The organism is Candidatus Marivariicella sp., from assembly GCF_983056325.1.
On sequence record NZ_CEZOWA010000005.1, the window covers coordinates 1,556 to 59,226 of the forward strand.

The 57,671-nt window shown below is 32.9% G+C and carries 52 protein-coding genes (1 of these 52 cut by a window edge); 25 read left to right on the top strand and 27 right to left on the bottom strand.

Features of this window, described 5'->3' with window-relative positions; genetic code table 11:
- From AC3ATN_RS02255 to AC3ATN_RS02265, 3 genes are all read right to left on the bottom strand, one after another.
- The coding region (locus AC3ATN_RS02255; RefSeq protein ID WP_487531602.1) for a 1-acyl-sn-glycerol-3-phosphate acyltransferase at nucleotides 1-957 on the bottom strand (957 nt) is incomplete at its 3' end.
- Nucleotides 958-969: 12 nt separating this feature from the next.
- Nucleotides 970-2,151 (bottom strand): acetyl-CoA C-acyltransferase, encoded by a 1,182-nt coding sequence (locus AC3ATN_RS02260; protein WP_487531603.1) that lies wholly within the window; start codon nucleotides 2,149-2,151, stop codon nucleotides 970-972.
- Nucleotides 2,152-2,155: 4 nt separating this feature from the next.
- Nucleotides 2,156-2,794 (bottom strand): TetR/AcrR family transcriptional regulator, encoded by a 639-nt coding sequence (locus AC3ATN_RS02265; RefSeq protein WP_487531604.1) that lies wholly within the window; start codon nucleotides 2,792-2,794, stop codon nucleotides 2,156-2,158.
- Between the two features lie 410 nt (nucleotides 2,795-3,204).
- Between AC3ATN_RS02265 and AC3ATN_RS02270 the strand changes: the two genes are divergently transcribed.
- The 11 genes from AC3ATN_RS02270 to AC3ATN_RS02320 all read left to right on the top strand — a co-directional run bounded on the left by AC3ATN_RS02270 (nucleotide 3,205) and on the right by AC3ATN_RS02320 (nucleotide 16,304).
- Nucleotides 3,205-6,318 (top strand): TonB-dependent receptor, encoded by a 3,114-nt coding sequence (locus tag AC3ATN_RS02270; protein WP_487531605.1) that lies wholly within the window; start codon nucleotides 3,205-3,207, stop codon nucleotides 6,316-6,318.
- Between the two features lie 571 nt (nucleotides 6,319-6,889).
- Nucleotides 6,890-7,723 carry a 3-oxoacyl-ACP reductase FabG gene (gene fabG, locus AC3ATN_RS02275; protein ID WP_487531606.1) on the top strand — a complete coding sequence of 278 codons (834 nt, stop codon included), beginning with the start codon at nucleotides 6,890-6,892 and terminating at the stop codon, nucleotides 7,721-7,723.
- 12 nt (nucleotides 7,724-7,735) lie between these two features.
- Nucleotides 7,736-8,506: an SDR family NAD(P)-dependent oxidoreductase gene (locus AC3ATN_RS02280; protein WP_487531607.1), complete on the top strand. Its 771-nt coding sequence runs from the start codon at nucleotides 7,736-7,738 to the stop codon at nucleotides 8,504-8,506.
- Nucleotides 8,507-8,516: 10 nt separating this feature from the next.
- Nucleotides 8,517-9,002, top strand: a complete 486-nt coding sequence (locus tag AC3ATN_RS02285; RefSeq protein WP_487531608.1) for a MaoC family dehydratase — start codon at nucleotides 8,517-8,519, stop codon at nucleotides 9,000-9,002.
- A gap of 3 nt (nucleotides 9,003-9,005) precedes the next feature.
- Nucleotides 9,006-9,788, top strand: a complete 783-nt coding sequence (locus AC3ATN_RS02290) for an enoyl-CoA hydratase/isomerase family protein (protein WP_487531609.1) — start codon at nucleotides 9,006-9,008, stop codon at nucleotides 9,786-9,788.
- Between the two features lie 9 nt (nucleotides 9,789-9,797).
- The gene (locus AC3ATN_RS02295; RefSeq protein WP_487531610.1) at nucleotides 9,798-10,979 is read left to right on the top strand and encodes an acyl-CoA dehydrogenase family protein; all 1,182 of its coding nucleotides are present in this window, start codon (nucleotides 9,798-9,800) and stop codon (nucleotides 10,977-10,979) included.
- A gap of 14 nt (nucleotides 10,980-10,993) precedes the next feature.
- A complete protein-coding gene (locus AC3ATN_RS02300; protein ID WP_487531611.1) occupies nucleotides 10,994-12,067 on the top strand; it encodes a phosphotransferase family protein in 1,074 nt (357 codons plus the stop codon).
- A gap of 5 nt (nucleotides 12,068-12,072) precedes the next feature.
- Nucleotides 12,073-13,266 (top strand): acyl-CoA dehydrogenase family protein, encoded by a 1,194-nt coding sequence (locus AC3ATN_RS02305; protein ID WP_487531612.1) that lies wholly within the window; start codon nucleotides 12,073-12,075, stop codon nucleotides 13,264-13,266.
- Nucleotides 13,267-13,276: 10 nt separating this feature from the next.
- Nucleotides 13,277-14,395: an acyl-CoA dehydrogenase family protein gene (locus AC3ATN_RS02310; RefSeq protein ID WP_487531613.1), complete on the top strand. Its 1,119-nt coding sequence runs from the start codon at nucleotides 13,277-13,279 to the stop codon at nucleotides 14,393-14,395.
- 122 nt (nucleotides 14,396-14,517) lie between these two features.
- A complete protein-coding gene (gene atpD, locus AC3ATN_RS02315; RefSeq protein WP_487531614.1) occupies nucleotides 14,518-16,029 on the top strand; it encodes a F0F1 ATP synthase subunit beta in 1,512 nt (503 codons plus the stop codon).
- The gene (locus AC3ATN_RS02320; protein ID WP_487531615.1) at nucleotides 16,029-16,304 is read left to right on the top strand and encodes a FoF1 ATP synthase subunit delta/epsilon; all 276 of its coding nucleotides are present in this window, start codon (nucleotides 16,029-16,031) and stop codon (nucleotides 16,302-16,304) included. Before atpD ends, AC3ATN_RS02320 begins: the two co-directional genes overlap by 1 nt.
- Before the next feature lie 11 nt (nucleotides 16,305-16,315).
- Here AC3ATN_RS02320 and AC3ATN_RS02325 read toward each other — a convergent pair whose 3' ends face one another.
- The 3 genes from AC3ATN_RS02325 to AC3ATN_RS02335 form a co-directional block, all read right to left on the bottom strand.
- Nucleotides 16,316-16,792, bottom strand: a complete 477-nt coding sequence (locus tag AC3ATN_RS02325) for a regulatory protein RecX (protein ID WP_487531616.1) — start codon at nucleotides 16,790-16,792, stop codon at nucleotides 16,316-16,318.
- A gap of 59 nt (nucleotides 16,793-16,851) precedes the next feature.
- A complete protein-coding gene (locus AC3ATN_RS02330) occupies nucleotides 16,852-18,405 on the bottom strand; it encodes an Rne/Rng family ribonuclease (RefSeq protein WP_487531617.1) in 1,554 nt (517 codons plus the stop codon).
- Between the two features lie 264 nt (nucleotides 18,406-18,669).
- Nucleotides 18,670-18,960, bottom strand: a complete 291-nt coding sequence (locus tag AC3ATN_RS02335) for an HU family DNA-binding protein (RefSeq protein ID WP_487531618.1) — start codon at nucleotides 18,958-18,960, stop codon at nucleotides 18,670-18,672.
- A gap of 131 nt (nucleotides 18,961-19,091) precedes the next feature.
- Between AC3ATN_RS02335 and AC3ATN_RS02340 the strand changes: the two genes are divergently transcribed.
- The 9 genes from AC3ATN_RS02340 to AC3ATN_RS02380 all read left to right on the top strand — a co-directional run bounded on the left by AC3ATN_RS02340 (nucleotide 19,092) and on the right by AC3ATN_RS02380 (nucleotide 26,491).
- Complete coding sequence (locus AC3ATN_RS02340; RefSeq protein ID WP_487531619.1) at nucleotides 19,092-20,120, top strand: A/G-specific adenine glycosylase; 1,029 nt, start codon at nucleotides 19,092-19,094, stop codon at nucleotides 20,118-20,120.
- Nucleotides 20,121-20,162: 42 nt separating this feature from the next.
- Nucleotides 20,163-20,585: a single-stranded DNA-binding protein gene (locus AC3ATN_RS02345; RefSeq protein WP_487531620.1), complete on the top strand. Its 423-nt coding sequence runs from the start codon at nucleotides 20,163-20,165 to the stop codon at nucleotides 20,583-20,585.
- 24 nt (nucleotides 20,586-20,609) lie between these two features.
- Nucleotides 20,610-21,878 carry a gliding motility-associated protein GldE gene (gldE, locus tag AC3ATN_RS02350; RefSeq protein WP_487531621.1) on the top strand — a complete coding sequence of 423 codons (1,269 nt, stop codon included), beginning with the start codon at nucleotides 20,610-20,612 and terminating at the stop codon, nucleotides 21,876-21,878.
- Entirely contained in the window at nucleotides 21,879-22,439 is a 561-nt protein-coding gene (gldD, locus tag AC3ATN_RS02355; protein ID WP_487531622.1) for a gliding motility lipoprotein GldD, read from the top strand.
- A gap of 38 nt (nucleotides 22,440-22,477) precedes the next feature.
- A complete protein-coding gene (locus tag AC3ATN_RS02360) occupies nucleotides 22,478-23,902 on the top strand; it encodes an amidohydrolase (RefSeq protein ID WP_487531623.1) in 1,425 nt (474 codons plus the stop codon).
- Nucleotides 23,902-24,564, top strand: coding sequence for a hypothetical protein (locus AC3ATN_RS02365; RefSeq protein WP_487531624.1), 663 nt, complete (start codon nucleotides 23,902-23,904; stop codon nucleotides 24,562-24,564). The genes AC3ATN_RS02360 and AC3ATN_RS02365 overlap by 1 nt, the downstream gene beginning before the upstream one ends.
- Before the next feature lie 35 nt (nucleotides 24,565-24,599).
- Nucleotides 24,600-25,424 carry an acyl-CoA thioesterase gene (locus AC3ATN_RS02370; RefSeq protein ID WP_487531625.1) on the top strand — a complete coding sequence of 275 codons (825 nt, stop codon included), beginning with the start codon at nucleotides 24,600-24,602 and terminating at the stop codon, nucleotides 25,422-25,424.
- A 53-nt stretch (nucleotides 25,425-25,477) separates the two neighbouring features.
- Nucleotides 25,478-25,843 (top strand): SET domain-containing protein, encoded by a 366-nt coding sequence (locus AC3ATN_RS02375; RefSeq protein WP_487531626.1) that lies wholly within the window; start codon nucleotides 25,478-25,480, stop codon nucleotides 25,841-25,843.
- 144 nt (nucleotides 25,844-25,987) lie between these two features.
- Entirely contained in the window at nucleotides 25,988-26,491 is a 504-nt protein-coding gene (locus tag AC3ATN_RS02380) for a hypothetical protein (RefSeq protein WP_487531627.1), read from the top strand.
- Nucleotides 26,492-26,502: 11 nt separating this feature from the next.
- On the opposite strand, the gene AC3ATN_RS02385 is transcribed toward AC3ATN_RS02380, so the two are convergent.
- Genes AC3ATN_RS02385 through AC3ATN_RS02395 form a run of 3 tightly spaced genes read right to left on the bottom strand, consistent with a single transcriptional unit; the run spans nucleotide 26,503 to nucleotide 28,483 of the window.
- Nucleotides 26,503-27,156, bottom strand: a complete 654-nt coding sequence (locus AC3ATN_RS02385; protein ID WP_487531628.1) for an SCO family protein — start codon at nucleotides 27,154-27,156, stop codon at nucleotides 26,503-26,505.
- 4 nt (nucleotides 27,157-27,160) lie between these two features.
- On the bottom strand, nucleotides 27,161-27,718 hold the full coding sequence (locus tag AC3ATN_RS02390; RefSeq protein ID WP_487531629.1) for a toxin-antitoxin system YwqK family antitoxin: 558 nt from the start codon (nucleotides 27,716-27,718) through the stop codon (nucleotides 27,161-27,163).
- Complete coding sequence (locus AC3ATN_RS02395) at nucleotides 27,719-28,483, bottom strand: YHYH protein (protein ID WP_487531630.1); 765 nt, start codon at nucleotides 28,481-28,483, stop codon at nucleotides 27,719-27,721. It lies immediately after the preceding gene.
- 118 nt (nucleotides 28,484-28,601) lie between these two features.
- Between AC3ATN_RS02395 and AC3ATN_RS02400 the strand changes: the two genes are divergently transcribed.
- Nucleotides 28,602-30,080 (top strand): CoA-acylating methylmalonate-semialdehyde dehydrogenase, encoded by a 1,479-nt coding sequence (locus tag AC3ATN_RS02400; protein ID WP_487531631.1) that lies wholly within the window; start codon nucleotides 28,602-28,604, stop codon nucleotides 30,078-30,080.
- Between the two features lie 34 nt (nucleotides 30,081-30,114).
- Here AC3ATN_RS02400 and AC3ATN_RS02405 read toward each other — a convergent pair whose 3' ends face one another.
- The 5 genes from AC3ATN_RS02405 to AC3ATN_RS02425 form a co-directional block, all read right to left on the bottom strand.
- Nucleotides 30,115-31,326, bottom strand: a complete 1,212-nt coding sequence (locus tag AC3ATN_RS02405; RefSeq protein ID WP_487531632.1) for an MFS transporter — start codon at nucleotides 31,324-31,326, stop codon at nucleotides 30,115-30,117.
- A gap of 40 nt (nucleotides 31,327-31,366) precedes the next feature.
- Nucleotides 31,367-31,822 carry a DUF6174 domain-containing protein gene (locus tag AC3ATN_RS02410; RefSeq protein WP_487531633.1) on the bottom strand — a complete coding sequence of 152 codons (456 nt, stop codon included), beginning with the start codon at nucleotides 31,820-31,822 and terminating at the stop codon, nucleotides 31,367-31,369.
- A 450-nt stretch (nucleotides 31,823-32,272) separates the two neighbouring features.
- Complete coding sequence (locus tag AC3ATN_RS02415) at nucleotides 32,273-32,668, bottom strand: hypothetical protein (protein ID WP_487531634.1); 396 nt, start codon at nucleotides 32,666-32,668, stop codon at nucleotides 32,273-32,275.
- Nucleotides 32,669-32,732: 64 nt separating this feature from the next.
- Entirely contained in the window at nucleotides 32,733-33,233 is a 501-nt protein-coding gene (locus AC3ATN_RS02420; protein WP_487531635.1) for a DUF2179 domain-containing protein, read from the bottom strand.
- 6 nt (nucleotides 33,234-33,239) lie between these two features.
- Nucleotides 33,240-36,368, bottom strand: coding sequence for a WD40/YVTN/BNR-like repeat-containing protein (locus tag AC3ATN_RS02425; RefSeq protein ID WP_487531636.1), 3,129 nt, complete (start codon nucleotides 36,366-36,368; stop codon nucleotides 33,240-33,242).
- Between the two features lie 110 nt (nucleotides 36,369-36,478).
- Here AC3ATN_RS02425 and AC3ATN_RS02430 point away from each other — a divergent pair, with 110 nt between their 5' ends.
- On the top strand, nucleotides 36,479-37,114 hold the full coding sequence (locus AC3ATN_RS02430) for a hypothetical protein (RefSeq protein ID WP_487531637.1): 636 nt from the start codon (nucleotides 36,479-36,481) through the stop codon (nucleotides 37,112-37,114).
- Between the two features lie 494 nt (nucleotides 37,115-37,608).
- Here the strand turns inward: AC3ATN_RS02430 and AC3ATN_RS02435 are convergent, their stop codons facing one another.
- Nucleotides 37,609-38,544: a pyridoxal-phosphate dependent enzyme gene (locus AC3ATN_RS02435; RefSeq protein ID WP_487531638.1), complete on the bottom strand. Its 936-nt coding sequence runs from the start codon at nucleotides 38,542-38,544 to the stop codon at nucleotides 37,609-37,611.
- A 17-nt stretch (nucleotides 38,545-38,561) separates the two neighbouring features.
- Nucleotides 38,562-40,976 carry a glycoside hydrolase family 3 N-terminal domain-containing protein gene (locus AC3ATN_RS02440; protein ID WP_487531639.1) on the bottom strand — a complete coding sequence of 805 codons (2,415 nt, stop codon included), beginning with the start codon at nucleotides 40,974-40,976 and terminating at the stop codon, nucleotides 38,562-38,564.
- A 209-nt stretch (nucleotides 40,977-41,185) separates the two neighbouring features.
- On the opposite strand from AC3ATN_RS02440, the gene AC3ATN_RS02445 reads away from it, so the two are divergent.
- Nucleotides 41,186-41,923, top strand: a complete 738-nt coding sequence (locus tag AC3ATN_RS02445; RefSeq protein ID WP_487531640.1) for a hypothetical protein — start codon at nucleotides 41,186-41,188, stop codon at nucleotides 41,921-41,923.
- Between the two features lie 36 nt (nucleotides 41,924-41,959).
- Here AC3ATN_RS02445 and AC3ATN_RS02450 read toward each other — a convergent pair whose 3' ends face one another.
- On the bottom strand, nucleotides 41,960-42,739 hold the full coding sequence (locus AC3ATN_RS02450) for a YdhR family protein (protein ID WP_487531641.1): 780 nt from the start codon (nucleotides 42,737-42,739) through the stop codon (nucleotides 41,960-41,962).
- A 43-nt stretch (nucleotides 42,740-42,782) separates the two neighbouring features.
- Entirely contained in the window at nucleotides 42,783-43,289 is a 507-nt protein-coding gene (locus AC3ATN_RS02455; protein WP_487531642.1) for a GNAT family N-acetyltransferase, read from the bottom strand.
- A gap of 30 nt (nucleotides 43,290-43,319) precedes the next feature.
- Here AC3ATN_RS02455 and AC3ATN_RS02460 point away from each other — a divergent pair, with 30 nt between their 5' ends.
- Both AC3ATN_RS02460 and AC3ATN_RS02465 read left to right on the top strand, forming a co-directional pair.
- The gene (locus AC3ATN_RS02460; RefSeq protein WP_487531643.1) at nucleotides 43,320-43,745 is read left to right on the top strand and encodes a hypothetical protein; all 426 of its coding nucleotides are present in this window, start codon (nucleotides 43,320-43,322) and stop codon (nucleotides 43,743-43,745) included.
- Nucleotides 43,746-43,776: 31 nt separating this feature from the next.
- Nucleotides 43,777-44,574: an SDR family NAD(P)-dependent oxidoreductase gene (locus AC3ATN_RS02465; protein ID WP_487531644.1), complete on the top strand. Its 798-nt coding sequence runs from the start codon at nucleotides 43,777-43,779 to the stop codon at nucleotides 44,572-44,574.
- A gap of 7 nt (nucleotides 44,575-44,581) precedes the next feature.
- On the opposite strand, the gene AC3ATN_RS02470 is transcribed toward AC3ATN_RS02465, so the two are convergent.
- The 9 genes from AC3ATN_RS02470 to AC3ATN_RS02510 all read right to left on the bottom strand — a co-directional run.
- Nucleotides 44,582-45,172, bottom strand: a complete 591-nt coding sequence (locus tag AC3ATN_RS02470; RefSeq protein ID WP_487531645.1) for a hypothetical protein — start codon at nucleotides 45,170-45,172, stop codon at nucleotides 44,582-44,584.
- Between the two features lie 13 nt (nucleotides 45,173-45,185).
- Nucleotides 45,186-45,908, bottom strand: a complete 723-nt coding sequence (locus AC3ATN_RS02475; RefSeq protein WP_487531646.1) for a hypothetical protein — start codon at nucleotides 45,906-45,908, stop codon at nucleotides 45,186-45,188.
- A 21-nt stretch (nucleotides 45,909-45,929) separates the two neighbouring features.
- Nucleotides 45,930-46,877 carry a PorP/SprF family type IX secretion system membrane protein gene (locus AC3ATN_RS02480; RefSeq protein WP_487531707.1) on the bottom strand — a complete coding sequence of 316 codons (948 nt, stop codon included), beginning with the start codon at nucleotides 46,875-46,877 and terminating at the stop codon, nucleotides 45,930-45,932.
- Nucleotides 46,873-51,720 (bottom strand): BspA family leucine-rich repeat surface protein, encoded by a 4,848-nt coding sequence (locus AC3ATN_RS02485; RefSeq protein WP_487531647.1) that lies wholly within the window; start codon nucleotides 51,718-51,720, stop codon nucleotides 46,873-46,875. Before AC3ATN_RS02485 ends, AC3ATN_RS02480 begins: the two co-directional genes overlap by 5 nt.
- A gap of 120 nt (nucleotides 51,721-51,840) precedes the next feature.
- The gene (locus tag AC3ATN_RS02490; protein WP_487531649.1) at nucleotides 51,841-53,025 is read right to left on the bottom strand and encodes an acetyl-CoA C-acyltransferase; all 1,185 of its coding nucleotides are present in this window, start codon (nucleotides 53,023-53,025) and stop codon (nucleotides 51,841-51,843) included.
- 216 nt (nucleotides 53,026-53,241) lie between these two features.
- On the bottom strand, nucleotides 53,242-54,507 hold the full coding sequence (locus tag AC3ATN_RS02495) for an MFS transporter (protein WP_487531651.1): 1,266 nt from the start codon (nucleotides 54,505-54,507) through the stop codon (nucleotides 53,242-53,244).
- 149 nt (nucleotides 54,508-54,656) lie between these two features.
- Nucleotides 54,657-56,090: a M20 family peptidase gene (locus tag AC3ATN_RS02500; protein WP_487531653.1), complete on the bottom strand. Its 1,434-nt coding sequence runs from the start codon at nucleotides 56,088-56,090 to the stop codon at nucleotides 54,657-54,659.
- 69 nt (nucleotides 56,091-56,159) lie between these two features.
- Complete coding sequence (locus AC3ATN_RS02505; RefSeq protein ID WP_487531655.1) at nucleotides 56,160-57,488, bottom strand: alpha-amylase C-terminal beta-sheet domain-containing protein; 1,329 nt, start codon at nucleotides 57,486-57,488, stop codon at nucleotides 56,160-56,162.
- A 93-nt stretch (nucleotides 57,489-57,581) separates the two neighbouring features.
- Nucleotides 57,582-57,671, bottom strand: partial view of a hypothetical protein gene (locus tag AC3ATN_RS02510; protein ID WP_487531656.1) — the 3' end only. Its footprint extends 603 nt past the window's final position; 90 of the gene's 693 nt are visible here — the last part of the coding sequence; its start codon lies beyond the right edge, outside the window; its stop codon occupies nucleotides 57,582-57,584.

Below are 57,671 nucleotides of genomic sequence, written 5' to 3' on the forward strand. Positions count from 1 at the left end.
CCATTGTAATATCCACCAAATAGGGAGAAAAAACAAGGCGCAATAAAATTTCGCAGTGCTGTAGTAAACTACATCATCAATTTTTGATAAGACAAGTTTTGTTAAATATAGAATTGGCCAATTTAAAACTAAACCTATGCCGCCAACTAATTTATTCAAGAGATATTCTTTATGTTTTGATTTTGACCAGAATTCATTTTTTATAGATGTTTTGTCAATATTTTTTATGGTCTTTCTTATTTCGTCAAATGATTCCTTTCCTGTTAGGTTATTTATGATTTCACATTGTTTTTCATATTCTTTTCCATTATCAGGAATCCACAAACATGATTTCATAGCGGATTGAAGGGCGTTTCTAAGTAGATTAATTTGTTTTGGTTCTGAAATGGCCGGATCAATATATTCTTTCACAAGAATTGGATCTCCATAAACCAGATGAATAAAAGCCAAAGGATTTCTTCGGCTGCTATAGTTTATCCCTACAGGTTGCAAATAAATATTCTTATTGGGATATTTTTTTTGGGCATTAAAGGCCAGCCTGCTACTTCCTTTTGAGATAGGAATTAGGAAATAATTTTCATGTTGACGAGCTTCTGAAAAAATTTGTATTGAATTCTCCGATTCGAGTAGCTTATAACATTTTTCAAAAACACTGTCGTTATATTTTAGGCTATCGAAACCATCTCTTATCCTGTATACTGGGATCATGTTCATGGCCGTGAATACAGAATGAAAAAATCCGCCAAACACATCTGCTCGAGTTAAGGAGGTTAGTACATCTGGATAATTTCCCCCAACAACAAAGGGATCAATTATTCCGTTTTGATGATTTGGAGATACTATAACACCCCCTTCTTTTGGAATTTTTTCTTTTCCATACACAGTTATTTTTTTGAAATAAAAATAAAAACCCAACTCCATAATGGATCTAACCGTGTAGTAGAAAATATTTTTCATTGGATATAAAAATTAGATTACCTCAAAAAGACCTGCAGCTCCCATTCCTCCACCAACACACATTGTTGAGACAACATACTTCACGCCTCTTCTTTTACCTTCGATTAAAGCATGTCCTACCATTCTTGACCCAGACATTCCGTAGGGGTGTCCGATTGAAATACTTCCTCCATTAACATTTAGTATGTCATCAGAAATACCAAGATAGTCTCTGCAATAAATTACCTGCACTGCAAAAGCCTCATTTAGTTCCCATAGACCTATATCATTAATAGTAAGACCGTGCTGTTTTAATAATTTTGGAATAGCAAAAACAGGACCAATCCCCATTTCATCGGGTGCGCAGCCAGCTACTGAAATTCCCCTATATATACCTAAAGGAGTTACATTATTTATAGCTGCAGTTTTTGCTTCCATTAATAAACATGCGGAGGCACCATCCGAAAGTTGACTTGCATTTCCTGCAGTAATATATCCGTTTTCAATAACAGGGTTTAATTTATTTAAGCCCTCTATTGAAGTAGTAGGTCTGTTTCCTTGGTCTATACTTAGAGTTATATTTTCATAAGAAGTTTCTTCTGTTTCTTTATTGAAGACCGTCATTTCGGTAGTTGTCGGCACAATTTCATCTATAAATTTTCCAGACTCCTGAGCTGCTGCAGTTTTTATCTGACTTTGAAGAGCGTATTCATCTTGAGCTTCTCTAGAAATTTTGTATCGATCCGATACAATTTCAGCTGTTTGAAGCATGGGCATATAAATATTTTTTTGCTTCTTAATTAGTTTTTTATCAATCATTCTATGGGTGTTCATTGACTTGTTTTGAACAAGACTGATCGACTCAAGACCTCCTCCAATAACCGATTCCATGCCGTCAACAATAATTTGTTTTGCTGCTGTGGCTATTGCCATCATACCTGAAGAGCACTGCCTGTCAATACTCATTCCGCTTACTGTATTTGGAAGGCCGGCAGATAAAGCTGCCAATCTAGCAATATTTCCACCAGAAGTACCCTGCTGCATTGCACAACCCATTATCACATCGTCAATTTTTTCAGCAGCTATCCCAACTTTTTCGATAGCACTTTTGATTGCAATTCCGCCAAGCTCAGGAGCTGTTGTGTTGTTATAAGCACCTCTATAAGCTTTTCCAATTGGGGTTCTGGCTGTGGATACTATTAGTGCCTCTCTCATAAGTTTAATTATTTTGTTTATTTAAAAATTCTTGATATTTTTCAATGCCTTTGGATGTTAAATAAGGAGCCATAAGACCATGGCAGGCCTTTAGTCCTTTATTTATAATATTTTCTTTTTCACCTCTGAAATGGGACTGAACATACCAAAAGTGGCAGGTCATCCAGATTTGATTGGAAAGCTCATCGTAGGTATTTTCAATAATTCCAGGTCCGTGAACAATGTATCCCTTTCCAACTGAAACATATATCATATTCTTTATTATTTGGACAGCCTCATGTATTTGAAACGCTATTTCTTTATTAAGATCTTTGTAGGATTTAAGAATGTTGTGGGTGTCTAAGTAGAAAAACTTAAATTCATTTTCAAACTCCAAATAAATTCTCACAACCTCTAATGGAATGGAATCATTTATCAAAAGTTTATTCTCGTTTAATCTTTTGTTTAATATGTATCTCATATATCCGCAAACAGATAAAATCAGATCTCTTTTTGTTGGAAAATGATAATTAAAATTACTTAAACTAATCCCGGAGGCCTTCGCGATTTCTTGATTAAGGACGTTAAAAACGCCATCCTTATTAAATAGATCAATAGAACGAAGTATTATTTTTTTCTTAGTTTTATTTAGTGATTCAAGCAAAGTATTGTATTTGTAATACTAAAATATTCAAATTTATTGCATATTGAGTATAATTTATAGAAAAATTAAATTCTACTTTAAATTTAAACATATAATTTCAGGCTATTTATTATGAAATTAAGTACCATAACGGTTTTAATGTGCACGCACAAAAACAATATATTCAGGCAATAAAGCTCTCTAAATCTAGATTGCACAGATTGGGTGAAATAAAAGCACAAACACTTGTAATTCATGGACTTAACGATCCTCTTATATCAATTGAACATGCGAAATAGTATCTAAAGTTTCATTTGACCGCCAAAAAATACTATATTCGAAGTATGGGTCATGACATGTCAAGGCCAATTTTAAAACCAATGATAAATAAAATACTAAATTTTTTATCTTAAAAATCAAACACAAATTTTATGAAAACAACGTTTATTAAGACTTTAATAGCCTTTACTTTTTCATTAATTGCTCCTTTTGCCATTGCGCAAAATACTGTTAATGGATCTGTTACAGACGAGAATAATGATCCCATACCTGGGGTTAATATCGTGATTCAAGGCACAAATCAGGGTGTAGTTTCCGATTTTGATGGAAATTATACTATTAAAACTAGTCAAGCACTACCTTTTAATATAGTGGTTAGTTCTGTGGGTTTTGCCTCTCAGACTGTTGAGGTAACAAGCGCAGATCAGGAAGTTAACGTAAGCTTAACATCGGGGACTAAGTTGGATGAAATTGTCGTTTCTGCCTCTAGAAGACCAGAGACTGTTCAAGACTCTCCGGCATCTGTTACAATTATAAACTCTGCAGATATTCAAAATTCAGCTTATGTTCAGGATCCTGCTGCTCAATTGGTAAATGTACCTGGAGTTCAGATTCAACAACAATCTGCAAACTCAATAAATATTGAAATGCGAGCTGGTGCGGGTGTTTTTGGAACAAGCACATTTGTAATGCTAGATTATAGATTTTTGGTAACGCCTTCTGCGGGATTATTTCTAACATATCAGTCTGGACTTTCCAATCTTGACTTAGAGCAAATAGAAGTCGTGAGAGGCCCAGCTGGTGCACTATATGGACCAAATGTTACATCTGGTGTAGTTCACTTTATATCCAAAAGTGCTATTACCCACCCAGGAACTTCTGCTGAATTTTTTGGTGGATCTCAATCAACCACCGGTGGAACAATTCGTCACGCATTTTCAAATTCTTCCAAAACTTTTGGATGGAAAATAAATGCAAAATATACTCAAGGAGATGAATTTAAATTAGATCCAATTGAAGACGCAAAATATATTAGCTCTCTTTCTACTACGGTAAATCAACCAGTAGTTGGACCAGGTGGATATATAGATGCAACACAAGCCGGAACCCAATTATTGGGACCAGCTGATATGGATCCTGACGGGGATGGTAATCCACTTCTTAACGACTATTCAAATTATGCTGTGAATGCTCACATGGAATTTCGTCCAAGTGATAAAACAACAGGATATCTATCTGCTGGTTTAGCCAGTGGTAATGGGTTGTTTTTTAATGCTCAAGGATCTGGAGTAACTCAAGGAACTGACTATTGGGTTCAAGCGCGTTTGACTAGTGGTAGATGGTTTATGAATGCATATTACAACTACAACGATGGTGGAGATGAAAAAAACCCTACTTTCTTATATGGAACAGGATTTCGTCAGGTAGCAAAAAGAACTGCACTTGAAACACAAGTTCAATATAACTTCGAGATTCCTTCACTTAACTCTGACTTTATAGCAGGGTTCGATTACCGTGACAATGGATCGGATTCTGAATCGACGCTATACGGAAGAGAAGATCCTAATGATGACTTTATAATTGGGGGGGTTTACCTTCAGGGTAAAACAGATCTTTCAGATAAACTATCGATGACTTACACAGGAAGATATGACAAGATCAACTTTATAGATAAAGGGAAATTTGCTCCTAGGTTTGCACTTGTTTTCAAGCCAGATGAAAGAAATTCATTTCGTGCTTCCTATAGTATAGCAACTTTTGGACCTGCTGCGCTTAATACATATATTGACTTTCCAGTCAATACTCTTGTGCCAGGTGTTTTTGATGTATGGTTAAACGGTCAGATTAGGCCTGTAACTTTTGGTCCAGCAGCCCAACAACAATTTGAGCTTGCAGGATTAGGACTAAGCCTACCTATTGCTACACCTGGATTACCTAATGGTGTGATAACAGGAGCCGTGGGTGGCGCTTCAGCTGCTGGAGCTGTTGCAGCACTTGGTGTTGCAAACCCCGCTTTAGGTTATGATGGCTCTTCTTTACTCCCATTTGCTGGAGTATTAGAGTCTTATCTAAACACCTATAATGCTTCCGCTGCTACCCTACCAGGATTTAATGGAGTTTTTGCTGGATTCAATCCCCTTAACGGGCAGCCTATGTCTGAAGGAACCGATGCGCCTTCTGCAAGAATAGGGACAGTTGAAACGTGGGAAGTTGGTTATAAAGGATTAATAAAAGACAAATGGGCGGTAGGTTTAGATGTATATAGCTACAGTAGAAAAGGCTTTACTCAATTTACTGCACTTGCCCCAGCATTTAGTTTAAAAGGCTTAGATGCAGCAGCATATGGAGCCCAAGTTGGTGCTTCCGTTGCAGCTGGAGTTACTCCGGGCGTTACAGCTATCGTAAACGGTGGAATTGCCCAAGCAGCAACAGCTGGATATCAAGCTGCAGCAACTCAACTAGCTGGTGCTGGAGTTACTTTTGAAGGTCTTTCTGCTAATGGATTAGATGTTGCAACTGCAGCAGCAATTTCAGCAGCAATTGGACAGACCGTAGCTCCTATGCCAAATCTTGCTACAGCAATCGCTGTAAATCAAGCATCTGCTGGTCCTGCATTGATTGCTCAGGCAGTTGGAGGTCTAGCTGCATTTGCAGGTGGAGCTTACTCGCAGGGAATTACGGCTCCTACAGTAGGTCTTGCTGCCATAGGTGGTGGCGCATTGCAACCGGATGGAACATATAATTTTGCAGCATTAGGAGCGGTAGAATCGGATCGTGTTCCTGTGGATAATATGACCCACATTTCTAGTGGATATCGTGCGTATGCAGATGCTGAAAGAAGTCACTTTGGTGCAGACCTTTCTGTTGATTATTATGCATCTCAAAACTTAACACTTTGGGGTAATGCTTCTTGGTTGAGTCAAACCGAATGGATTCCAGGCACTTATGGTGACGATGGATTATTGTTTACATCCTACTTAAATGCACCAGCATGGAAATATAGATTGGGTGCTAAATTAACTGGAGCCAATGGGTTCAGGTCTAGTATCGCTTTCCAACACGATGATTCTTTTTTCTCAGATCAAGGACTTTTTGGAGGAGATGTTCAAGAGAAAAATCTTGTTGATTTTAGTATTGGAAGAAAATTTGGAAAAATTCAATTGGATTTAACTGCAACAAATTTATTCGATCAAAAATATAGAGCATTCCCGTCAATGCCAATTATTAGAAGAAGAGTATTGTTAAAAGCAGGTTTTTCATTTTAGTAATAAGCACTCAGACTAAAAGCCTCTTAGGGTTATAGTCGTCTTATGTATAAGGCAAAATTTAAGTAATAGAAAGAGCAACATTTGTTGCTCTTTCTATTTTTAGGTCTATTTGTAAAACAGGGAAAGGAGATCAAAAGACATTTGAAGAACTTAAATATGCGATTCGATATAAATCCTTTGAAATCTATTTTTGGCTCTTTTATTTGTGGTTGGTTGAAACTTCAAAATCTGTATTTAAAATACAAGTTTTTTTAATTTTTTAGTATATTATATTAGTTTTTGAAAATAATATTTAAAAAGGAATATTTAATCGATTCTTGGAAGGGGTAAGAATAACAAACACAGAAAATTAACCTATTACAATGGAGTATACTGGATTGCAATGGTAACTTATAGAAACAACGATTTTTAAGAGTTACTAACAAGTCCAGGATTAAGAAAACTTATCAGGAGGCTTCCAAGCTTTGCTCAAAACCCTAGTCCTTATGATTCATATGGTTTTGTTTTAGAAGTTGATGAGAATGAGAAAACACTCTATAATCTTCAAGATTCGACAGGTCAAACAAATTTGTTAACTTCGGCTACTGAACACGAAGGTCCTTTGTGGATGGGAAGTAATTTAAACAGTGTAATTGTAAAACATAAAAAATTAAATGATATGTATAGTTTAGATGGTCAAATAGCTATTATTACTGGTGGAGCCAGGGGTATAGGTGAAGGAATTTGTGAAGTCTTTTGTAAGGCAGGAGCAACTGTTGCTCTTTGGGATGTCCTTGATTCAGGGGAAGATACTGCTAATAGAATATCTTCAAAAGGAGGATCCATATTCTTTCAAAAAGTTGATATTACAAATGCTGAAAGTGTTGGAAGTGCTGTAAAGGAAATTATAACAAAGCATGGAAAAATAGATATTTTAATAAATAATGCAGGAGTTATCCGGGATCGTTCTTTTTTAAAAATGTCTTCTGAAGAATGGAACACAGTAATTAACATAAATTTAAATGCTCTTTTTGTTACTACCCAAGCTGTTCTTCCACATATGAGAGAAGCCGGTTATGGTCGAATTATTTCAGCATCTTCAATTAATGGGTTTCAGGGAGCTTTTGGACAAGCTAATTATGCAGCAACAAAAGCAGGTGTTTCTGGGTTTACAAGAGCTTTGTGTAAGGAAGTGGGAAGGTTTGGTGTAACAGTTAATGCTGTTGCCCCTGGATTTATTAAGTCTGTAATGTCAGACTCTATGCCAGATGAAATTATAAAAGCTGGAATTGCTCAAATACCAGTAGGACGAATTGGAACAGCCGAAGATATGGGCCACTCCTATTTGTTTTTAGCATCAAAAGAAGCTAGTTTTATTAGTGGAATTACTCTCCATGCAAATGGAGGTGCGATGCCGATGTAATCAGATAATATTATGAGTACAAGAAGTTTATTTGAATTAGAAGGAAAAGTTGCTATTATAACTGGGTCAAGCAAAGGAATTGGTTTGGCAATAGCTCGGGGACTGGCGGAATACGGAGCTAAAGTTGTTTTAAGTAGTAGAAATCAAGAATCTTTAGATTTTGTTGTAGAGCAATTTAAAAAAGATGGACTTACAGCCATAGCGGAATCGTGTCATGTTGGGGATGAAATCCAAAGAAAAAATCTTGTTAAAAAAACAATTGAGACTTTTGGAAAAATAGATATTTTAGTGAACAATGCTGCGATAAATCCTGTTTATGATTCAATTGAAAACATGAGCAGTGAAGTTTACGATAAAATGTTTAATGTTAATCTTAAATCCGTATTTGATTTAAGCAATCTCTGTTTTCCATACCTGAAAAAAGAAAAAAAGGGATCAGTAATTAATATTGCAAGTGTTGAAGGGCTGAAGCCAAGTTTAGGACTGGGCATCTATAGCGTTACCAAAGCAGCCGTTATTATGCTAACTCAAGTACAAGCAAAGGAGTGGGGAAAATACGGTATTCGATCAAATGCCATTTGTCCAGGTTTAATAAAAACAAAATTTAGCTCGGCATTATGGAAAAATGAAGCTTTGCTAGATCAGGTTAAAAATCAACTACCAGCGGGAAGAGTAGCTGAGCCAATAGAAATGAGTGGACTGGCAGTCTATTTAGCGTCCTCAGCGGGAAGTTATTCTACAGGAGGAATTTATACAGCCGATGGAGGCCACATGACAATTTAAAATATATTTTATGGAAGAAATTAAAAATAATGCATACAAATCAAGTTTTAATTCTGTTGACGAATTAGAAAGTTCTTTGGGTAAAGAAATAGGACTAACCAACTGGTATGAAATGGATCAGGACCGAATCAATATTTTTGCTGATGCAACGGAGGATCATCAGTGGATACATCTTGATAAAGAAAAATGTGAGAAGGAATCACCATATAAAACAACAATAGCTCACGGATTTTTAATGCTATCGATGAGCTCCAAAATTATGTTTGAAACATTTGAACTCAATAATGTTGGAATGGTCATCAATTATGGATTAGATAAAGTAAGATTTACTAACGCAACTCTTTCAGGATCAAAATATAGGGGTAGAGTTTCTTTAATGGAGTTTGATTCAACCCCTAAGGGAGCGAAATATAAATTAAAAGTAGTTATCGAATTGGAAGGAGAAGAGAAGCCAGCTTGTGTGGCAGAACTTCTAGCACTTGCCTACAAAAAATAGATTATGGAAAAAGCAGTATTGTACGAGGTGTCTGAAGGGGTAGCATTAATTAAACTAAATAGACCGGACAGGTATAACGCAGTTAATCAAGATTTAGCAGATGGGATTTCTACATCTCTTGACAAAGCAAAGGAGGATGACTCAGTAAGAGCAATTGTTTTAACAGGATTAGGTAAAGGATTTTGTGCTGGAGCGGATATGATGGTTTTTGGAGGAGAAGTAACGCCAGAACAAAGAAGAGACTACATTATCGACCAATACCAGCCTTTAATGCATAAATTTTTTAATCTTAACAAACCAATTATTGGAGCTATCAATGGAACTGCAGCTGGAGTTGGTGCAGCTTTTGCACTTGCGTGTGATTTAAGAGTAATGAGTGATAAAAGTGCAATACTATATGCATTTGTTAATATTGGATTAGGGCCAGACGGTGGTGCAAGCTGGCTTTTATCAAGACAGGTTGGATATAGCAAGGCTTTTGAAATTGCAATAAGTGGAAAAAAAGTTATGGGTCAGGAATGTCTCGAGTTAGGCTTGACTAACAGAGTAGTTGAAAATGAAGAGATTTTAAATGATGCTATGGACTGGGCAAAAGAATTAGCTAAGAGACCAACCTTAGCAATAGGTATTACAAAAGAGGATATTGTTCATTCGATGAATAACGATTTAAACAGTACAATTGCATTTGAAGCAGAACGTCAAGTTTTGGCTTTTAAAAGTCATGATCTTAAAGAAGGTGTGACAGCTTTTATTGAAAAAAGAAAACCAAATTTTAAAGGAGAATAATAAACAATAATGAATTTCGAAGAAATAAAATCAAAAATCACCAAGTTCGTCAAGGATGAATTATACCCGCTTGAGCCCTGGATTTTAAACTGTGAATGGGACGAAAAGCTTCCTAAACTAAATGAATTAAGAAGTAAAGTTAAGAATCAAGGACTTTGGCTTCCTCAAGTCTCAAAAAATTATGGTGGTTTAGGTTTGTCAAACTCAGAACACGGAGAGGTAAGCGAAATATTAGGAGCAAGTCCCTATGGCCATTATGTTTTTAATTGTCAAGCACCAGATGCTGGAAACATGGAGATCCTCATGGAGTTTGGGACTAAAGAACAAAAAGAAAAATATTTGCAACCATTACTAGACGGAAAAATACGAAGTTGCTTTGCCATGACCGAACCAGACTTTGCTGGATCTAATCCAGTAAATATGGGAACTACCGCAATAATAGAAGGAGAAAAATACAAAATTAACGGCCATAAATGGTTTACCTCCGGATTTGATGGAGCTGAGTTTGCAATTGTAATGTTAGTTTCTAAACCAGACTCTGATAATCCATACAAAAAAGCAAGTCAAATTATTGTTCCAACAAAAACTAAAGGAGTTGAGTTTTTAAGAAATATTCAAATAATGGGCCATCCAGGTGGAGGATGGGAAAGTCACGCAGAAATTAAATTTCATGACGTTGAGGTTCCTTTGTCAAATGTTTTAGGGGAAGATGGAGAGGGTTTTTCAATTGCTCAAAAGAGATTAGGTCCAGGAAGAATTCACCACTGCATGAGGTGGATAGGAATATGTGAACGTTCTTTCGACTTAATGTGTGAAAGAGCTTTATCACGTGAACTTGGTCATGGACAAAAATTGGCTGACAAACAAACAATTCAAAATTGGATTTCTGAATGTAGAGCAGAAATTAATGCAGCACGTTTATTGGTTCAGGATGCAGCTCACAAAATTGATACACAAGGAGCATATAAAACCAGAAATGAAATTTCAATAATTAAATTTTACTGTGCTAATGTTCTCCAAAAGGTGGTGGACTGTGCAATTCAAGTTCATGGAGCTAAGGGAGTTACAGATGACACAATTTTATCTGCATATTATAGACATGAGAGAGCAGCTAGAATTTATGATGGTGCAGATGAAGTTCATAAAAGTAGATTAGCTAGACAAATTTTGAAAGGGTATTCTGTAAAATAATTTAAAATAGTATTGTGTATAAATTAGATCAAGCCTCAGATGTTCGCAAAGAAGAGACAATTAATTTAGATTCTCTAAGGAGCTATTTAAATAAAAATCTAAACAATTCTTTACCACTGGAGCTTTTACAATACCCTTCTGGATATTCAAATTTAACTTACTTGCTTAAAATGGGGGGTCAAGAAATGGTTTTAAGAAGACCACCCTTTGGTGCAAATGTAAAGTCAGGACACGACATGAAAAGAGAATTTACAATTCTTGGAGCGTTAAAAAACAACTTTAATAAAGCACCTTTACCTATCATTTTTTGCGATGATAAGAAAATTATTGGCGATGAGTTTTACGTTATGGAAAAAGTAAATGGAACTATTTTTAGAGGATCACAGCCCAAATCTGAATTACCAAAATCAGATCTAATACCAGGATTGGTTAGCTCTTTTGTTAACACTCTTTCTGAAATACATTCTTTAAAAACCACAGAAATTGGGCTTCAAGATTTTGGAAAACCCAAAGGTTATGTTGATAGACAGGTAAATGGATGGATTAAAAGATACAATAATGTAAAAACTCATGATTTTATTGGGATAGATAAAACCATTGATTGGTTGTCCAAAAACACACCAAGCAAATCAGAAAGTTGCTTAATTCATAATGATTTTAAATTTGACAATCTTATGTTTGAGATTAAAGATAAAGTTGAGGTAAATGCAGTTTTGGATTGGGAAATGTCAACTATTGGAGATCCCTTGATGGACTTAGGGACTAGCTTAGGTTACTGGATTCACAAAACTGACCCTGAAATGATTCAAAAATTGAAATTAAACATTACCTCTTTGGAAGGGGTTCCATCAAGAGATGAATTAGTCCATTTATATGGCGAAACTTCTGGACGATCTGTTCAAAATATTCTTTTTTATTTCGTTTTTGGACTTTTCAAAATTGCTGGAATTATCCAACAGATTTATTATCGTTACCAAATGGGTTTCACAAAAGATCCAAGATTTAAAGATCTAGACAAAGGAGTTAAAATGTTAGGGTCTATGTCCTTTCAGGCTATCCAAAAAAGAAAAATTGATTATTTATTTTAAAATATATGGAAACAACAGTAAAAGTAGATTTAGGAAATTTTCGAACAGAAACCCGGCTTTGGCTTGAGGAAAATTGTCCGATTAGTATGAGACAGCCTGTTAAAGGTTCAAGTGATATGTATTGGGGTGGAAGAAATGCAAAATTCTCTAGCGATGATCAAAGAATTTGGTTTGAAAAAATGCTAGATAAAAAATGGATAGTCCCATATTGGGAAAAGAAATATGGGGGAGGGGGTCTAAATCACGAAGAAAACAACATTTTAACTCAGGAGATGGCAAGAATAGGCTGCAGAAAACCTCTCTTTAGTTTTGGAATAGCCATGCTAGGACCAGCTCTTTTGAAGTTTGCTTCAGAGGAACAAAAATTAAAATACTTGCCTGAGATTGTAGAAGGAAAAATCTGGTGGTGTCAAGGATACAGTGAACCTGGAGCTGGAAGTGATTTAGCTGGTCTACAAATGAAAGCAGAGGATAAGGAAGACCACTATCTAATAAATGGATCCAAAGTATGGACAACCTATGCAGATAATGCAGATTGGATCTTTTGTTTAGTAAGAACCAACACAGAAGTATCTAAGCACAATGGCATCAGCTTTATTTTGATAGATATGGCAACAAAGGGGGTGAGTGTAAGGCCTATTAAACTCATAAGTGGAAAATCTCCTTTTTGTGAAACATTCTTAGATAATGTTAAAGTTCCAAAGTCTAATTTGGTTGGAACATTAAATGAAGGGTGGACAATAGCAAAGTATTTATTGCAACACGAGAGACAAATGATAGGTGGAGTTGGAGAAACAGATATTAAAAAAGAAATAAATGAAATAGCGAAAGACCAACTCGGATTAAGTTCAGGTAAATTAACTGATAATATGCTTAGGTCTCAAATATCAAAATTTGAAATGGATGAAAGTATCTTCGATATGACAATTCAAAGGATTGTGGATGAGGATAAAACAGGAAAAAAGGTTGCAGCATTATCCTCTTTTTTTAAGTATTATGGAACGGAGTTAAATGTTAAGCGAGAAGAATTATTAATGCAAATTGGGGGTAGTAATGCTTTGTTGTGGATTCCTAATGATGAGAATGACGCAGATGTAGCTAGGAAATTTTGTCGTTCTAAGGGGAACACAATAGAGGGTGGAACCTCGGAAATACAGCTTAATATAATTGCAAAACGAGTACTAAATCTTCCATCTTAAATAAAATACTATGGCACTAATTTTAACCGAGGAGCAGAAAATGCTCAAAGAATCAGCAATGGAGTTTATGACCACTAACTCCCCTTTGGAAAGCTTTAGAGAACTTAGAGATAATAATTACAAGACTTATGATCCAAAAGTTTGGGAAGGTTTTGTTGAGATGGGATGGACAGCTTTAACAATTCCTGAGAACTATGGAGGCTTAGAATTTGGGTATACTGGGCTGGGTCAAATTCTTGAGGAAACGGGTAAGACTCTAACTAAGTCTCCTTTAATATCTTCAATTTTATTATCTGCTACAGCCTTTAGGCTATCAGATAACGAAACTTTAAAATCCAAATGGCTTCCTGAATTGATGAATGGAAAAACACTAATGAGTTTTGCGCTTGATGAAAAATCATTTTTCGATCCTAACATTATTGAATCAAATGCAAAACTTTCTGGAGAAAGTTTTATTATTAATGGAGAAAAAAAGATGGTAATCGATGCTTGTAATTCTGATTTTTTGATTGTTGTTGCTAATTTAAATAATGCAACAAGTCTTTTTCTTGTTGATTCGAAATCAAAAGGAATTGATATTAAAACAGATATTTTGATGGATACTGGAAGTTACTCTTCAATATCGTTTGATAATGTTTCTGTGCCTTTAAAAAACCAACTTGATATTGAAGTCGAAGGAAAAGAGATACTTAAATCGATACTTGAAATTGGAGCAATAGGACTTTCTTGTGAAATGTTAGGAAGTGTTCAAGCTGCATTTGACCAAACAATGAATTATATTAAGGAAAGACAACAATTTGGAGTTAAAATAGGAACATACCAAGGCCTACAACACAGAGCAGCTAATCTTTTTTGTGAGATTGAACTATGTAAGTCTGTTGTTTTAAAAGCGTTACAATCCATTGATGACAATAACGAGAATCTTTCAAACTATGCGCATTTGGCTAAAGCTAAATTGGGAGAAGTATTAAAACTCACCTCAAATGAAGCCATTCAAATGCACGGTGGAATTGGGGTTACAGACGATGTTAATATTGGATTCTACTTAAAAAGAGCAAGAGTAATTCAGCGTCTTTTAGGAGATACAAATTATCATTTGGAATGTATAGCGAAAGAAAAAGGATATTAATTTAAAAAACTTTTAAAAAACTAAGTTTTTTAGGTAAATAAAAATTTAAATTTTGCTAATCATCCTTATATTTGTGAACACATTTATAAAAAGTTTTATTATCACCATTTTATCGATTACATATGGCAATTAGTATTGGGAAAGTTTCACAAATTATCGGCCCCGTAGTCGATGTTGATTTTTCGGGAGAAAACAATATACTTCCTAAAATTTATGATTCATTAGAAATTAAAAAAAAGGATGGGAGTATTTTAGTTCTTGAGGTCCAATCTCATATTGGGGAAGATACTGTTAGAACAGTATCAATGGATTCAACAGATGGACTAAGCAGAGGAACTGAGGTAGTTGCAACTGGAAACCCAATCCAAATGCCAGTTGGAGAGGAAATATATGGAAGATTGTTTAACGTAATTGGAGATGCAATTGATGGGCTAGGTAATCTTCCAAAGACAGGTCATGATGGACTTTCAATTCATAGAGAAGCTCCTGCTTTTGACGAGTTATCTACAGCTACGGAAGTTCTTTTTACTGGAATTAAAGTAATTGATTTAATTGAACCGTATGCAAAAGGTGGAAAAATTGGTTTATTTGGTGGAGCGGGTGTAGGTAAAACAGTTTTAATTCAAGAACTAATTAACAATATAGCCAAGGGACATGGTGGGTTATCGGTTTTTGCGGGTGTAGGAGAAAGAACAAGAGAAGGAAATGACCTTCTAAGGGAAATGCTTGAGTCAGGAATAATCAAGTATGGAGATGATTTTATGCACTCTATGGAAGAGGGTGGATGGGATTTAAAAAAAGTTGATAAATCAGCAATGAAAGAATCTAAGGCTACATTCGTTTTTGGACAAATGAATGAACCTCCTGGCGCTAGAGCTAGAGTTGCTTTGTCAGGACTTACAATTGCTGAATACTTTAGAGATGGCGCAGGGGATGGAAAGGGAAAAGATGTTTTATTTTTTGTTGATAATATTTTTAGATTTACACAAGCAGGATCTGAAGTTTCTGCCTTATTAGGTCGAATGCCTTCAGCAGTTGGATATCAACCGACGTTAGCTACAGAAATGGGGGCAATGCAAGAGAGAATCACCTCCACAAACAAAGGATCTATCACTTCTGTTCAAGCCGTATATGTTCCTGCTGATGATTTAACAGACCCAGCACCAGCTACAACTTTTGCTCACTTAGATGCAACAACAGTTCTTTCGCGTAAAATCTCAGAATTAGGAATCTATCCAGCAGTGGATCCACTTGACTCCACTTCTAGAATACTTACTGCTGATATTTTAGGTGATGAACATTACGATTGTGCTCAACGCGTAAAAGAGCTACTTCAGCGTTATAAAGAACTGCAAGATATTATTGCAATTTTAGGAATGGAAGAATTATCGGAAGAGGATAAATTAGCTGTGGGAAGGGCCAGAAGAGTTCAGCGTTTTCTTTCTCAGCCTTTTCATGTAGCAGAACAGTTTACTGGAATACCAGGGGTATTGGTTGATATTAAAGAAACTATTAAAGGGTTTAATATGATTATGGATGGAGAGTTAGATCACCTTCCAGAAGCAGCCTTCAACCTTAAAGGTTCGATCGAAGAAGCTATTGAAGCTGGGGACAAAATGTTATCTGAATCATAATGTATTTAGAAATAATATCTCCTGAAGCGAAAATTTTTAGCGGTGAAGTTACTTCGGTATCTGTCCCAGGTTTAAACGGATATTTCCAGATGTTGAACAACCACGCCCCAATAGTTTCTAGTCTTAAAACAGGAAATGTATTGATTGAAGGAAATCTTGAAATAAGTGATGAGTTTAAAAGTAAATTTGAAAAAGTTGATGGAAAAACTATTTTAAAAATTAAATCTGGCACTATCGAAATGAGCAAAAATAAACTTATTTTATTGTCAGATTAATCTTTAGATCTTCATGTATTTTTTTCAATATATCTTAGTCGATCATAAATTAAATCTATTTCCCAACCCCTATACTGTAGAGCAGAAATAAATTTTGCTTTTCTCCTAGATAAGCTAACTCCTTTTGATAATTTCCATATTTTTTCACTCAGACTCTTTAAAGTATCTATGTACTCATCATCATTTATTTCTTCAATAGCAGCTTTAATGTTATAATCACTTACTCTGTGGCTTTTTAATTGAAAAATAATTCTTTTTTTACCCCACTTTTTAATTCTAAATTTACCTCTACTAAAGCTTTTGGCAAACCTACTTTCATTTAAATAATTATCTTGAATTAGTCGACTAATTATTTGATCAATCCCAATAGAGATAATATTAATTCCCCTGAGCTTATCAACAACTTCTTTATGAGATCTTTCCTGATAAGCACAATAGTTTTCTAATAATTTTTGTGCTTCATCAATTGAATAGGATTTTTTATTCACACAACAAAGTTACTTCAAAAAAAAACCACCATAAACAAAATGTTTGTGGTGGTTTAAAATTATGCTCGAAGAGCTTTCTGGTCTTTATCCATAAAGCTATACTTCAAGTAGAGAAATGCATCTCTAGGTACAATTCGTATCCATTTTTTATATTCAAAATACCATTTGAGTTGGATGGATGGAAACCCTTCTTTCAAATAGGATGCAATAAATGGATGGACATGTAAAAAAACATGTTCATTTTTGTATTGCTTGTGCTTAACAACTTTGCTAAGTTCTGTGTTGATTTTATCAATTAAAACAATCGGAGCTTCTACTTCACCATTTATGTTAGGATTAGCTTCTTTCGTTTTAATATTCATCTCTGGTCGCACTCGTTGGCGAGTAATTTGAATTAGACCAAATCGACTAGGCGGTAAAATTTTATGCTTTGTCCGGTCATGACTCATTTCTTCTTTTAAATGCTCAAATAACTTTTTACGATTTTCATTAAAAGACATATCTATGAAATCTACTACTATAATGCCTCCCATATCTCTGAGTCTAAGCTGTCGAGCTATTTCGGATGCAGCAATAATATTAACTTCAAGAGCAGTATTTTCCTGGCCTCTTGATTTATTAGAACGATTTCCACTATTAACGTCAATGACGTGAAGAGCTTCCGTGTGTTCTATTACAAGGTAGGCACCGCGTTGCATTGATACTGTTTGTCCAAAAGCAGTTTTAATTTGCCTTTCAACTCCATATTTATCAAAAATTGGTGTTGTTTCAGTATACATTTTAACAATATCTCTCTTTTTGGGTGCAATACTTTCGACATATTCTTTCACTTCGTTAAAAATCTCTGGTTCATCAATATGAATACCAGTGAAGCTGTTATCAAAAATATCACGAAGAATGGAAGAGGATCGATTTATTTCACTCAATACTTTTGTTGGATATTTGTCAATTTTCTGCAATTTCCTGCAAAGGTTTTTCCAACGGTTTAGTAATTGTTGTAAATCTGCATCAAGTTCCGCTACTTTTTGCTCTTGGGCTACGGTACGTATAATGATACCAAAACCCTTTGGCCTTATACTTTGAACTAAACGCTTGAGTCGATTTTTTTCTTTATTTTCTTCTATCTTTTGAGAAATTGATACTCGATCTGAAAAAGGCATAAGAACCATAAATCGGCCCGCCAAGGATAGTTCTGAACTAACTCGAGGACCCTTTGTAGATATTGGCTCTTTTACAACCTGAACTAAAGTCGTGTCTTGACTTTTTAAAATCTCATCAATGTTTCCATCTTTTGATATTTCATTCTCAAATCTAAATCTTTTAAGTAAATAATCTTTGTGTTTACCTGTGGTTATCTGTTTTATAAATTTTAATAAAGAAGGAAGTTTAGGTCCTAAATCATGATAATGTAAGAAGCCATCTTTTTGGTGGCCAACATTTACAAATGCAGCATTAAGTCCTGGAATAGGTTTTCTGATTTTGGCAACAAAAATATCACCTACAGAAAACTTATTATCTTCAACTTCTTTGTTTAGCTCAATTAATTTTCCATCCTTGAGCAGGGCAAAATCAACAGCAGAGGAATTCGATCGGATAATCAGTTCTTTCTTCACTCTGATAATTTTTATAACTACAGCTTTAGAGCTATAGTTGGTTAAACAATAAATTTTCAGGTATTTAACCTGTGCTTTAGATATTTAACTAAAGCATTTCAAAGAACGTAGGTTTAATATTTTGAGTGCAATACCTGCTGCACTTATGCTTTTTTATGACGATTCGCTCTTCTGCGTTTTTTTCGCTTGTGAGTAGCAACCTTATGTCTTTTTCGTTTTTTACCGCTGGGCATATATGCTAGCTTTTAATTGTTATTAATTCAGTTATGATACAGCAACCTTGGCTTTAACACTATTCGTAAAAACCTTTGCTGGCTTGAACGCTGGAATGTTGTGGGCAGGTATTTTAACTGCTGTATTTTTTGATATGTTACGTCCAGTTTTTTCTGCACGGGTTTTAATAATAAAACTACCGAAACTACGTAAGTAAACATTTTCTCCGTTTTCTAACGATTGTTTCACCTCAGTCATGAAATTTTCAATAGTCGCTTGAACATCTACTTTGTCTATTCCGAGTTTATCTGAAATATTAGTTACGATATCCGCTTTAGTCATCTTCTTTTGTTTTAAATTATTAATTCATTTAAGGCTAGCAAATATATAAATTAATAACAATCTCTTTGCCATCTTTTTTATATTTAAGTGTCTAAGGTATATTTGAATGTATGATATTTTCCAAAACATTGATGAGTTGGTATAAAATTAACTCAAGAAGCCTTCCTTGGAGAGCTACGAAGGATCCATATAAGATATGGCTCTCTGAGATTATTTTACAGCAAACTAAAATTAAACAAGGACTTCCTTATTACAAGAAGTTTATTAAATCATTTCCAACAATATTTGACCTAGCGCGATCAAAAGAGGAAAATATTTATAAAATGTGGCAAGGTTTGGGTTACTATTCAAGGGCACAAAATCTACATCTAACAGCTAATCGAATAGTAAATGATTATAATGGAACTTTTCCAAATTCTCATGGCGAATTAAAAGGACTTAGAGGAATTGGGGATTATACTGCTAGCGCAATAGCTTCAATATGTTTTGATATTCCCGAAGCCGTTGTTGATGGAAATGTTTTTAGATTTTTAAGTCGATTTTATGGCATTAAAACTCCTATTGATTCAAAAAAAGGTTTTGACACTTTTAAAATTAAGGCAAATAAATTGATGAAAGGCCATTCTCCAGGAGATTTTAACCAGGCATTAATGGATTTTGGATCAATCTACCGTAAGCCATTATCGCCTAGTTGCAAAAATTGTGTTTTCTCCAAAAAATGTTATGCTCATAAAAACAAAAAAGTAGAATTTTACCCAATTAAAAAAGGTAAAATAAAAATAAAAACTAGATTTTTTAATTATCTAGTATTTAACAACTCTAAAAATCAAACTGTTTTAGAGCAGATAACATCAAAGGGCATTTGGTATAAGCTCTACCAATTTCCCATGATAGAATCTAAAAAAATCCTCAAAGAACCAACAGGTGAGTTTCAAGAAATAATTAATAAATATTCAAAGGAAACACCAAGTTCAATTAATTCAATTTTCAAAAATCCAATTGAGCACAAACTAAGTCATCAAAAGCTAATTATCCAGTTTTGGAGAGTCAGATTATCGGATAATTCCATACTTCCGTTAGAAAAAGAAAATGCATTTAAATTTCCTGTTCCAGTAGTAATTGAAAAATTTATGGTACAATTTTATAAGACGCTCACTTGATTTTCTATCTTTGATCGTATTGAATCTAAAAATAATTGTATTATGAGTGGGACATTAAATAAGGTTATGTTAATTGGACACTTAGGAGACGATGTCAAAATGCATTATTTTGATGGGGGAGGCTGTATAGGTAGGTTTCCTCTAGCAACAAATGAAAGTTACACAAACAAATCTTCTGGAGAAAAAGTCACTCAAACAGAATGGCACAACATAATTGTTAGAAATAAAGCTGCAGAGGTTTGCGAAAAGTATATTGGGAAAGGAGATAAAATTTATATTGAAGGTAAGCTTAAAACTAGGAAATGGCAAGATCAGGAAGGTAAAGACAGATATAGCACCGAGATAGTTGTTAATGAATTTACTTTTTTATCTGGAAAAGGGGAAGTTTTGCCGCAAAAAACAGAGATTCCAAATTCAAATCAGGAAACAAGTGATTCTAACAAAGAAGATGACCTTCCTTTTTAAAATCATATTACTATAAAATAATTTATGGACTTGTTCATTATTGTTCAATTCTTCTTATTAATAATCTTGCTGATTCTTTCTGCTTTGGTTTCTGGTTCTGAAATAGCTTTTTTTTCTTTAAGTAATTCCGAAATTGAAAATAATCTCGAAGAGAATGATAAAAAAGTCAAAACAATTAAAAATCTTCTTAAAAAACCAAAACGACTCTTAGCTACAATTTTGGTAACGAATAATTTTATAAATATTTCAATAGTTTTAATTTTCGCAAACATTAGTAGAGTCTTTTTTAAAGGAGCCTATAATCCGGTCTTTACATTACTAATTGAAATAGGTTTTGTAACCATAACAATACTTCTATTTGGAGAAATATTACCAAAAGTTTATGCCAATCGTAATCCTCTTAGGTTTGCGAAATTTATGTCTCAGCCAATAAAAATATTAGATTCCTATATTCTTTTTTTTCTGACGTATCCCATGAGTAAAATGACACATTTTTTAGAAAATAGATTTGGAAACCAAAATGAAAACTTTTCTGTTGATCAATTATCTCAAGCCCTAGAGCTGACTTCTGACAAAGAGACAACCAAAGAAGAGCAAAAAATTCTTCAGGAAATTGTAAACTTTGGAAACACAGACACAAAAGAAGTGATGTGTCCTCGGATAGATGTGTTTGCATTGTCTAAAAACGAAACTCTGAAAGAAATTATTCCAAAAATTATAGATAAGGGGTTTTCAAGAATCCCCATTTTCTCAGACCATCTAGATAAAGTAGAAGGGATTTTATATGTTAAGGATCTTCTTCCTCACTTTAATAATTTTAAATTTAACTGGACAAAATTATTAAAACAACCTTTTTATGTACCTGAAAACAAAAAATTAGATGATTTACTAACTGAATTTCAACAAAAAAAAATTCATTTAGCTATTGTTGTAGATGAATATGGGGGAACTTCAGGACTTGTAACTCTTGAAGATATTCTTGAAGAAATTGTTGGAGATATAAGTGATGAGTTTGATGATTTGGTATTGAGTTATTCGCAGCTAGATAAACATAATTTTATTTTTGACGGTAAAACAAGCTTGAAAGATTTTTATAAAGCCTTAGACTTAAAGGAAACTAGCTCATTTGACATAATTCGAGCCGATGCAGAAACATTAGCGGGCTTCTTATTGGAAGCTACTCAAGTTATGCCAAAACCAGGAACAAAATTTAAACTTGAAGGATATATTTTTGTAATTGAAACAATCGAAAACAATAGAATTCAAAGAATAAAAGTAACTATTCCACAATAAATGATTAGATATATTTTTTTGATTTTGTTAATTACAAGTTGTACGCAAGTCAAACAACCAAAGCCTAAAGGAAAATTGTCCCTTGACTTTCCAAAACCCTTGTATTCAATAAATAATGTGTCTCCACAATTTAGTTACGAATTCAATAATGTGGCTGAAATAGTTAGATCTTCAAGGGGACAAAATATTTTTTATCCTCGTATGAAGGCGACACTTTATCTTTCATATTCAGTAATTAAAAATAACTTAGACTCACTTCTAAACGACGCATACAAACTACCATCAAAGCACTTAAGAAAAGCAAAAGAAATACCCGAAAGAACTTTTATTAATCAAGAAAAAAAGGTTTATGGAACTATGTTTAATGTTATAGGTGATGCTGCTTCTCAAATACAATTTTTTCTAACAGACAGCACCAATAATTTTTTAATTGGCTCATTATATTTCTATGCCAAACCAAATTATGATTCCATATTACCGGCGGTTAAATACATTGAAAGGGATGTTATTAAACTAATTGAAACTTTTGAGTGGAATCAAAATTTAAAAAATAACTTTTAAAATTTCTAATTACATTTATAAAAACAAATAATAATACTATGAAAAACATATTATTTTCGATTATTGGTCTAAGTTGTTTTAATATTTATCCTCAGAAGGAGTATTTGGATATTTTATCAACTATTGATGAAAATAAAATAAAATATGAAAACACTGCAAATTCAATATGGAATTTGGCAGAGGTTGGTTATCAAGAAAAAGAAAGTAGTAAAATTCTTCAAGAAATTTTAAAAGAAGAGGGGTTTTTAATTGAAAAAGGTGTGGCTGGAATACCCACTGCCTTTGTAGCATCATTTGGATCAGGCTCACCTGAAATAGCCATTTTAGGAGAATATGATGCTCTTCCTGGACTATCTCAAAAAGCAACACCATATAAAATGTCGAATAATGGCAAAGCTGGTCATGCATGTGGTCATCATCTCTTTGGAACAGCTTCTGCAGCAGCAGCAATAGCAATAAAAAAGTATCTAATTATAAATAAAAAAAGTGGAACTGTTAAGTTTTTTGGATGCCCGGCAGAAGAAGGCGGTTCTGGAAAAGTGTACATGACTAAGGCTGGATTGTTTAACGATTCTGACGTTGCACTTCATTGGCACCCTTCATCATCAAATGGAGCAAGTCCAAAGCCCGCTTTAGCTAATAAGTCAGCCAAATTTAGATTTTATGGAGTTGCAGCTCATGCTGCAGCAGCTCCTGAAAAAGGAAGGTCTGCTTTGGATGCAATCGAGGCTATGAATTCTATGGTTAATATGATGCGTGAGCACGTAGATCAAAGTACTCGTATACATTATGTAATCACAAGAGGAGGTGAAGCTCCAAATGTGGTTCCTGCATTTGCAGAGGTGTACTATTATTCAAGACACCCCAGAAGAGATGAAGTCATCAAGATTTTTGACAGAATTGTAAATGCAGCAAAAGGAGCAGCGATTGGAACAGGAACCACAATGGATTTTGAAATGATTGGTGGAGTTCATGAAGTTCTTCATATTGAATCACTACAAAAACAGGTGCACAAAAACTTAGAAAAAATAGGAGGCTTTAACTATTCTGATAAAGAGCAACAATTTGCTGAAGAAATATCAAAAAGTCTTGGGATAAACCTTAACATGGAATATGTTAAAGGAGTGGAGCCTTATAATCCATCAATTGAAGCTAAAGGATCTGGATCAACTGATGTTGGCGATGTAAGTTTTACCCTTCCTACAGTTGGATTCGGAGCAGCCACGTGGGTTCCGGGAACTCCTGCTCATAGCTGGCAAGCTGTTGCAGCTGGAGGAACTAGTATTGGAATCAAAGGAATGCTTATTGCAGCCAAAACAATAGCACTTACTGGAATGCAATTATTAGATAACCCAAAATTAATTGATCAGGCAAAAAAAGAATTTTTTTTAAAAAGAGGTAAAGATTTTAAATACATTCCTTTAATTGGCGAGAGAGAACCAGCTTTAAACTACAGGAACTAATGAATTATAAATTTACAATTTTATTTTTGCTTTTCTTTCAAACTATAATTGGACAAGTTTATGAATGGAAAAATAATGAATCAGGTAATATCGTTACTTATAAAGTCCAAATGGATTCCAATTACCTAATAGAAACAGTTTTTCAAAATAATCCTTCTAAATTCATAAAAACTCAAGGTGGTTTTTATGAATCCAAAGGGGACACACTAATAATTAAACTTGAATTTAATTCAAACTTTATAAATGATAGTATAACTTATTTGAAGTATGTTTTTCCTGACAAAGCAAAAAAGACTTCAAATGTAAAGCAAGAACTCGATGGAAAATGGTTAATGGCAGGGAGGGTAGAGCCTGGCGGTAAAGTAAAAAGAAGGGATACGGGTCGCGCTAGAAAAACTCTAAAATTTTTAAAGAATGGATCTTTTCAATGGACAGCTTTTAACACTGAAACATTTCAATTTTATGGTTGTGGAGGAGGTAAATACTTAGCTGAAAATGGAGAGTATAAAGAATCGATAGACTATTTTTCAAGAGACAACACAAGGTCTGGTCAGACGTTGACTTTTAAATATGATCAAACAGGAAATGACTGGAATCACACTGGTTATAGTAGTAAAGGGAAGCCTTTGCATGAAATTTGGACCTTAAGAATAAAAGAATAATGGAAACACTAAGCGAGCTTTTAAAAATTTTGCATTTGGAAAAAATTAGTGATAAAAAATTCATAGGTCAAAATTACCCTGCCTCTTGGGGAAGAGTTTTTGGAGGTCAAATTTTAGCTCAGTCTCTTCATGCAGCCTATCAAACCGTTCCTAAAGATAGAATTGCTCACTCTTTACATGGCTATTTTATTTTAATGGGAGATATTAACTTACCAGTTGAATACGAAGTTGATAAAATTCGCGATGGAAAAAGCTTTACCACTAGAAGAGTAGTTGCTTATCAAAAGGGAAAAGCAATTTTTAATATGGCAGCATCTTTTCAAAAAGAAGAGATTGGTGTTGATCATCAAATTGATGCACCAAACATTTTACCTCCTGAAGTACTTACAAGTGACATGCAACAGGTTGAATTGATAAAAGATAAGAATCCTAACTATTATAAAAGTTTAAAAAAGGCTCAACTCAAGATGTTTGACATTAAGCCGGTAGAAATAATGTCACATATAGAAACAAAAAATGCTATTCCTTACAGTCACGTTTGGTTAAAAACTAAGGAAAAAGCTCAAATTAGCTTACCAGAAAAGCAACAATTATTAGCATTCTCTTCTGATATAAATTTGGTAGCTACCGCTACTAAGCCTCATAGAGAAATAATTAATCAAAAATCAGTTTTTATTGCAAGTATCGACCATGCAATGTGGTTTCACAGAGATTTTGAAATTGACGATTGGTTATTGTTTGCTGTGGATAGTCCTAGTGCATCGTCTGCTAGAGGGTTTACAAGAGGTAGTATTTTCTCAAAATCTGGAACTTTGGTTGCTTCAGTTACCCAAGAAGGTTTAATTCGATTGAAAAGATAAAATGATTTTAAACCAATATTTTTTTTAATTTTAAACCAAATTAATATTAGAAAGTGAAAAATAATTCATTCAGACCTCTGCCTGATTTTCTTACTATTTCAAAAAGCAAAATAGAAGGGGTTGGAGTCTTTGCCACTGAAAATATTCAGCCAGGAACTGACCTTGGAATGTCTCATGTTTTTGATTCTAGATTTCCAGATGGGTATATTCGATTATCCTTGGGGGGGTTTATAAATCACCATGAAATACCAAATTGTAAAGCGGTAGTTAACAACAAAGATAATGAGATAGGAGATGTTAAACATATAAGGTTACTTACAACAAAAAAAATAATGAAAGGTGAAGAGCTTACAGTAAGGTATATTATAAATGTTTTGGATAATCCTAAATGGGAATATGAATATGAAGTTTCACAATAAAAATCCGCGCACAAGTTCAGTTTAAACATGTACACGGATTAACAAAATCAATCAAACGTCAAAATTTATTTAGACATTTAAAGATAAATTTTACAATGTTAAGAAAATCCCAACACAGGGTTAAAGTGAAGTTAAAAAATAATTATGTTAAAAATAAAGTCCATTTTCATAGTTTTATTTTTCGCCTCTTGTGGACAAAAACTAGATAAGAGTTTTATTGAAGGAAACCAATTATTTAAAAACTTCGAGAATCTACTTTCTCCTGAGGATTATGCTAAAACTATTTATTTTTACAAAGATCAAAACGGATTATGGAGAGATAAAAATGATTCATTAGTTAATGTCAATATTCCCTATAAGAATGATTATTTTACTTTTAGCAACTCTTTTATCAATCAAAATGAAGGAAATGATAAAGGAACTAATTCAAGATATATTTCAACGTATGAAGATGGAGTTTTAGTAAACGAATACTACGAATTAGACAATTTAATCTTGGATTCAACACCACAACCTAAAAGTATATTTATAGTTTTCTTAAATAAAAATAGAGTAGTTTTTAAATGTCAATTATTTTCAGCTGAAGGGGATTTGCTTAAAGCATCTAACAAGAATTTTCTACAACAGATAAGAAGGGTCAGAGATTAAACTTAAATATGTTAATCAAATTCTTTTTTTAATATAGAGATATGTCTTTTAAGTCGTTCAATATCAAATTCTATTGTTCCATTATAAACACCTCTAATGTATCCTTCGGGATCAACTAAAATGAAGTTTTCTGTGTGAATAAAATCTGATTTATTTTGATTTTTAAAATAGTTTTCATCAGCAAAATATCCATTTCTAGCAATACTATATACTTTTTCTTTATCCCCCGTTAATAGGTTCCATTTATAGGAATCTACATTATTAGCTATCGAATAGTTCTTTAGTTGATCTACTTTGTCAATCCAGGGCATTACAGAAAAAGAAACCAGTTTAATAATTGAGTCAGACTTGTAATACTGTTGAATATTGTACATATTCTTAGTTAGTTTGGGGCAAATACCAGGGCATGTTGTGAAAAAAAAATCTGCTATTTGAATTGTACCTTTATAATCATCATTCGTTATAATTTTACCATTCTGATTTTTAAACGAAAATGGTGGGACTAAATGGGTTTTTATTTCCCAATCAGGAGTAAGTTCAGGGGTATTAAAATATGGCAAATAACCAGAGGTCATATTTTTTTCACCATTTGTTAGACTAGATTGATTATTTGAATTACAAACAAACAAAAAACAAACAAAAAACATCAATATAAAAACACGCATAAATCTAATTATTCTTTAACTCTAAGTAAGAAACTCCTTCACATTTTTTTAAACCAATTAAGCCAAATCGTTCTCCATTAACAACAAAATAATTTGCTCTTATTGATCCGTCATTCCTCCACAATTTTTGAGAGCCACTTTCTTTTCCATTAACATAATTAAATATTTTGTAGATGGCTCCGGAAAGAAACCACTCTTTTACTGAACCATTATATTCCCCCTTTTGATTAAAAAAATATTTATATTTTGGATTTCCATTTTCCCAATACCCGATATGTTCATTTATTTTTACACCTTTTGAATACCATCTTATTGATGCAATAGTGCCAGACATATACCAATACTTTTCAAGGCCATGTTTTAGCCCGTTCGAGTAAAGGGTTTCATTTTTTTTAATTTTGCTGTCATTGTAAAATCCAACTAAATTCCCTGAAAATTTTTTATTTTCATAGAAGAGAACACCGTTTTTAATTTCAATACTCCCATTATTTTCATCAATAATTAATGACTTTTCTTGGCAAGAAAGTAGAATTAAAACTGCTATTAGCTTTAAATAATTCACCTAATTAGATATATTTCCAGGGGTTCCATAAAATCCACTTCCATTGATATATGGATCATCACTAGTTACATGATAGTGGTATATTCCATCTGGAAAATCACTTGTAGTTCCAATGTGTCCATGATATAAATCAAGATCAGAACTTGACAATATCTGTCCATTTTCAAGAGGCCCATAAACAGGAAATCCATCCGCTAATATTCCTAGAAAAGCATCTCGTCCAAATTGATCAGTTAAGTACTTCGGTTCGATATGATAGTGGTAGGCTCCTTGAGGCTGAGGGTGCCCCAACCACTGGTCAAAGCTATTAATTTCTCTGGTCAATGGTTGGTCTGGCCCTGCGTATTGATTGTAAAAAACAACTCCATTTCTCGACACACCCATTGCTCCTAGTGGTGTTGGACTGTGAATGGATGCTTCAGAAGGGTAAAGTGGTATAGAGAAAGTTATATTTTGAGATAAAATCCTATTGGGGTTTAAATTAAAATCTGGATTTGAACCAGTATAATTTTCATGCAATGAATTATTCTCATCCCAATAAGGACTTGTATGATTTGGAAGATCATCAGTCGTAAATACAACACTGTTTGAAAGTAATTGATAGTTCAAGCCAGTACCTTCAAATTTTGAAAGGACAGGCGTTATATTGTAATTCGTGAGGAGATTTTCCTCCTTGGACCCATTGTCCGAACTGGAACAATTATAGAGTAAAAAGACTAACATTAAAAAATAAATATTTTTTGTTTTAACAACAAATGAAAACATAATTATAAAAATTAATAAATTTAAATTTTTTGTGGATTTTTAAAATTACTCTCTTTTAACTTATATTTATATAAATATGAAATATTTTAACAGCATATTTTATATTAAAAAAATATTTATGAATTCAAACACTCCAATTGTCCCGTGTTTAATTGGAAATTCATGGGAAATAATACAGACTGATAAATATACAAATGTTTTCAACCCAGCAACTGAAAGCATAATAGCCAGGACCCCGATGTGTAATTCTAAATTAGTTGAAAAAGCAATTGATTCTGCAAAGAAAGCTTTTGTTGGTTGGTCAAAAGAGCCAGCTACGAGTCGAGCTAGTATACTTTTCAATTATAGAACTCTTATCAAGGAAAATTTTGAAGAGATAGCAAGGTTAATTTCAACTGAAAACGGTAAAACTATTTCAGAGGCTAGAGGAGATATTCAAAGGGGATTTGAAGTTGTTGAGTTTGCCTGTGGAATCGCCGAACATCAAAAAGGAGAATCTCTAAATCAAATTGCTGAAAATATTGACGCCTTAAGTTCAAGAGAACCATTAGGTGTTTGCGCAGGAATAAGTCCTTTCAATTTTCCGGCAATGGTACCTATGTGGATGTTTCCCATTGCCTTAGCTTGTGGAAATACATTTATTTTAAAGCCAAGTGAAAAAGTTCCTTTAACAGCAGTTAGGCTTACAGAACTACTTCAAGAAGCTGGATTACCTCAAGGTGTAATGAATTTAGTTCACGGAGGGAAAGAGGTGGTAGACACTTTATGTAGTCATCCAGATATATCGGCTATTAGTTTTGTCGGATCCTCTACAATAGCAAAGTATGTATACTCTCTCGGAAGTCAAAATGGAAAAAGAGTTCAAGCAGGAGGTGCAGCTAAAAACGCCTTAGTTGTAATGCCAGACGCTGATCCGGAATCTACATTAAGAGCAGTAATGAGTGCTTCTTTTGGATGTGCAGGTCAGAGATGTATGGCTGGATCTCTTTTAATAGGAGTAGGAGGTATAGGCGAGTCTTTAAAAGAAAAAATAGTATTTGAAATGGATAATCTTAAGGTGGGAAATCCGCTTAAAGATTTGGAGACAAACATGGGTCCTGTTATTGATAAAAATTCACAGTTAAGAATAGCGGAAGTAATTAACAAAGTATCCAAAGAAGCAAAATTAGCTAGAGATGGGAGAGATCTTATCAATAATAATGGGTTTTTTGTTGGACCTACACTTTTCACAGACGTAAATCCAAAAAACACAATTTTCAAACAAGAAGTTTTTGGACCTGTTTTATCAATGATGAACCCTAAAAACCTTGAACAAGCAATTTCATGGACTAATCAATTGAATTATGGAAATGGAGCTAGTATTTTTACTCAAAGCGGAGCTGCGGCAAAAGAATTCAGATCAAATATTCAGTGTGGAATGATTGGAGTTAATGTAGGGGTTCCAGCACCAATGTCAATGTTTCCTTTTTCTGGATGGAACGATTCTTTTTATGGTGATCTTCACATGCAGGGTAATGAAGGAATACAATTTTACACAAGACATAAAGTTACTCTTTCTAGATGGGATAATACTTACGAAAATAAATCTGGCTGGTAATATTCTAAAACATTTCAATAAAATTCTTTATCATCTATTGTTTAGAAGGCATCCTCAGTTGAATTATAATTGAAGATAAGACCGTAATTAATCCAATTAAGATTATTGAAAATTGAATTCCGAAAAAGTCAGCGGTAATCCCTGATATTATAGCTCCAACAGCATATCCTAAATCTCTCCAAAGTCTAAAAGCACCAATACTTTCTGCTCTTTGTAGTGGGGAAGATTCTTCTGCAATGGCAGTTAAAAAAGTTGGATACACTACAGCAGTTCCAATACCAAGTAGTATGCTTAAAAAAAGAAGTATTGAAAAATTGTTTACAAATGGTAAGAATAAAATTGAAATACCTTGCAGAAGCATGCCCCAAAACAGCATCTTTTTTTTAGAGTAAAAATCTGACATTTTCCCAGTAAACAACTGACCAATTCCCCAAAAAGTTGGATAAGCAGCTGCTATTAAACCAATTTCTTCTGTATTTAAATTTATTGACAATAAAAGAATTGGAAGTAATCCCCATATCATACCATCGTTAAGATTGTTTATTAAGCCTGCTTGAGTTACAGAGCTGAGTGTTTTGTTTTTAAATGTTGTTTCAATAAAAACATTTTCAACTGAATTTGATTTGTTTGTTTTTGTTTCAATTTCAATAAATGATTTAGTTTCTTTAACAAACAAAATAGTAGTCAAAAGACCTGATATTGCAACAAATATTCCAATATAAAAAGGATAGGGTGTTATACCATATTTATTGGCAATAAATCCACTTAAATAAGCTGTTATTCCTACTGCAAAATAACCTGAAAATTCATTTAAACCCATAGCAAAGCCTCTGTCTTTTTCACCCACTAGATCTATCTTCATATTAACTGTACTACTCCATGTAAGACCTTGGTTTATCCCTAAAAGAATGTTTGCAAAAACAACCCAACCCCACAAATTCGCATTAATTAAAATTAAAGGAACTGGTATCGCAAATAACCACCCAATAATTAATAATTTCTTTCTCCCTAAAAAGTTAGCTAATTTTCCAAAAGCGAAGTTTGTAAGTGCCTTGGTTATTCCAAAAGCAATTATAAAAGAAAGAATAGCAGATTTTGAAGAAATGTTAAAGTTTTCAGAAGCAAACTGAGGGATGATCGTTCTTTCTATTCCTATCATTCCTCCAACAAAAGCATTGACAACTAGTAATAAAATAAATTGAGGCAAGTTTTCTTTTAAGCCAAGTTTTTCTGTTTTATGAATCAAAATTGAGTGTTATATTTTAAAAAATTGAAGGAATATTAAATCACATTGGAATAAAACCTGAAATATAATACCCTATTTCATCATCTGCTATCATTTCAACCATATCAAAAAATGATTCTTTTGGATATCCGTACTCAAAGTCATATTCAACTTTTAACGAGAATGGCTCTTGGATAATTCGTCTCTCAATTTCATCAAATAATTTATTTATAGTTAACGGCAAACCCTCATAGCCCCATTCATCATTTCCAGCTACTGAATCGAGAGTATTTTCATTTACAGTAACATGATAAGGCTCAGAATTTACACAAAAACAGCTAACTCTGAAGCTCATTGCATAGGAAGTGATGTTGGAATCTATCCACTTTTTTTTATTTAAATTAAGGTCATCAAGAGCAGAACAAATTTTTTCAGAAAACTCACATTCTATTTTTGTTTCGTTTTTTGAGCAATTCAGAAGAACAAAGCATAAAAAAAAAGCTAAAGTTTTTCTCATAAAACAAAGATGAAATAATTTTTTAAATACTTTATTGGAATAGCTTACAAATATATATTTACAGATTAAAGTGATTAAATAATGAAAAAATATATTTTAAAAGTCTAATTAATTCAGGAAAGCTAGTTTTAATTGGTAATGTGATTGGGAGAAAAGAAATTGAGGCAGTTTATACAACCAAAAAAGAAAGAAATTTACTTAACGATAGAAGTTATTATTTAACTTTGAGAGTAATGAGTATAACTAATTTAATCATTTATTCTTTCTGAGAAAAAAAAGTATTGATTTAACTAATTGTCCAGTTGGATTATGAGATATAAAACGCATCCTACTTTTGTTGCCAAGTGCTTTCATTTACAAAGGATTTTAAATTTTGCGCAAAGGTAAGGTTAAACAAATAATGATAATAATTAAATGATTGAAATATTTAAAAAAAATTAGATAGAAAATTTAGTTATTTTTTCTCTCTGAGAATAACTTCTTTTTTTCTTTGGAACTCCTAAATGATTTGTTAACTGAAATCTTTTTGATTAATAGAGAGCCAGAATTAACAGAACCTCTAGTGGAAAGATTTTTTTTAGAAGAATTAGGATAATTTGACTGAACTATCTTTTTTGGTTTTGAATGTGAATTAGATAAATCCAATGCTTTGGATTTTGATGAACTCACAATATTACTTTTTATGTTTTTTGGTTTTGGCTTAAGACTTGACCAAGAAGAATTATCAGAAGGCTTAATTACTCTCCAGTTTTTAGAGTAAAACTTTTCAGATTTAGCTGATTTTTGAGCATAACTAAAACTGACTGTAAATATTAAAACAACAAAAAGAACACTAATTTTTTTCATTACAAAAATTAAATATATCTAATATAACTAATTTAAAAGATTTAAAAAACTATAATGGTTGAATTTATTTTTTTAGTGAGACCGGATTTGCTATATCAGAAGTAACATATGCCTCTGGATTAACCTTTTTTATAATTCGGATTACATCTTTTCTTTTTCTTCTTGGAACGATGCTCCAACAAACCCTTACACCACCGTCTCTTCCTTCACCATTAATTACTGTAACAAGATATCCTTTTTCTCTGAGTGCTGAGGCTACACTTGGAGATTCTACAGAAGAAAAAACCCGTATAACAATACTTCCAACACCAATAGTGTTTTCGAGATAAGATCCCAGAAAAGTTCCAGAAGCAAACCCCAGAGCATATCCGATAATTAAAATCGGATCATTAACATCCCTTACTACTTTTGAAACTGCAATAACCCAAATACCTGATTCGACTAATCCAATCAAAGCGGCATAAAAAGATCTATTTTTACTTACAAGTAGAGCCCTTATTGTTCCTAGACTCTGATCAGCTAATCTCAGAAAAAAAATTGAAATAGCTGATATTAAAATTTCCATGCATATTTAATTAACCAAAATAGCTCCAATGCCACTTTTTTGGCAATCTACATTAAATTGAATAATTTTTGGTTTAATTATGTTGTTAGCTTCGTATTTATACTCTTCCCATTTTTTATTTAGCTCAATCATTTTATTTTTTGCACCAATTGTTAATTTCGGGAGTTCACTGTCTACAGCATTTATTAGAGTTAAATAGTGTGCTGTAAATCCATTTTCAAAGTTTTCAACATCATCATATGCTTTGGAAAGTCTTTGAACCATTGTTTTATCCCATTTTCTTAATTCTAAAATTAAACTTTCAGCCTTTTGAGTAAGCTCTTTTTTACCATTCGAATTTAAGTCAGATTTTAAAGTGATCAATTTATTTTCAATCTCATGAAACTCATTTGTCATACTCGTCATTTCATTATAAGTATTTTCAGTACTTGTCATAAAAATATGATACGAATTATGATCACTATCTGAAACAGATAACATTGGATTATTAGTTATTTGAGATGTAACTTCAAACGTTTTGTCTAAAAACGAGAGTGTTACTTTATAATTTCCTGGAATTGCTTTATGCCCCCTAAAACTACCTTCAATATATGCTTCTGGGATACCCTTAAGCATTAAATGCCTCATATCCCAAACAAACCTATTTATCCCCGTGTTCGAGCTTAAAATACTTTTTTTAGGTGGAGCCCCTTCATAATTAACATAATCAGAATCTTGAACAGAGCTAAATGTATTTACTATTTTACCCGTCATATCAGTAATAGTAAGTTTTACTTCCTGATTATTTTTAAGCTCAGGTAAATCGTAATAAAAAACCATTCCACTTGGAGGATTAACTCCTTGAAGTAGATCTGTTCCGGTTGCAGAATTATTATTCATAGAACTATACCAGTTGGGTAGGGGTGTTTTTTCAGTTTGGAAGAGTTTTCCTTCAGAGTGTTTCGAATCATATTGTCGAAGTATATTAAGATCATCAAGAATCCAAAAAGCTCTTCCTTGGGTAGCAATTACAAGGTCACTCCCTTTTACTTTCATATCTGTAATTGGAACTACAGGGAGGTTTAAATTTAATTTTGACCAATCTGTGCCTCCATTCCATGAAATATATAATCCATTTTGAGTTCCAACATAAAGTAAGTTCTTTTTTGAAATATCTTCTCGGATTACCCTTGTAAAATCTCCCATTAAGATTCCTTTTGAAATATTCTTCCATGTTTTCCCATAATTTACAGACTTAAAGATCGAGGGACTATGATCATTAAACTTATATCGAGTAGCAGCTATATAAAGGGTTCCTGGATCATGTGGAGAAACTTCAATAGCATTAATCAAGGTTTCATTCAAGCCTTTAGGGGTAATATTCTTCCATGTTTCCCCATTGTCTTTGGTAATATAAACAAGGCCATCGTCACTTCCCGTGTAAATTAATCCAGCTTCATGTTTAGATTCAATTACATAACTTAAAGTTCCATAATTTTCTGCTCCAACTGCTTCTACTGTATACGGTCCTCCTCCTTTTCCTTGTTTATCGTCTTGGTTTCTTGTTAAATCTGGAGAAACCACATCCCAGGAGGCCCCATCGTCTCGAGTCCTGAGCAAGTATTGAGCACCATGATAATAAGTATTAGTTTCATGATTAGATTTAATAATTGGAGCATTCCAGTTAAATAAATACTTCATGTCTCTTGCAGCTAAACCAAGATATAAATTTGGTTCAATCATAATCTTTGTGCTTTGCTTGGATTTTGTGTCAAGCATTTCTATTGATCCTAAATAACTTCCCCCTACAGCTTTTGTGGGATTTTCAGGGTCAAAAGCTATGAAAGCACTTTCTCCTCCAGCTGAAGCAGTCCAATCATGTTTACCAATCCCGCCAGAACCTATCCCAATATTTGAAATTTTAACAGAGCTGTTGTCTTGTTGCCCCCCGTAAACATTGTAGGGAAACAAATTGTCAGTTATTACTCTGTAAAATTGGCCGGTTGGCATGTTGTCGATTCTTGACCAGTTTTTTCCTCCATCAAAAGTAATTTCAGAACCTCCATCATTAGAGATAAGCATATTTTTAGAGTTTTCAGGATTAATCCATAAATCATGGTAATCCCCGTGATGTGTATCCACCTCTTCCCAATCAACCCCTCCATTAATTGACTTATAGGTTGAGGCACTTAGAACATAAACAACATTTTCATTGTTCGGGTCAAGAGATAATTCGATATAGTACCAGGCTCTTTGAAGAAGCCTATGGTCATTTGTAATTCTTTCCCAAGAATTTCCTCCGTTTTTTGAGAGAAAAAGTCCTCCTTTTTCTTCTTCAGATACACTTTCAATTAATGAGTATACCCAATTCGAATTTGCAGGTGAAACCGCAATTGCCATTTTCCCCTTTTCTTTTGGAATACCATTTTCTATTTTTTTCCATGTTTCTCCAAAATCTATGGATTTGTATAATCCACTTCCTGGCCCTCCACTTATGACTTTCCAGGGAGTTCTCATATGGTCCCACATTGCAGCATACAAAACATTTGGATGATTTATGTCTAACGATAATTCACTTGATCCAGTCGAAGAGTTTACATATAAAACTTTTTTCCATGATTTTCCTCCATCTACAGACTTATAGATTCCTCTTTCACTAGATTTTCCATGTAATGCTCCTTGGGCCGCAACCCATAAAATATCTGGATTATCAGGATGAATCTGTATTCTAGAAATATGTTGTGTTTTTTTCAAACCAATATTTGTCCAGGTCAAGCCAGCATCTAAGGATTTATAAACACCATCACCATGAGCAGTCATTACTCCCCTGGGAGCATGTTCTCCCATACCAACATAAACTATATTTGGATTACTATTTGAAACAGAAATTGCACCCACTGATCCAGAGGAAAAGAAACCATCAGAAATATTATTCCAATGCTGTCCAGCATCTTTTGTTTTCCATACCCCACCTCCAGTTGTTGTCATATAATAAGTTAAAGGATCTCCTTTAACCCCACTTCCAGCGTTAGATCTTCCCCCTCTAAAAGGGCCAATATTTCTAAATTTAAGGGTATTAAATATGGAGTCTAAAGTTTGACTTTGAGAATTAAAGCAACAAAGTATAAATAGAGTTATAAAAAAATGATTTTTCATTGTGAATCTGTTAATTGAATTTAAATTAAAGAAATACTTTTAGTAATGAAAAGTAATAGTAATATTTTTTATAATTAAGAATTGAACTAACTTGAAATAAAACTTAGAATATGAAAAAAATATTTACCATTACAATACTGTTTTTTTGTTTTCAGCTATCAGCTCAGGACGAAGAAAATACAAGGAATGAACTTGAATTTCCTGAAGAAGTATATCCTATAAAAAGAGTCTCTTTAGGCTTGAAGCTTGGAGTTCCAAATATGGCATCAGGGACATTCGAATATGTTCTTCCTGTTTTAAAAAATAAAATAGCACCTTATATCAATTATGGAGCATACAATCTGGAAGTTGATATGACACAAATTGACCTATCTTATTCAGAGTTTGGGGTTAAATACTATTTTAATGAAAAAGGAAAAGGTTTCTACGCAGGACTTGGAATATCAAGCTTTGCATCATCACTAATATATAACGATGTTAGTTTGAGTGGAGGAATGTCTGGAACAGGAAAAGTTGATTTAAATATAGACACTACAATACTAAAATTTGGATTAAAAACGGGAGGCACACTATTTTTCAGTTTTGAACTAGGGTATGGTTTTGGGTCGATTCCCGACTCTCTGACTTTTAACGCTATTTCATCCAATGGAATTACTGAGAATGTCACAGAAGAAATACCAAGTATTCCTGGAATTGGATCTGGAGGGATCGTAGTAGGAAATATTGGATTTGGAATTTCATTTTAGAAAACCAATTGTTAGATAAAAATAGAGAGTCACAGACTCAAATAGATATGAGAACTGTTACTCATCAAACAAGAAATATAATAAAGAACTGCGGAGTTAAAAAAGAGTTTAAAACCGCAGTTCAACCAAGAAACAAATTTTAACCTTGGCTTTAATGTATCAAAGCCAAGGTTTATATTATAACAACCAATCATAAAATTGTATGAAAAGCTTATTTAGGGTGTTATAATTAAATTGGATACTCAAAACTTTTAAAGAACTTATTTAAAACTATTCTAAATAGAGTTCAAATATAGTATATATTATTATTTAGAACAAGTATAAATAATACTTTTATTATTATAATTTATCCTAAAATATTTTTTAACAAACAACAACAAATAGCAAAAAATAGCAAAAAATGGCAAAAAAAGACTAAAAAACATCAAAAAATGGTCAAAATTGATAAAAAATAAAAGAAGAAGTTTTATGAAAATTTAATTTCGAATACAACTTTAAAAAGGTAAATTATTTAAATCTACGTTTCCTCCTGAAATTATTATTCCAACTTTTTTGTCTTTGAAAAACTCTTTATTTTTTAAAACAGCAGCTAAGGGAAGCGAACAAGAAGGTTCACAAACTATTTTTAATCTTTCCCAAATTATTTTCATTGATTCAATTATTTCTTGTTCTGTAATTCTAATTATCGAATGAACTTCTTCTTTTATTATTGGAAAATTCTTATCTCCTAATTGGGTTTTTAATCCATCTGCAATTGTGTTTGTCGTAACGTTTGTTTCTATTTTTCCACTAATTAAAGAGCGATAAGCATCATCGGCTTCATAGGGTTCCGCTCCAATAATTTTACAATTATTACCAAAATATTTTGCTGCCAGTGCACTACCAGCAATTAAACCCCCACCTCCAACAGGGGCAAGTACATATTCTAAGTCATTATGACTTTCTATTAGTTCTTTGCACGCAGTTCCTTGTCCAAGAATCACATTATCATCATTGGAAGGATGGATAAAAGTTGCTCCCTTTACTCTTACGATCTCACTAGCAGCAATTTCTCTTGCTTTTAGATTTGGCTCACATTCAATCAGCTCTCCCTTATACCCTTTAACAGCAGTTTTTTTTATTTCTGTTGCAGTAGAGGGCATGACTATGTATGCTTTTACACCGATACTAGATGCAGCTAAAGATAAGGCTTGTGCAAAATTCCCAGATGAATGGGTAACTACTCCTTTTCTTTTTTCTTCCTCCGAAAGTTGCAGAATTGCATTAGTTGCTCCTCTCATTTTGAAAGCCCCCATTTTCTGAAAATTATCACATTTAAAATACATATCAGATCCTGTCATTTCATTTATTAAAGTTGATTTAATAATTGGCGTGTCGTGAATAAATGGTTTTATGCGATTATGACATTCTATCAGATCAATTTTATTCATTTTTAGATTTTTACAGATTAGATATTAATATTATCACTTAATATTATGTTTCTTGATGAAGATCCAACTTTTATTGAATAGGTTCCTGACTCAACTTTCCACTTATTTTCTTTCTCACTCCAATATGAAAAGTCTGATACGGGAATATTAAAATCAAGTTTAAAAAATTCATTTGGACTTAAATCTGGTGTTTTCGAAAAAGCTTTTAATTCTTTAATTGGCCTATCAATTTTACTATTTATTTTAGAAATGTATATCTGAACAACCTCTTTCCCTTTAAAATCTCCAGTATTTGTGATTTTTAAAGAAACATCAATTGCTAATCCATTGTTATTAATTTCTAGCTCTGAATATTTAAAATTAGTATACGAAAGACCATAACCAAAAGGATAAGAAACATCTATTTTGGACGTATCAAAATGTCTATATCCAACATAGATTCCCTCTTCATATAACGTAAAGTCTTTATTTTTTATTTGCTCTTCTTTTACTTTTTCATCCTCTTTTTCAATTGGAATAAGAGATAAAATATTTACTGATTCTGGCTCTAGTGGAAAATTTTCTGATGATAAATGATCTCCTAGATTAATCGGAAATGTCATCGGTAGCTTACCGCTTGGATTAACTATTCCAGAAATTATATCAGTTACTGAATTCCCCCCTTCTTGACCACCTTGCCAAGCTAATAAAATTGAATCAGGAAGCTTCTTCCATGAATTTGTTTCAATGACACCACCTATGTTTAATACAACAAGTACCTTTTTATTTAATGAATGAAACTCTTGACAAGTCATTTTAATCATATTAATTTCTTTCTTTGATAACATAAAATCATTCTCCTCTTGTCTATCTACGAATTCACCACTATTTCTACCGATGGTAATTATAGCCATATCTGAACTTTGGGCTGCATTTCTCAAAAGCTCTCTTGAATAATCCATTTCAGGGGGATGGTAAGGAGTTAGAATTGAAAATGGAAACTCAGGCTTTGTAAACTCTTTTTTATTTAATTGAAAATGATTTAAAAAGGCATTTTTAGTGACAGAATTAATTTCAAACCCTAAATTTTCAAGACCATCTTCCAACGACACAGTATATGCTTCGTTTACATCTCCAGAACCACTCCCTCCACTAATAAAATTATATGAAGTTATTCCTATTAAAGCAATATTTTTTTTAGTTTTAATAGGAAGCATACCATCGTTTTTAAGAAGTACCATTCCTTCTGCTGCAGACCTTCTATTTACCTCAGCATGCTTAATTAAATCTGGATTATTATCATATTCGAAATCCTGCATTTTTTTTGATCTTAATATTATATTAAGAATTCGTTTAACAGCCAGATCAATATTTTTTATGGGTAATTTACCGTTATCAAAGGATTTCTTTAAATTTTGCCACTGACTTTTTGTTCCTGGTTCAAGAAGATCATTACCTGCATTTATTTGTTCTGTAGCATTATTTCCTGCAAACCAATCCGTCATAACCATACCTTTAAAACCCCACTCTGATTTTAAAATATCAGTAAGTAGGTGCTTATTCTCAGAGGAATAAATACCATTTATTTTATTGTATGAAGTCATTATACTCCAGGGCTGTGATTTTTTTACAATAATCTCAAAACCTTTTAAATAAATCTCACGTAATGCTCTTTCAGAAACAATTGCATCATTATATTTTCTTGAATTTTCTTGATTATTAGCAACGAAGTGCTTAACAGAAGAACCAACACCGTTTGATTCGATTCCATTAACCATGGATGCGCCAATATTACCACTCAAAACAGGATCTTCTGAATAATATTCAAAGTTTCTTCCACAAAGTGGATTTCTATGAATATTAGCACCGGGCCCTAAAATAATATCTATACCATACCTTAAGGCTTCGTTTCCCATCGCATTTCCAACTTCTGAAACTAAATCAGTGTTCCAGGTCGAGGCTAAAGAACTAGCAATTGGAAAGGCAGTGCAATAATATGTTTTTTCATCGTCTTCTCTCACAGGATTAATTCTAAGTCCTGCAGGTCCATCCGATAAATACAAGCTTGGAATACCAAGTCTAGGGATAGAGACAATAGTCCCAACAGCTCCGGAAATTCCTGACTTATCTAATCCAAGAGCTGATTTCATTCCTGAACCCTTAAGTAAATGAATTTTTTCTTCAGTAGTCATTTTAGATAACAGATCATCTACCCTGAATTCAATTGACTGAAGAGAGTCTTCATAAATATCAAGAAGCTTATTATTATTTCTGTCAATGAATTTTACGCCATTGGTGTTAATTTCTTCAGTATAAAATTCTTTTGAGGAATATTGATCTTCAAAGCCAAACATTTCGGACCATAAATTTAAACTAAAGTATATTCCATAGACAAGTAATAAAACACTTACTGTTAAAGAAATTTTTAAAATAGTTCTTATAGATCTTTTCATATTTCTAATATAATATAATATTAAAAGGAAGGCAATATTGTCTGATATTACTTTTCGATCAGAACCTAGATCGACTGCCATTTAACAGCTAGTCAAAGAAGTAATAATAATTAAATATAGAATTTTCGTCATTAGTAATTTTTATTAATTATTTTAACATTTGATAGTAAATTAATCTCTAAGCAAATATTTTGCAGAAAGTCAATAATATGAATAAAAATATTTTAAAATATTTCACGGATTTTTTAATGGTTTTCCTGGCTATTTCCTTAGGGTTCTTAGCTGATAATTTCAGAGAGAACTATTCTATTAAAAAAGATCTTTCAAAAAACTACGAATCCCTCGTTAATGACCTAAGACAAGATTCAATAAATATGTCAGTAATTTTATCAAGAGATGAGTCAAAAAACTTTAAGAGCCTAGTTAAGCTAAATGATCTGGTATATAACTACCATAAAAAAAATATTGGATGGAGTCAAATGAAAAAAGAAATTAAAACTCTTGAAATGCTTCCCGCTTATGGAACTTTGTTTATGGATAATCCCACATTTAAAAATATGCAATCTTCTGGACTACTAAGTGCTATTACTAACGAAAACATAAAGAATGAATTGTCGTATTATTATGAGGTTTTGTTAAAAAGACTTTCAGACAATAACGCTAATTTTGATAAAATTGGAATTGAATTTTACAACAAAAATTTTCCTTTTGTTTCATTGTCATTTTTTGGTCGATTTGTTTTTGGGGAGTCAATCGCCAAAAAACCTGATGACTATTTAGATATTCAATTAGAACTGGAAACTTCAAAAAAGATAATTACTTCTGAAAAATTAATGTTTGATCTTGATGCATACACTGGAGAGTATTTATTTTATAAAAGTATAATTAAGTCTGTATATGAAAAGAATCAAAGCTTACTTAAGAATCTATATTTAATTGTGAAATAAAAAAAGGCCTCATTTGACAGAGACCTTTTTATAAATTTAAAGTTTTGGAATTCCATTTGAAATCGCAGATATATCAGCAACTCCATAGGTGTCTGTTTTAAAATTCACAAGATTTGGGTGAGCAACAATACCTTTCCAAAGCTCAGAATCTAGATATGCGTCAACAGATTCTTGACTTGAAAAATAATAAACTCCTCCAAAAACACCTTTATCTACGTTACCAATAAAGGTTTTTCCAATTAATCCTTTAACGTTTTCTGATGTAAAATTAGGAGCTACTTCTGCTCCAAGCTTTGCATGATCTTCAAGACTCATGTTTTCTAATTCATAGTTAACAACCAGTACACTTAGTCCTTCTGCATCAAGAGTTTCTCTTGAAGTATTTCTTTTAGAAGCAACTCCGTTACTGATTTTGGAGATACCAGCACTTCCATATTTATCTGTTTTAAAATTCACAAGATTTGGGTGAGCAACAATACCTTTCCAAAGCTCAGAATCTAGATATGCGTCAACAGATTCTTGACTAGAAAAATAATAGACTCCTCCAAAAACACCTTTATCCACATTGCCAATAAAGGATTTTCCAATTAATCCCTTAACATTTTCTGATGTAAAATTGGGAGCTACATCTGCTCCTAGTTTTGCATGATCTTCGAGACTCATATTCTCCAATTCATAATTAACAACTAATAAAGCTTCTTGAGTTTCAGCTTCTTTTTCTATTTTAACTTCCGTGCTAGTTTCTTTTTTTTGAGTATTTTGATTACATCCCACGAAAAAAGTTGCAATTAAAATGACTAAATATGATTTTTTCATTCTTTAATTTTTTAAATATGAATGTAATATACAATTTGTATTATCATAATTCAATCTCAAAAAGGGAAACTATGGCATTTTGATAATGATCAGGAAGGTTTTCAGATTCAGATAACTGGGTTAGCCCTAAAAATTTAAAGCCACAACTTGTATAATGTTTTATTAGTTTTTTATTGTGTCCTACAGTATCTAATCGAATATATTTTTTGTCATTTTTTAGGGCGTATTCTTTAGCCCATCCTACTAATTTTAAAGCAAAATTATTTCCTCTATGATTTTGGTGAGTTGCAAGGCGATGAATATAAATTGATTTTGAATTATTTTTTTCTCCCCAAATGTATGGATCGTCAAATGTTACCGCCCAAACACAAACAATTTGATTTTTGATGATTAACTTAAATTGTCTTTTTTCAATTATTTCATTTTTCACCATTTCTTTATCGAATTCTGGCCAAATATCTATAACTCTTTGTTTTTGATATTCAGTAGCAACTTTATACATTTCAAAAATGAAATCAATGTCAATTAATTCGCTATTTTTAATGTCCATACTAATTCAATTGATAATTACGTTAATAATATGAAAGATATAAATACTATGTTTAAATTCATGATATTATTTGTTGTGTCATCTGCCATTTATGCTCAACGGGGAGAAACAGGACAGCAAGTCTTTGCTAACCGATTTCCTGCTGATGTAGAATCAATTTCAAACACAACACTTTTGATCTCAAATGAAACAGATCACGATATAATTGCTCTGATTAGAGGTCAAAATGAGGAATATTTGCGACATATTTATATAAGAACAGGAGATAATTGGACTTTTGAAAACATGCCCATTACTCGATTTTATGTTCAATTCAAAGCCAAAGAATTCTATTTTGAAGACCTTAAAAGAACTGTTGTCAATTTTGGAGAAAAGCATTCTTTCTATTTTTATTATGACCCTCAACAACAGGAAGATTACAAGACAATAACTGAAGAAGAGTTTTTTAAGTGGTAATTTTACGAACTTTATTAATCAAAATATTTATATGAATAATTCATACGTTTTAGTGACTGGTGCTTCATCAGGAATAGGACTTGAAATTTCAAAATGTTTTGCTAAAAAAGGATTTAATCTAATTTTAACAGCAAGGTCAGAGGATAGATTAACTAGTTTATCAAAAGAAATCCAATCAGAATTTAATGTTAAAGTAGATTTCATCTCATGTGATTTAAGTGAAGAAAAATCACCTTTTAAAATCTTTGATTATTGTAATTCTAAAAATCACGAAGTTTCAATTTTAGTTAATAATGCTGGGTTTGCAAATCCTGATAGATTTCACGAAACTTCAATGGAGGACGAGGAAAAGTTTATTCGAGTTCTGGGAATATCTGTAATTAGTCTAACAAAAGTTTTCATAAAAAAGATGCTTGAGAAAAAATATGGAAGAATAATGATTGTCTCATCTGTTGCGGCATTTGCCCCTCCATCATCGATTCAGTCTCTGTATGGACCAATTAAGACATTTATGAATCGATTCAGTGAAGGGTTAAATCTAAGTTATAATCGTAAAGGAATTACTTCAACAGCAGTTTGTCCAGGATATACTGTTACAAACTTTCACACTGCTAGTGGGGTTCAGGATGAAATGGATAGAGTCCCATCATTTATGAAAAAAGATGCTAAAAGAATTGCTGAAGAAGCTGTAGAAGCAACCCTTAGAGGAAAGAGTATTTGTGTTCCAACAAAAACATGGAAAACCCTAGCTTTTCTAATAAGGATATTACCTACCTCTGTTTTTTCAATGGTAAATAAAGCAATGGCTCCAGGACGATATGAAAAGTAAAACCAAATTAGTTCTTTACACCTAAAAAAACATTTACTCCCTTTGCAACAGGATTTCCCGAGGTTCTCCTAAAGCTAATAATTTGACCAGTGTGGTATATTGCATCTGAAATGGGACCATTTATCAGATTCCATATAGGGAATGAAGATTGGTCAGACTCTCTTTGGAAAATGATTTTCATTTTTTCAACATCAACTAGTTTTGCTTTTAAAAATTTTTCACTAGCTGATTTCAAATGATGTAGAGTTTCTTTTCTAAGAGAAACAAAATCTTTTGGAATAGTTTTTAAAGGACGAACATTTGGAGTAGAGCTAGCCGCATTATTTATAGTAAGTGATAAAGAGTATATGTGTTCAAGTGTCTCATAACTTGATTGAGCATCTATAGACGGCCTGTATTGTAAGTCCTTTTCAGTCAGACCCTCAGTTGCCCAGAAGTATCTAAAACCAACACCTTGGATCAGCCTGGCAGTCACAGAAGAAGAAGAAATTTCTTTAGGAGCTTCTGGAATTTTCGATAAAGGTAAATTACTTTGAGAGTAGGAATTATTCATAACAATTAAAATAAAAAGTAAAGTAAAACAATTTTTATATTTCATATGAAGATATTTTTTAAAGCTTCTTGTATTCAGAGCTAATAAGTAATACAACATTTTGAAGACCTTGCAAGTAGTTCTCAGTATCAATTATTCTTCCCCTAAGTATCGCTCTTCTTGAGATGAGCATATTTTTTAATTTTTGGTCTTTATCATTTTTAAAAATATATTGATTGCTTATATCATAGGAATATTTATTTAATGATGAATCAAACCAATCTCTAATTTTATCAGAATTAGTTTTTGTTATACTCGTCATTCCAGAAACCCTTTCTTGTTGTTTTGTGTAAATTGACTCTATTTCTTTTCTGATTTTTTTATTTCTTATTTCTAGAAGCTTTCCTGAATATAGCATAGATTCAAAAAACACTCTTTCTGGTTCCCATGCTAGCCAATAAGATAATACACCATAATTATCATCGTATTTTTTGAAATATTCGATTTCCCCTTCTATGTTAAAAGTATGAATGAAGGGATTATTATTATGAATTTCATAAGCTTTCTCCAGCGTCATATTTTCATAGTTTTTTATAACTTCATCTATCAAATATTCCATATTTTTAACTTGGAATAAGTGTTCTTTCGTATATTTAATATTAGAAACCATTTCCTCTCCAAGAGTAATTACAGCATCATTTAAAATACCTTTTTCTATGCTTGATTCACGATAATTTTCAACAGAAAAAGACGCAAAAATGCTAATAAATATTACAAATCCATCCGTGATTAATTTTCTCATATAATTTTAATTTAATACAGTTTAATTATTTCTTTCCCAAGACGGTTTTCTGCCGGGCTCTGAACTCAACTTGTACCCTAAATATATCTCAAGGTTATTTCCTTTTAAGACAGAGCTGGTTGGCCGAACTTCATAACCAACTCCAAAATCTATATTTTGAAAACCCTTAAATAAAGTCTGAAAACTTAAATTGTCATTACTAGAAGCACCTATTCCAACTGAAATTTTTTCTCCTATGTTTAAATTAGAAATTATTACTATTTGATCATTAATATCCTTCGCCATACTGTAAATTAGAGACGGGCTAAGAGTTATACTTTCAGTTATTTTGATGTCAACACCAAAGGATGTGTAAATTTGACCATTATCAATTGCTTGAGAGACAACCCCATTTTCTTCTTCATAACGATTAGATTTTAAAAGATTATTCATCGATAAAGCTATGAAGTAATTTTTGCCTTTATAATATGCTCCTAAACCTACTATTGGATTTGAATAATTTTTTACTAAACTAAGAGCAGAATTACCTTCTGGTGTAATTCTTTCAATAGAGTTTATATCAATATTATTAAAAAACATTCCTCCTTTTATACCCAGATTGAGATAGCTATCACTGGTAAATTGCAATCGATAACTATAGTCAAGGGTTGCTGCTCCATGAGATTCAATATTTACTTTTTCATTTTGAACACTAATCCCCCAGGATGCGTTTCTATTTACATTAGAGTGGTAAACTATTGACTGAAGACTGGGACCACCTTCAACACCAATCATAGACGATTTATAATTTAGTCCAACAAAAGATCCTTCAACTCCTGTTGCAGCTGGATTAATTACACTCAAATTTTGTTTGAAAAACAAATAATAGGGTTGCTGTTGGCATAAAACACTTTGGCCAATTAAGAAAAAGAAAATGATTAAAAATCTTTTAGATATGTGTTTTATTTTTTTCGTTTTAATATTTTTAATAGGTTATAAAAATCCATCCATCTAATCTGTCTCCATTGGCTTTAATAATTACATAATAATAACTTCCGGCTGGAACTAATTGTCCGTCTTCGTGCAATCCTCCCCACTGATTATCATAATTTGGACTTGTAAATATTGTATTTCCATTTTTATCAAAAACACTCACCATTGTACCCGGATAATCAGAAACATTTGTAATTACCCATTTCGATTCCAGAGAATTTGTATTAGGAGTTAATAATTTTGAAACTTTGAATTGTGTTGTAACAATAATTTCAGGTCCACAACTTCCCCATGAAGGTTTATTTTCTGAAGTTAAAGGTGCGTCGGTTGAAAAGTTTAAAGGCTCTTCTAAAATATTGGTCACACACCAAGATGATATATCTTGATTGAATGAAGAAAACCAAAACATTCCAAACATATTTGACACACTTGAGGTATTCCAATCACCAATAGCTTGATTGAAACTGGTATTACTAAACATTTCACTCATATCAATAACACTAGTAGTACTCCAGCTTCCTATATTTTGATTAAAATTGGAGGCTTGTAAAAACATTCCTTGCATACTTGTTACAACCGAAGTGTCCCAGCTCCCGATGTTTTGGTTAAATGCTGAAGATGCGTTAAACATCAATTCCATTGTTATAACTTTAGCTGTATTCCAATTACTAATATCTTGGTTAAAAGCAACAGCCTCTGCAAACATTCCACTCATGTCTACTACGTTTGAGGTATCCCAAGAACCAATATCTTGATTGAAAGATATTTTTTCTACGAATAAAGAAGACATATTCGTTACTCGAGATGTGCAAACGCAGGTTACATCGTCATCGTCATCAACCATAATTCGAAGTAAAGCTTGGTCAACAACAGTATACTCTTTGCCATTAACTAGCCCTTTTTCGCCAACACCTGCATCTGGACATCGAATTGTAACTCCGTTGTTATCCAAATAGATGTTAGGATTAGTTGTTAACTCACAACTTGCCCCCCATGAAGGCTTATTACTTTCAATTAGAAGGGAGTTCTTTGAAAAATCAACTGGCTCAGACGGAACCCCACTTACACACCAGGAAGATATGTCCTCATTAAAATCAGAAGCACCATTAAACATACTATCCATATCAGTTACACTCGAAGTATTCCAGCTTCCGATATCTTGATCAAATACTTTAGCTCCGCTAAACATACCATCCATTGTCCTAACATTAGAAGTGGTCCAGCCCCCTATATTCTTATTAAATATTGAAGCTCCAAAAAACATTTCTTTCATATCTACTGCAGCTGAAGTATCCCAATTCCCAATATCTTGATTAAAACCTACAGCTCCTCGAAACACTTGAATCATGTCTGTAACATTTGAAGTATTCCAACTTCCTATGTCTTGATTGAAAGAGGTGGCTTCTTCAAACATACCATACATATTAATTAAGCTAGAAACATTCCAACTACCTATATCTTGATTGAAAGAGATGGCTCCTTCGAACATTTGTCTCATGGCTGTAACATTTGAGGTATCCCAAGAACCAATATCTTGATCAAAACTGGAAGCATCCTTAAACATGGCTTCCATAATTGTTACATTTGAAGTGTCCCAACTTGAAATATTTTGATTAAAATTATTTGTATCACTGAATACTCCTCTCATGTTAGTTACATTTGAAGTATTCCATGCCCCAATATCTTGGTTAAAATTGGAAGCTCCACTAAATATAGAACTTATATTTGTGACATTTGAGATATCCCAAGTTCCTATATCTTGATTAAATGACGATGCATCAACAAACATTGCTTTTATATTATTAGCGCTAGAAGTATTCCAAGACCCTATATCTTGATTAAAAACAGATGCTCCACCAAACATATAGCTTAAGTCTGTTGCATTTGAAATATCCCAACTTGATAGGACTTGATTGAAAGAGGTTGCCCGATAAAACATTTCTGTCATTATTACCATATTTGAAGTATCCCAACTTCCGATATCTTGATTAAATACTGCATTTTCTTCAAATAACTCACTAGTATTAGTGACTAAAGAGGTGCAAACACAAGTCACATCATCCTGATTGCCAACCATAGCCCTGAGAGTGGTTTCATCAACAACGGTGTATTCTTTTCCATTTATTAATCCTGTTTCTCCGATATTGGCTTGTTCACACTTTACAGTAACCCCATTATTATCTAGATAAATACTGGAGTTTGGATTAGAACTAGGATTAGGAATACAACCTCCCCATTGAGGTTTATAATTTGAAATTAAGGGGGAGTTTGTTGAGAAATTTGGAGGCTCAGGGGAAATATTAGAGACACACCAAAAGGAGATATCTTTATTAAATGCCGAAGCATCTTTAAACATTCCTGACATATTAGCCACATTAGCGGTATTCCAACTTCCTATATCTTGATTGAAGATGGAAGCTCCTTCAAACATTCCACCCATATTAGTTACACTTGAGGTATTCCAGTTTCCAATATCCAAATCAAAAACAGAAGCATCTTTAAATAGTTGACTCATATTGGTAACATTTGAAGTATTCCAACTTCCCAAATTTTGGTTGAATAAAGATGCCTTCCAAAACATACTCTCCATGTTGAGTACATTTGAAGTATTCCAATCCCTAATATTTTCATTAAAAGCAGATGCGCCATAAAACATATAGTCCATCTTAGTTACACTCGAAGTGTCCCAACTTCCTATATCTTGATTAAAAGCAGATGCTTCATGGAACATCCCGTTCATAATAATTACATTTGAAGTATTCCAGCTACCTATATCTTGATTAAACACCTCAGCCCCTTTGAACATTTGAGACATATTGGATACGTTTAAAGTATTCCAGCCTCCAATATTTTGATTGAATAATAAAGAATTATTAAACATTCCCAGCATACTAGTAACATTAGATGTATTCCACGATCCTATATCTTGATTAAAAGCATTTGCTCCTGCAAACATTCCTTGCATATCGGTCACACTAGAAGTGTCCCAAGAGCCTATATCCTGATTGAAGACAAATGCATCACCAAACATCCTTTTAAAATTAGTCACTTTAGACGTATCCCAACTACCAATATCCTGATTGAATGCAGTTGCTATATAAAACATATCACGCATAGAAGTCACATTAGAAGTATCCCAATTTCCTATATTTTGATTAAATGCTGCTGCACCTCGAAAAATAGCAGACATATTAGTCACATTAGATGTATCCCAGCTCCCTATGTCTTGATTAAATGAAGTTGCTGATAAAAACATACCCGACATAGTAATCACACTTGAAACATCCCAACTTCCGATATCTCTATTGAAGTTTGAATTTGTAAACATACCCGACATATCAGTCACACTTGAAGTATCCCAACTCCCTATGTTTTGATTAAAACTAGGGGCAAAATTAAACATAGCAAACATAGTAGTTACACTAGAAGTATCCCAATTACCTATGTCTTGATTAAATACAGTTGCACCTCTAAACATTTCTGAAGTGTTTGTGACATTAGATATATCCCAATTCCCAATATCTTGGTTAAAACGCCCAGCTTCTAAAAACATACTGCTCATATCAGTAACATTAGAAGTGTCCCAAAAACCAATATCTTGATTGAAAACTAATGTATTACCAAACATCCTTTTAAAATTAACTACATTAGAAGTGTCCCAGAAACTTATATCGGAATTGAAAGAATTATTATCATATAAAAGATCTTCCATATCGGTAACCAATGTTGTACATAGATTATAATTAGCTGCTGCAACTTGAGAAACTATAGATGTATTATCCACTGCAGTATATAAAGTACCACTAATTGTTGCTGTATCTCCAACTGTTGCTAATGGACACTTGCACGTATCATTTACAAAGTAAATAATATTGCTTATACAAGTCCCCCAGACGGGTTTGTTCGCATCTATTAATGCTGAATTAAAACTAAATTGTGTGGGTTCTGAAGAGATGTTTGCAACACACCAGTTTGTTAAATTTTGATTAAAAGCACTTGCTTCTTTGAATATTCCTGACATGACAGTTACATTAGAGACATCCCATTCCCCGATATTTTGATTAAAAACAGATGCTCCAAAAAACATAGACCCCATATTTAATGTATTTGAAGTATCCCAACTTCCAATATTTTCATTGAAGGCAGAAGCCTCAAAAAACATTAGAGACATATTTGTTACATTAGAAGTATTCCAGTTACCTATATCCTGATTGAACGTGGCTGCTTGATAAAACATAAAAGACATATTAGTTACACTAGAAGTATCCCAGGTTCCAATATTTTGATTAAAACTATCAGCTTCTCTAAACATTCCAGTCATTTCAGTTACAGTAGAAGTACCCCAACTACCTATATCCTGATTAAAAACTGTTGCCCCAAAAAACATATATTCCATATTGGTAACACTACTAACATCCCAGCTTCCTATATCTTGATTAAATGCTGATGATCTCCAAAACATATAATCCATACTGGTAACACTACTGACATCCCAGTTTCCTATACCTTGATTGAAAGAAGTTGCTTTATAAAACATACCACCCATATTAGTAACATTAGAAGTGTCCCAAAAACTAATACTAGAATTGAAAGATGAATTGTCGTCAAATAGTCCATTCATATCAGTAACTAATGTGGTACATAAATTATAATTTGCTGCTGCAACTTGAGTTGTTATTGATGTATTATCCACTACCGTATAAGATACTCCATTAATTACTTCTGTATCTCCTATTGATGCAGTAGGGCACTTACAAGTACCATTAGAATCTATCACGATTCCTTGGGAAAAGAGGTGAACTGAGAACAAAAAGAAAAAGGCTAAAAGTCGATTTAACATTTAATAATTGGAAGTTTTAATCACATAGCTAATATACTATTACATTTTTTAAAATAATAACCACCAAAAATCAGAAGATATGAATTGACTATTTAAGAAAGTATTCTTGAAATGGAAAACTTATAGTCGTTCAATTACAATAGAACTTGCTCCCCCACCACCATTACATATTGCAGCACATCCAATTTTTGCATTTTTAGTTTGCAAAACATTAATTAGAGTAGTAACAATTCTTGCTCCAGAAGCTCCTAGTGGGTGACCCATAGAAACAGCACCCCCATGAACATTAACCTTGTTAATATTGATATCCAATATTTTATTAAAAGCGAGAGGAACAACAGAAAACGCTTCATTTACTTCAAAGTAATCGACATCAGAAGTAGACATTTTTAACATACCTAAAGCCTTGGGAGCAGCTTTTGTTGGCGCAGTTGTAAACCATTCCGGAGCTTGAGAAGCATCCGCAAAAGATAAAATTTTCGCTACGGGATTCAAGTTGTGTTTTTCAATAGCCTCACCACTTGCTAAAATCAATGTAGATGCACCATCATTAATGGTTGACGAATTTGCAGCGGTTACAGTTCCATTTTCTGAAAATGCCGCTCTCAATTGAGGTATTTTTTCAAATTTAACAGATTTGTATTCCTCATCTTCAATAATTAAAATAGATTCTCCTTTTCTCTGAGTGACACTAACACCGACTATTTCATTTGCAAAAATGCCACTCTCATTTGCCAGTATGGATTTTTTATACGAACGAACTGCATAATCATCTTGTTCTTGTCGGGATATATTATATTTCTTAGCTGTTTTATCTGCAAACACTCCCATTGAAATTTCATTGTAGGGGTCTAGTAATCCATCTTTATGGAGTCCATCTATTAACTCTGAATTTCCGTATTTATAACCATATCGAGCTTTTGGAATATAAAAAGGAACAGCAGACATGTTTTCCATCCCACCTGCAACAATTAGATCAGAATGCCCCAGTAAAATACTTTGCGCCCCAAGCATTATTGATTTTGCTCCAGATGAACAAACTTTATTTATGGTTGAACAAGGTACGGTATCCGGGATCCCAGCGGCTAATGCTGCTTGTCTAGCCGGGGCTTGTCCTAGGTTTGCAGAACAAACATTACCCATAAAAACTTCATTTATATTGTTGGGATTTATTTTAGCTTTTTCAAGAGCACCCTTTATAGCTGTTGCTCCAAGATCGGTAGCTGACACATTAGCAAAAACGCCACCAAAACTCCCTAAAGGAGTTCGAACTGCAGAAACAATATATACTTCTTTTTGCATCATTTTTTAATATAACGATTTCACCGCTAATTAATATATTATTTAGTAAAATAAACCATACTCAAAAATCAAAGTACTAAAACAAATATAATGTAAGGTAATAGTTTATAAAATAATTTGGTTTACTTTCGTAGCTCGTTGTTCACGCAGCGATAATAACTTAAAGGGTATTAAAAGTATGGTTGCTTTTACTGCCCTTTTTGCTTTTATAAACTTTCCCTATTCCGTCTTAACAAGCTTTGCAAATCTTATGGAAGCAATTAGACCCAAAACAGAAAAGACTACCAACATAGTAAACACATATTGGTGACCAGTGATTCCAGGGTAAGTGTCAAGCAAGTATCCCATGATTGGACTTGCAAAAACATCTGGGGTATATCCAACCACTGAAATTATTCCTACCGCTGTTCCCATGTGTGCTAGAGGGATTTTTCCTTCTTGAAATACTGCAAAATAAAGAGCCCGAGCAGCATAGGTTCCAACTGCAATTATAATTAATGATATGAAAAAAACAACATCCATGTTGGACTGAACAATTCCTGAGGCAAAAATGACTGCCCCGAGTAACATAATAACAAAACCAATAATAATCCATGAAGTTCCACTTGTCTTATCTGCTAAAAAACCAATTATAACGCAAACTATGGGGCGAAGATATAGTTGTAAAGCTCCAACCTCAGCAGCTTGAATTTGATTATAAAGCATAACATCAGAGGCGTATAATGAATAGATGTCAGTTAATTTATAACCAACATAGGCAGACATAATTATGATCATTAAAAGCCACACGGATGGTATTTTAATTACAGATTTAATATTAGAAAATGAACTTGTTGATGTCATCTCTTTAATTTTCTCTTCTCCCTCAGACTTCATGTAAACAAAAACAAGAAGTCCCACTAAAGCAACCATAAAGGAGGTAAAGAAAATAACATAACGAAATGCTTCCTGCCGCTCAACTAGAGTGGCAGATCTAATATCGGAGGTTATAATTAAAGAAAATATAAACACACCGATACTTCCCATTGAAGCAGCAACAAGACCTCTCCCAGCATCCAAAAACCCAAAAGCTTGACCTTGACTCATAGTCCCCCCCCACAATCGTGTAGCTTTAATCATGGCTCCCCAAAAAAGAAAAACAGTTGTAAAACCCCAGTACCCAAATAAAATTTGTAGAGTTAAATAAGAAGGGTATGTTGCCATAACTAGCCCCCCTAAAGCTGTTAAAAAAAGAGATAGTGCTATTAATTTTCTTGGTAAAAATTGGTCTGCAAGTACCCCTCCGTATAAATATGAAAGTAAAGCTACTACTCCATAAACTGAAAAAAGACTACCTAATTCAAAATTAGTTAAGTCAAATACTTCAAGGAAAGTAGGCCTAAAAACTCTGGCCAAAACATAGGGAAGCATGTAAACAAATTCACCAGAAAGTATTAAAAGAGTTATACTTAAAAATGAACCTTTTTGAATTTTTTGGCTTTGCATTTGATTTAACCTTAGACAAACAAGGTATACTATTTTAAATGAAATAAAATTAATTTTAGCTTAGCCTAAACTCCTAAAGTAACAAACCTATTCTATCAAATAAACTTTATTATTAAATGGAATGATTAGTCTTATCCAAAACGTTTAACTCAATTTTGATTTATATTTTGAAAAAATTGATAATAAAACTGAACCATTTCGAGATAGTTTTCTAAGGGAATATGTTCATTGATTCCATGAAAACCTGTAAGGTTAGATTCATTAACTCGAAGGGGAATAAAACGGTAAGCATTCTCAGATATATTAGAATAATGTTTTGTGTCAGTACCCCCACTAATAAGGCCTGGACTAACAATTATATTTGGATTTAATTGCTTAATGGTTTTTTCAATTATTGAATATCCTTTAGAGTTATAGTCAGAAACTGCAGAAGGCTCGTTTATGTTTCTAACAGCAACTACTTCTATCCTTTTATCATCAATAGTTTTTTCAATATGTTCTTTGATTGAGGAAGTTGTTTCTCCAGTCATTACTCTAAAATTTACAGTAGCAGTAGCTTGAGTTGGAATGACATTGTCTTTAACTCCCCCTGAAATAATAGTAGCTGCAGTTGTAGTGTGTGCGTTAAACCCTTTTAAAATCTGATTTTTAAATAACCACGAATTTGAAAAAACAAACTTTTCCATAAATGGTAATTCTGGACCAATAGTTGCGATTTGTTTTTCTAAAACAGGAATACTTTTATATGGTAACTGTGAGTTTTCAAGTTTAACAATCGCTCTTGCTAAAGATCCAATTGTATTATCCTCATTGGGTCTTGATGAGTGACCACCATCTGTAGTTATAGTTAGTTCATAGGTAACATAGCCTTTTTCAGCAACATTAATTAGTGCTAAAGATTTTTCCACACCAGGTATTAATTCATCTACAATAGAGCCTCCTTCATCCATAACAAACTCTAAACTTACACCTTCAGCCTCAAGAAATTTTCCAATAGCTCCAGCTCCATTATCTCCTCCAATTTCCTCATCATGACCAAAAGCAAAATAAATAGTTCTTTTTGGTTTAAAGCCATCCCTTAGAAGCATTTCAACAGACTCCATTATTGATAACACACTAACCTTATCATCCATAGTCCCCCTACCATATATGTTTCCATCAATAATTTTTCCAGAAAAAGGACCCGCCTCCCAGTCTTCAAAAGTAGATTGATCGACTGGAACAACATCAATATGTGACATTAAAAGTATAGGTTTTTCAACCTGATCAGTACCCTCCCATTTATAGAGTAAGCTGAAGTCAATTGTTTTCTTTTCAAGTAACGAGTCAATTAAAGGGAATGATTTTGATAAGTGATCATGAAGACCCTTAAACTCTGTACTATCTGGTTTTCCAGGATATTGATAAGAAATTGTTTTGTACTGTAAAGCTTTTTGAAAACGTCCTATTGCAGTTGAAGAAACTTCAATTGGTGTTATAGGTTCATACTGAGTCTGTTGATTGGAAAACAGCAATGTTTTTAGGGTCATAAACATCAATAATAAAACAAAGACTCCTAGGGTGTATGTTAATATTTTTTTCATTGGGAATTGTTAATTAGTATCAATATATAAAATTTACTTAATCAAAGAAGGTTCTGAACTATTAAAAAATTACTTGGACCAAATGGTGTACCCTTTTTCAGATTTCAAAACACGCCATTGTTCATCTGCTTGATAATTTCCATCACCAATTTTAATTAATAAAGTATCGTCAACTATAGATAAGTAGTACCCATTTGATCCATTAACTGTTTCAAGAACTTCAACCTTACTGTTGGCATGAATATTATTACTTTTTCTAATTACAATTAGCTCTTCTATATTTTTTTTAAGAGCACCAGTACTATCTGAAAAAAGATAATGGTAAATCCAAATCATTGGAATACCAGGATGAGTTAATAGATATGCATACCCTTTATTTATTTCAATAATATTATTTGAAAATATATTATCACAATCATTTCTATTTATACAACCTGTATCATGATTGTCTAAAAAAGTAACTGAATTTTCCCCATAATTCTCAAAACCAGAAATGGCATGATTTTCTTTTAAAACCTCAAAGTTTTTATCTATGAATGCTTCCTTTAATTTGTATTTTAATGCAAAGTCAAAAGCAGCAGATTTTTTAGTTATTTGATCTGAAACCGAAGTATTAGTCTGGTCTATCCATGATTTTAAAGCGGTTACATTCCCATCAAAATACTCACCCACAGAGTAATAATAATCTGTAGATTGATTGTACTCAGCAATGTACTTTGCTGGAAAACCTTTTACAAAATCATATCTCCAAGAGTCAAAACCTAGACTTTTTAATCTTAAAAGATAATCTTTAAGTCCTTGCTGAACCTCAATACTTTTATGGTTTAAGTCTCTGGCTCCTCCCCAACCTTCACCCTCATCTAAATCACCACAAGGCTCAGTTCCAAAAGCATTAGGATTGGTAAACCCTTCATCATTTATGCAAATGGATTCACAAGACCATGCAGGTTCTGTAAAATCAGTCCATGTTGAAGTACCCACCCTGTGATTAAAAACCAAGTCTGCCATTGCGTGCATTTTACGAGATTTGACTAATTCTAGGAGCTGTTCTAATTCTAATTTACTTCCATGAAAGGAGTTAAAGTCAAATAATTTTCGAGGATGATATCCCATTCCTTCTCCTTCACTAACTGGAGGTAGCCAAAGAAGATCAATATGGGCATTGGATAGTGATATTACCTGTTCACTTAAAAACGCATAAAATGATTTGTAATTTGAAGTTTTTGAATCTGAGAAACTATCCCACCAAAAAGCTTGCATCATCACATCATTATTGGGAACAGTATCTTGATAAATACTTATTCCTTTATCAATATAAGCAACATCATCTTGCCTTATGTTTTCTTTTTTACTGCACCCTAAAATAAAAACAGCTATTAATAAAAATGATTTTCTCACGGGTTTTTTCTCAATATAAAAAAATCTATCTCTACTCCGCGTTTTTCTTCCTGAACTTAATGTAGAAGATATGCCGATGTAAAAACCTATTTTTTATTTATTAACTAATATTTCTTTGTTAATCTCATTTTCCAAAATACTATCTCTCTGAATCCGTCTTTTTATTAACCCAAGATATATTTT

Excerpts from the sequence above, each read along its gene's own strand:
- AC3ATN_RS02260 (WP_487531603.1), bottom strand. The coding sequence starts at position 2,151 with ATGAGAGAGGCACTAATAGTATCCACAGCCAGAACCCCAATTGGAAAA.
- AC3ATN_RS02270 (WP_487531605.1), top strand. The coding sequence starts at position 3,205 with ATGAAAACAACGTTTATTAAGACTTTAATAGCCTTTACTTTTTCATTA.
- AC3ATN_RS02280 (WP_487531607.1), top strand. The coding sequence starts at position 7,736 with ATGAGTACAAGAAGTTTATTTGAATTAGAAGGAAAAGTTGCTATTATA.
- AC3ATN_RS02285 (WP_487531608.1), top strand. The coding sequence starts at position 8,517 with ATGGAAGAAATTAAAAATAATGCATACAAATCAAGTTTTAATTCTGTT.
- AC3ATN_RS02290 (WP_487531609.1), top strand. The coding sequence starts at position 9,006 with ATGGAAAAAGCAGTATTGTACGAGGTGTCTGAAGGGGTAGCATTAATT.
- AC3ATN_RS02295 (WP_487531610.1), top strand. The coding sequence starts at position 9,798 with ATGAATTTCGAAGAAATAAAATCAAAAATCACCAAGTTCGTCAAGGAT.
- AC3ATN_RS02305 (WP_487531612.1), top strand. The coding sequence starts at position 12,073 with ATGGAAACAACAGTAAAAGTAGATTTAGGAAATTTTCGAACAGAAACC.
- AC3ATN_RS02310 (WP_487531613.1), top strand. The coding sequence starts at position 13,277 with ATGGCACTAATTTTAACCGAGGAGCAGAAAATGCTCAAAGAATCAGCA.
- atpD (WP_487531614.1), top strand. The coding sequence starts at position 14,518 with ATGGCAATTAGTATTGGGAAAGTTTCACAAATTATCGGCCCCGTAGTC.
- AC3ATN_RS02320 (WP_487531615.1), top strand. The coding sequence starts at position 16,029 with ATGTATTTAGAAATAATATCTCCTGAAGCGAAAATTTTTAGCGGTGAA.
- AC3ATN_RS02335 (WP_487531618.1), bottom strand. The coding sequence starts at position 18,960 with ATGACTAAAGCGGATATCGTAACTAATATTTCAGATAAACTCGGAATA.
- AC3ATN_RS02340 (WP_487531619.1), top strand. The coding sequence starts at position 19,092 with ATGAGTTGGTATAAAATTAACTCAAGAAGCCTTCCTTGGAGAGCTACG.
- AC3ATN_RS02345 (WP_487531620.1), top strand. The coding sequence starts at position 20,163 with ATGAGTGGGACATTAAATAAGGTTATGTTAATTGGACACTTAGGAGAC.
- gldE (WP_487531621.1), top strand. The coding sequence starts at position 20,610 with ATGGACTTGTTCATTATTGTTCAATTCTTCTTATTAATAATCTTGCTG.
- gldD (WP_487531622.1), top strand. The coding sequence starts at position 21,879 with ATGATTAGATATATTTTTTTGATTTTGTTAATTACAAGTTGTACGCAA.
- AC3ATN_RS02360 (WP_487531623.1), top strand. The coding sequence starts at position 22,478 with ATGAAAAACATATTATTTTCGATTATTGGTCTAAGTTGTTTTAATATT.
- AC3ATN_RS02365 (WP_487531624.1), top strand. The coding sequence starts at position 23,902 with ATGAATTATAAATTTACAATTTTATTTTTGCTTTTCTTTCAAACTATA.
- AC3ATN_RS02380 (WP_487531627.1), top strand. The coding sequence starts at position 25,988 with ATGTTAAAAATAAAGTCCATTTTCATAGTTTTATTTTTCGCCTCTTGT.
- AC3ATN_RS02385 (WP_487531628.1), bottom strand. The coding sequence starts at position 27,156 with ATGCGTGTTTTTATATTGATGTTTTTTGTTTGTTTTTTGTTTGTTTGT.
- AC3ATN_RS02395 (WP_487531630.1), bottom strand. The coding sequence starts at position 28,483 with ATGTTTTCATTTGTTGTTAAAACAAAAAATATTTATTTTTTAATGTTA.
- AC3ATN_RS02400 (WP_487531631.1), top strand. The coding sequence starts at position 28,602 with ATGAATTCAAACACTCCAATTGTCCCGTGTTTAATTGGAAATTCATGG.
- AC3ATN_RS02410 (WP_487531633.1), bottom strand. The coding sequence starts at position 31,822 with ATGAGAAAAACTTTAGCTTTTTTTTTATGCTTTGTTCTTCTGAATTGC.
- AC3ATN_RS02415 (WP_487531634.1), bottom strand. The coding sequence starts at position 32,668 with ATGAAAAAAATTAGTGTTCTTTTTGTTGTTTTAATATTTACAGTCAGT.
- AC3ATN_RS02420 (WP_487531635.1), bottom strand. The coding sequence starts at position 33,233 with ATGGAAATTTTAATATCAGCTATTTCAATTTTTTTTCTGAGATTAGCT.
- AC3ATN_RS02425 (WP_487531636.1), bottom strand. The coding sequence starts at position 36,368 with ATGAAAAATCATTTTTTTATAACTCTATTTATACTTTGTTGCTTTAAT.
- AC3ATN_RS02430 (WP_487531637.1), top strand. The coding sequence starts at position 36,479 with ATGAAAAAAATATTTACCATTACAATACTGTTTTTTTGTTTTCAGCTA.
- AC3ATN_RS02435 (WP_487531638.1), bottom strand. The coding sequence starts at position 38,544 with ATGAATAAAATTGATCTGATAGAATGTCATAATCGCATAAAACCATTT.
- AC3ATN_RS02440 (WP_487531639.1), bottom strand. The coding sequence starts at position 40,976 with ATGAAAAGATCTATAAGAACTATTTTAAAAATTTCTTTAACAGTAAGT.
- AC3ATN_RS02445 (WP_487531640.1), top strand. The coding sequence starts at position 41,186 with ATGAATAAAAATATTTTAAAATATTTCACGGATTTTTTAATGGTTTTC.
- AC3ATN_RS02450 (WP_487531641.1), bottom strand. The coding sequence starts at position 42,739 with ATGAAAAAATCATATTTAGTCATTTTAATTGCAACTTTTTTCGTGGGA.
- AC3ATN_RS02455 (WP_487531642.1), bottom strand. The coding sequence starts at position 43,289 with ATGGACATTAAAAATAGCGAATTAATTGACATTGATTTCATTTTTGAA.
- AC3ATN_RS02460 (WP_487531643.1), top strand. The coding sequence starts at position 43,320 with ATGAAAGATATAAATACTATGTTTAAATTCATGATATTATTTGTTGTG.
- AC3ATN_RS02465 (WP_487531644.1), top strand. The coding sequence starts at position 43,777 with ATGAATAATTCATACGTTTTAGTGACTGGTGCTTCATCAGGAATAGGA.
- AC3ATN_RS02470 (WP_487531645.1), bottom strand. The coding sequence starts at position 45,172 with ATGAAATATAAAAATTGTTTTACTTTACTTTTTATTTTAATTGTTATG.
- AC3ATN_RS02475 (WP_487531646.1), bottom strand. The coding sequence starts at position 45,908 with ATGAGAAAATTAATCACGGATGGATTTGTAATATTTATTAGCATTTTT.
- AC3ATN_RS02485 (WP_487531647.1), bottom strand. The coding sequence starts at position 51,720 with ATGTTAAATCGACTTTTAGCCTTTTTCTTTTTGTTCTCAGTTCACCTC.
- AC3ATN_RS02490 (WP_487531649.1), bottom strand. The coding sequence starts at position 53,025 with ATGATGCAAAAAGAAGTATATATTGTTTCTGCAGTTCGAACTCCTTTA.
- AC3ATN_RS02495 (WP_487531651.1), bottom strand. The coding sequence starts at position 54,507 with ATGCAAAGCCAAAAAATTCAAAAAGGTTCATTTTTAAGTATAACTCTT.
- AC3ATN_RS02500 (WP_487531653.1), bottom strand. The coding sequence starts at position 56,090 with ATGAAAAAAATATTAACATACACCCTAGGAGTCTTTGTTTTATTATTG.